Origin of the sequence: Paracoccus aestuarii (genome assembly GCF_028553885.1) — a bacterium.
Lineage (GTDB): Bacteria > Pseudomonadota > Alphaproteobacteria > Rhodobacterales > Rhodobacteraceae > Paracoccus > Paracoccus aestuarii.
In genome coordinates this window covers 776890-831216 of record NZ_CP067169.1, presented here as the reverse complement: position 1 = coordinate 831216, position 54327 = coordinate 776890, and the positions used below count along the sequence as shown (strand labels likewise).

The following is a 54327-nucleotide window of genomic DNA, read 5'->3' as shown; positions in this document are numbered from 1 at the left end:
ATGCAGCAGCCCCAGAAAGCCGCAGCGGAAGCCGAAGCCAAGGGCGGCCGACGTTTCCATCTCGTAGCTGAAGCTGGCATCGTTCAGGGCCAGCTTCTCGATCGCGTCGCGCAGCGGCTCGAAATCATTGGCGTCCACCGGGAACAGCCCGCAGAAGACCACCGGCTGCGCGGGCTTGAAGCCCGGCAGGGCCTGGGTCGCGGGCTTTTTCTCATGCGTGATGGTGTCGCCCACGCGGGTGTCGCGGACCTGCTTGATCGAGGCGGTGAAGACGCCGATCTCGCCCGGGCCCAGTTCGGCGATGTCGACCATCTGCGGGGTCAGCACGGCCAGCTTGTCCAGGCGATAGGTCGCGCCGGTCTGCATCATCTTGACCTGATCGCCCTTGCGGACGACGCCCTCCATCACGCGGATCATGACGACCACGCCCAGATAGGGGTCGTACCAGCTGTCCACCAGCATGGCCTTCAGCGCGGCGTCGCGGTCGCCCTTGGGCGCGGGCAGGCGCGTGACGATGGCCTCCAGCACCTCGGGGATGCCGAGGCCGGTCTTGGCCGAAATCGGGATCGCGTCCTGGGCGTCGATGCCGATGACTTCCTCGATGTTTTCCTTGACGCGGTCGGGTTCGGCCGCGGGCAGGTCGATCTTGTTCAGGACCGGCACGATCTCGTGGCCCGCGTCGATCGCCTGATAGACATTGGCCAGGGTCTGCGCCTCGACCCCCTGGCTGGCATCCACGACCAGCAGGGATCCCTCGACCGCGCGCATGGACCGGCTGACCTCGTAGGCGAAGTCCACATGACCCGGCGTGTCGATCAGGTTCAGGACATAGGTCTTGCCGTCCTTGGCCGGATAGCTGATGCGGACGGTGTTGGCCTTGATGGTGATGCCGCGCTCGCGCTCGATATCCATGCTGTCCAGCATCTGGGCCTTCATGTCGCGTTCGGCGACAGTCCCCGTCAGCTGGATCAGCCGGTCGGCCAAGGTGGATTTGCCGTGGTCGATATGGGCCACGATCGAAAAGTTGCGGATGAGGTCAAGCTCGGTCATGGCCGGGCTATACAGGCCCGCGAGGGCCGCGAAAAGAGGCTTTCGCGGCCCTGCGGTGATTGGCGTCAGGGCACGGCCGGCTTGTCGGCGGCCTCTAGCATCAGCCGCGCGACCTCGGCCGAGGATTGCGGGTTCTGGCCGGTCACCAGCTTGCCGTCGGCGATGGCGAAGGACTGCCAGTCGGGGCCCTTCTCGTGCTGGGCGCCTTGGGCCTTCAGCTCGTCCTCCAGCATGAAGGGGACGGCGTCGGAGAGGCCCACTGCGTCCTCCTCGGAATTGGCAAAGCCCGCGACACGGCGCCCCTTGACCAGCGGATCGCCCGAGGACAGCCGCGCCGCCAGAAGGCCCGCCGGCCCGTGGCAGACCGCGCCGACCACCGCGCCCTTTTCCCAGGCCGTGCGCAGCAGATCGCCCAAGGGCTTGGATGTCGGCAGGTCCCACATGGTGCCGTGGCCGCCGGGCAGGAACACGATGTCGCAGCCGTCGACCTGCACGTCATCGACCTTTTCGGTATTGGCCAGACGGTTCATCGCGGCGTCGTCGGCCTGAAAGCGGCGGACCTCGTCGGTCATGGCGTCGCCCTCCTCGGAGGAGGGATCGGCGGGGGGCCTGCCGCCGGCGATGCTGGCGAGTTCGACCTGCCAGCCCGCATCCGACAGGATCCAGTAGGGGGCGGCCAGCTCCTCCCAGTAGAAGCCGGTGGGCTTGCCCGTGTCGCCGAGCGCGTCATGGGAGGTGAGGATGAAGAGAGCCTTGGGCATGATGCCTCCTTGGATCTGGCTGGAAGGGGTGGCGGGGCCGTGGCCCTGCCGTGACCTGCACCAATGATCGCGGCGGCGCGCGGGTTCCGCCGCAGCCGCGCTCAGCGGTCGCCCGGCCGCAGCAGCCCGTCCACCGGCCGGGCGCGGCGGCGCAGCCCGGCCTCGCGCCACATCGCATAGCCGCCCGCGGCCGCGATCAGCGCCGCCCCGGTCAGCGTCGCCATGTCGGGCCGTTCGCCAAAGACCACCGCCGCCACGATCAGCGCGAAGGCCAGACGGGTATAGCGGAAAGGCGCGACCACGGACGCCTCGCCAAGGCGCGTCGCGGCCACCAGCCCGACATAGCCCAGCATCCCGAAGACGACCGTCCCCGCCAGCAGCAGCGCCTCGGTCCCGTCGGGGCGGATCGCGGGCTGGCCGCCGATCAGCGCCAAGGCCAGGCCCGCCGGCACCATCGCGCCATAGGCCGATGCCGACAGAAGGTCCGAGGGCACGCCCGCAGGCACCCGCCGCGTCGCCAGATCGCGCAGCGTCAGCCCCGCGACCCCCGCCACCGCCCAGATCATCGCCGGGTGAAAGGCCGCCGTCCCCGGCCGCAGGATCAGCAGCACCCCCGCGAACCCCACCGCGACCGAGGCCCATCGCCGCCAGCCCACCCGTTCGCCCAGAAACAGTGCGCCGCCCAGCACCAAGGTCAGCGGCAGCACCTGCAGGATCGCCGATGTCGTCGCCAGCTCGCCCACGGCCAGGGCGGTGACGAAGCAGACCGCGCCCACCACCTCGCCCGCATTGCGCAGCATGACCATCGGATGCAGCAGCGCGCGCGACCACAGCGCCTGGCCCCGCCGCGCCAGCCGCAGCCAGAACAGCAGCGCCGCCACCACGCCCACCACCGCCAGCAGCTGCCAGACCGGCATCCGGGCGGTCAGGGTCTTGATGAAGGCGTCCTCGATGGCGAACATCGCCATGGCGGCCGCCATGAAGAGCGCGGCGCGCCCGTTCTCGGACAGGGCGGCGATCATGCCTCCAGCCGCGCCAGCAGGTCGGGCAGCGCCGCCATCGAGGTCAGCTCGTGCAGGCGCGGGCTGTCGGGGGCGTCGGCATGTTCATGCGCCCAGGTCATGCCATGGGGGATGAAGATGCCGGTGCCGCCCAGCTCGATCACCGGGATCACGTCGCTGCGCATGGAATTGCCCGCCATCGCGAAGCCCTCGGGCCGCAGCCCGTGGCTGAACAGCACGCGGGCATAGGCCTCGGGCGTCTTGTCGGCCAGGATCTCGACCGCGTCGAAGCGGTCGGCCAGGCCCGATGCGGCGATCTTGCGTTCCTGGTCCATCAGGTCGCCCTTGGTCACCAGGATCAGCCGCCGCCCGGCCAGCGCGTCCAGCGCCGCCTCGACGCCGGGCAGCAGGGTGACGGGATGGGCCAGCATCTCCTGTCCCAGATCCAGGATGCGGGCGATGCGGTGGCCCTCGATCCGGCCATCGGTCAGTTCGATCGCGGTCTGGACCATCGACAGCATGAAGCCCTTGATGCCGTAACCATAGCGGGCCAGGTTCGCCCGTTCGGTCCGGTCCAGGCGGTCGGCGATCATCTGCGGATCGGCATGATCGCCCAGCAGGGCGCAGAACTCCGCCTCCGTCAGGCGAAAGAAGCTCTCGTTCTCCCACAGCGTGTCATCGGCATCCAGGCCGATCGCGTCGAAGGCGGTCATCGCAGTCATCCCCTTTTTCCCGCCCCCATGCCGTGCCGGGCGCGGCCGTGCAACCGGATCACGTCATCATGATCGCGCCCGCCGCTGCGTCGTTGAGCGGGAGGGCGGTTGCTGGTAATGTCGCCCCACCAGGCCCGCGCGGGCAAGAACCGGATCAACCGGCGGCGCGGCCCATCCGAGGCACCCGAGGAGACAGTCCATGCTGAACCGTTTCGTGATCGCCGCCGCCGCGATCGTCATGACCACCCCCCTGGCCGTGGCCGGGCCCATCGATTCGGCCTGCGTCCGGTCGGACCGCGCGCGCGGCAACGCCCCGCTCTGCGGCTGCATCCAGCAGGTCGCGAACCAGACCCTGTCGCGGTCCGACCAGCGCCGCGCGGCCCAGTTCTTCCGCGACCCGCACCGCGCGCAGGAGGTCCGCACCTCCAAGCGCGACGCGGACAACGCCTTCTGGCGCCGCTATCGCAACTTTGCCAGCCAGGCGGAGCGGCTCTGCCGCTGATCCCTCAGCCGATCAGCGCCAGAACCTCGTCGGTCAGCGCGGCCATCTCGGTGGTCGCGGGGCCCTTGGGGCGTTCGATCACGCCCAGGCCCTGGCCCAGGGTCTCGGCATAGGCGACGCGGTTGGCGATCTGGGTGTCTGCGACATGCGCGCCCAGCTCGCCCGCCTTCTCGGCCACCTCGGCCGACAGGCGCGTATTGGGGCGGGTGCGGTTCAGCACCACCAGCAGCGGTGCCTTTTCGCGGCGCGCCAGGTCCAGGACCCCCTCGGTCGCCCACAGATCGACATGGCTGGTCGCCACCGGCACCACGACCAGATCCGCCGCCCGCAGCGCCGGGCGCAGGTCGCTGTCGATCTTGGGCGGCGTGTCAATGATGACGAAATCGAAGCGGCGCTTCAGCTTCTCGGATTCGTAGCTGGCCCCCCAGGCCGATGAGGTCGAGAAATCCATCGCCTCGTCCTCGCCCTTGCGCTCCATCCGTTCCATGAACCAGCGGCCCAGGCTGCCCTGCGGATCGGTATCGACCAAGGCCACCGAATGGCCGCGCGCATGCAGGCTGACCGCCAGATTCACCGCCACGGTCGTCTTGCCCGATCCGCCCTTCTGCTGGGCTACCGTGATGATCCGCCCCGTCATGCCGTCCTCCGTCCTTTTGCGGCCAGCCTAGGGGGGCCGGGGGGCGATTGCACGGGCTTTCTGCATGGCAGCATCATCAGGGATGCACGGACTGGACCTCGTACATCACCGGCTCGAAGCTTTTGCACATGGCGTGGATGTCGCGGTTGCGGCGCCGCATCTCCGGGTCGCGCAGCATCGCCTGGTAATCGCGCCGGTCGCGCCATTGGGAATAGGTGGCGATGCGGGTCTGGGCGTCGTTCAGATGGATCGCCCCGCCCAGGCAACCCTCGCGCCGGCTGATCACCTGGTCCCAGGCCTCGGTCAGCAGGTCCAGCACGTCCTGGGCGCTGCCGGGGGTGACCTCGAAGGTGGTGATGACGGTCTGTCCGTCGAAATCGGATGTGATGCGGGGCATGGCCTGGCCTTTCCTGTCGGGACTGGCCCCAGCCTAGCGCGCCCCCGCCCGCCGTCAAAGCGGGATTGCGGCCGGCCCGATCCTGTGCCCTTTTCGGCGCAAACGGACGGAGCGCATGATGATCCCGGTTTTCGACGGCCATAACGATTTCCTGCAGCGGGTGGTGGCGGCGGGGCCGGACGGCCTGCGCCTGTGGCTGGAGGGGGACGGCACCGGCCAACTGGACCTGCCGCGGATGCGGGCGGGGGGCATGGTGGGCGGGTTCTTCGCGGTCTGGGTGCCCTCGCCCGCGGGGCCGGATGACGCGGCCGCGATGGCGGCGCCGCCCTTCGACCTGCCTCTGCCCGCCCAGGTCGGGCATGACGCGGCCCTGCCCGCGGGCTTTGCCCAGGCCGCGGCCCTGCGGATGCTGGCGCGCAGCGGGACGCTGGACATCGCGCTGACCACCGCGGATCTGCGCGCCAGCATCGCCGCCGGGCGCATCGCCGCGATCCTGCACCTGGAGGGCGCCGAGCCGATCCGCGACATGGATGCGCTGCATCTGTGGCATGCGATGGGGCTGCGGTCCCTGGGGCCGGTCTGGTCGCGGCCCACGGCCTATGGGCACGGGGTGCCCTTCGCCTTTCCCTCGGGGCCGGACCGGGGCGGGCCGCTGACCGATGCGGGCCGCGCGCTGGTGGCGGAATGCAATGCCTTGGGGATCATGCTGGACCTGTCGCATCTGAACGAGGCCGGGTTCGACGACATCGCCCGCCTGTCCGACGCGCCGCTGGTGGCCAGCCACAGCGCGGCGCACGCGATCTGCGAAAGCTCGCGCAACCTGACCGACCGGCAGCTGCGCGTGATCGGGGAAAGCGGCGGGCTGGTCGGGCTGAACTTCGCCTCCGGCTTCCTGCGGCCCGACGGGCGGCGCCTGCCGCTGGAGGATCCGGGCGTGATGATCCGGCATCTGGACCACCTGCTGGCGATCCTGGGCGAGGATGGCGTGGCCTTCGGGTCGGATTTCGACGGGGCGCTGATGCCGCGCGACCTGCCCGACGCGGCCGCCCTGCCCCGGCTGATCGCGGCGATGCGCGATCACGGCTATGGCGAGGCGCTGATCCGCAAGATCGCCTGCGACAACTGGCTGGGCGTGTTGGACCGCAGCTGGAGGCCCTGAGGGCCCCCGGCGGTCAATCCTCGGTCTCGGCCCCGTTGATCTGGGCGACGGCGACCATCTGGGCCAGGTCGGCATCGGCGGTCAGATCGGCCTGGGCAAAACGCTCGGTCAGCGCCTCGGCCGACAGCTGGATGTTGCTGACCACCTGGGCGCCCGGCGCGGCGGGGCCATAGGTCTGGCCGTTCACCGCGAAATAGACCGCGCCGGAATTGCCCGTCCGCAGGACCGGCGGCTGTTCCAGCGGCGGCAGGGCGAACCGTTCGCCCGCATCCATGATCTTTTCCAGCAGCACCGTGCCCTCGGCCGAGGTGACGCGCACCCAGGCCGGGCGCACGGCCAGCAGCTCGGTCCCCGGCGCAGCGGGGGCCAGGGTGCGGACCCCGCCCTCGGGGGCGGCCTCGGCCAGCTGCGGATCGGCGGCCTGCGCCTCGGGCAGCTGCGGTCCCGCGGCCTGGGCGGGCGCCTGGCCTGCCACGGGCTGGGGCATGCGGGTGATCAGCCCGGCGGATGCGATGACCTCGTCGATGGTGGCCACGCTGTCCAGCAGGCCCGGATCGATCGCCGCGATCGGGCCGTCGCGGGCGGTCAGGACCGGCGCCTCCAGGATCTGGGGGCGATAGAGACGGTCCAGCGCCTCGGGCTGCGGCAGGGTCTGGGCGATGTCGCTGCCATCGGTGCCTTCGATGGCGGGGCCGGACAGGCCGGCGCCCTGGGCGGGGTCCAGATCAGCCACGATCGAGGGCAGGTCGTCGCCGGGGGCCAAGGTGACGCGCTGGACCTCTTGCAGGACGGCCCAACCGCCATAGGCCAGCCCGCCGATCAGCGCGATCAGCACGACCAGAGCACCGATGGCGCGGGGCTCGATCTCGGACCAGAAGCTGCGCTCCTGGGGGATGAACAGCGCGCGCGGATTGGCCAGCGCCTCGGCCGGGTCCGAGGGGCGGCGGCCGGGTTTCGGGCCCGCGGCCGATGCGGCCATGCCATGGGTCGGCTGGAACCCCGATTCCTGGCAGAACCGGCGGAACACCCAATCCGGGTCCATCCCCAGATAGCGCGCATAGGACCGCACATAGCCCGAGATGAAACTGGGCGTGTCAAAGGCCGAGATGTCGCAATTCTCGATGGCCGCGACATAGGAGGCGCGGATGCGCAGCTCACGCTGCACATCCAGCAGCGATTTGCCAAGCGTCGCGCGTTCGCCGCGCATGAGGTCGCCCAAGCGCGTGTCATCGTCGAGGAACGGGGTCGTATCCTCCACCTGCACATACTCCTCTGCCGGGTCGCGTGCCCGCAGCCTGCTCATTCCGAATGCCTCATTGCCCGTTATGGTTGCGTCCGAATCGGACGCGACCTGCCCTTCTTTAGCCCGACGGTATCACGCAGGCGAGAGCAGTTCACGGTCGGATTGGCCTATGCGCTCAATTCAGCGCGATTCAGCGCGCAATGCGACCAGAGCGCATCCATCGCGCGCACCAGGTGGTCGATCTGCTTGGGATCATGCACCGGCGAGGGCGTGAAGCGCAGGCGTTCCGTGCCGCGCGGCACGGTCGGGAAGTTGATCGGCTGGACATAGATGCCATAGTCGCGCAGCAGCATGTCGGACAGCGACTTGCAATGGACCGGATGGCCCACATGGACCGGCACGATATGGCTGCCATGGTCGATGATCGGCATGCCGAGCGATTTCAGGCGCATCTTCAGGATGCGGGCATGCAGCTGCTGGGCATCGCGCAGCTTCTGCCCCTCGGGCGTCTTCAGCAGCGCGATCGAGGCCGCGGCCCCCGCCGCGACCGTGGGCGGCAGCGAGGTCGTGAAGATGAAGCCCGGCGCATAGGACCGGATCGCGTCGCACATCTTGGCGCTGGCCGCGATATAGCCGCCGAAGACGCCGAAGGCCTTGCCCAACGTGCCGTTGATGATGTCGATGCGCCCCGACAGCCCGTCGCGTTCGGCCACGCCGCCGCCGCGGGGGCCGTACATGCCGACGGCATGGACCTCGTCCAGATAGGTCAGCGCGCCGAACTCGTCGGCCAGGTCGCAGAACCCCTCGATCGGCCCGAAATCGCCATCCATCGAATAGATCGATTCGAAGGCGATCAGCTTGGGCGCGTCCGGATCGTCGGCGGCCATCAGCTGGCGCAGATGGGCCAGGTCGTTGTGGCGGAAGATGCGCTTGGCGCCGCCATTGCGCTTGATCCCCTCGATCATGGACGCGTGGTTCAGCTCGTCCGAATAGATGATCAGGCCGGGGAACAGCTTGGGCAGCGTGGACAGCGTCGCGTCATTGGCGATGTAGGCGCTGGAGAAGACCAGCGCGGCCTCCTTGGCATGCAGGTCCGCCAGCTCCGATTCCAGCCGCTTGTGATAGACGGTCGTGCCGCTGATGTTGCGCGTGCCGCCCGAACCCGCGCCGGTCGCGTCCAGCGCCTCGTGCATGGCGGCCAGAACGACGGGATGCTGCCCCATGCCCAGATAGTCGTTGCCGCACCAGACGGTGATCTCCTGCCGCTCGCCATCGGGACGGTTCCAGACGGCCTGGGGGAAACGGCCCTTGGCACGTTCGATGTCGATGAAGGTGCGATAGCGCCCCTCGTCGTGCAGACGTGCGATGGCCTTGTCCAGAGCGGCGTCGTATTTCATTGCGGGCGATCCCTTGCGTAGCTGGCTGGGTGCGATCATTCTCCGACCGCGCGCTGTCTGCCTTGATAGAGGTCAAGGCGCGAAAAAAACAGGCCGAAAAGTCGAAATTCGACCAAAGGCGCAGGCCGCGGCCGGATGCGTTTGTCAGAAAGGTAGGAATCATGGGCAATGAGGCAAGGCTGCAGGACATCCTGACGCAGCTGGATGGGGGGTTGGACGCGGCGCTGGACCGGCTGTGCGATTTCCTGCGAATCCCCTCGATCTCGACCGATCCGGCCCATGCGGGCGATGTGCGCCGCGCCGCCGAATGGCTGCGCGACGAGCTGACAGGCCTGGGCTTTGATGCGCAGGTCCATGACACGCCGGGCCATCCCATGGTCACCGCCCGCAGCCCCAAGGGCGATGCGCGGCCGCTGCTGTTCTACGGCCATTACGACGTGCAGCCCGTCGATCCGCTGGAGCTGTGGGACCGCCCGCCCTTCGCCCCCGCGATCGAGGACGGACCCAAGGGCCGCGTCATCCGCGCCCGCGGCGCATCGGACGACAAGGGCCAGCTGATGACCTTCGTCGAGGCCTTTCGTGCCTGGAAGGCCGTCCATGGCAGCCTGCCCACCGACCTGATCCTGCTGTTCGAAGGCGAGGAGGAATCCGGCTCGCCCTCGCTGCGGCCCTTCCTGCGCGATCACGCGGAGGATCTGCGCGCCTCGCTGGCGGTGATCTGCGACACGGGCCTCTATGCGGATGGCCGCCCGGCGATCACCACCCAGCTGCGCGGCCTGGTCGGGCAGGAGGTCGTGATCCACGCCGCCGATCGCGACCTGCATTCGGGCAGCTTCGGCGGGCTGGCGGCGAACCCGATCATGATCCTGGCCCAGGCCCTGGCCGCGCTGAAGGACGGGACGGGCCGCGTCACCCTGCCCGGTTTCTATGACGGCGTGGCCGACCTGCCCGAGGCGCTGGCCCGCGACTGGCAGGCGTTGGATTTCGACGCGGGCGGCTTCCTGTCCCGCGTGGGTCTGTCGCAGCCCATCGGCGAGGCCGGCCGCACGCCGTTGGAGATGGTCTGGAACCAGCCTACGGCCGAGATCAACGGCATTGCCGGGGGCTATGCGGGCGACGGGTTCAAGACCGTCCTGCCCGCCATGGCGCGCGCCAAGGTCAGCTTCCGCCTGACCGGGACCCAGGATCCGCAGGCGATCCGCGCGGCCTTCCAGGATCATGTGCGCCGCTTTCTGCCCGCCGATTGCCGGGTCGAATTTCATGATCACGGCGCATCGCCCGCCAGCGTCATGGACATCACCGACCCCGCCTTCGATCAGGCCCGAACCGCGCTCAGCGAGGAATGGGGCCGCGATGCGGCCTTCATCGGGGCGGGCGGCTCGATCCCCATCGCGGGGGATTTCAAGCAGATCCTGGGCATGGATTCGCTGCTGATCGGGTTCGCCAGCGACGATGACCGCATCCATTCGCCGAACGAGAAATACGATGTCGAGGCCTTTGCCAAGGGTGCCCGGTCCTGGGCGCGCATCCTGACCGCGCTGCGGTCCTGAACAAGGAAGGGGGCCGCAAGGCCCCCCGTCCGATCAACCCTCGCGGCTGCAATAGCTCTGGCTGGAGGTCCAGGCCGCGATATCGGCCCGCTTCTTGGAACTGCGCATCGGCGCCCAGTCCCGTGCCACGCCGCGCCAGCCATTGCCGTCATGGGCCACCGCATTGTCGCGGCCGACCTGGCGGGCCATGATCTTGACCGCGCAGGACATGTTGTCGGCACCGTTCTTGATATTGCCGTCGCAGCCGTAATGCCGCCAGGTCGCGGGCGCGATCTGCATCAGGCCCAGCCAGCGGCCACCGCCGCCCGCCGCCTGCGGGTTGAAGGTGCTTTCATGCCGCGCCACCGCCGACAGCAGCCCGGCCCAGAAGACCTTGCGGCCCGTCTCGCCCAGCTCGCTGTAATTGGGGCAGTATTCGTTGATGTCGGCTGGCACGCGCGAGATCATCGTGACCCCTTCGCGTTCCAGGGCCTGCATCGTGGCGCGGGTCCATTCCTCGGATCCGCTGCGCTGTCCCCACCGCATCGGCGGCGCTGCCGCCAGGCTCATCTCCCGGGCCTGCGCCTCGGCCACGGGGGACGTGGCGGGGGTCGTCGAACAGGCGGCCACGAGGGCAAGGGCGGCAAGGGAAAGCGCGACGCGCATCGGGACCTCGGCAGGTGGTTTCGTCGCCGTCCCGCATGGGACCAGCCGCGAATTCACGCAAGACGCCTTGGAATCCATCGGCAGGAACCCGCCCTGCCCCCACGCACGCATGGTCGGATTTCCGCCGACGGCCCCCAGATCCGCCCGCCGATGACGCGCATGTCAGCCCGGCATTGACGCCCCGTGAACCAATCGCCGATTCGCGCAGGCGACCCGTGACAATGGCGGGGCCTTGCCCTAGAACACCGCCCGAGACCGATCCGCGATGAGGCCCCCATGCTCGACCTGACCTATACCGCCCCCGAACCCAAGGTGATCCATGGCGCGACAGGCGAATGGGAACTGGTCATCGGGCTGGAGGTCCATGCCCAGGTCGCATCCAGGGCGAAACTGTTCTCCGGCGCCTCGACCGAATTCGGGTCCGAGCCGAACAGCAACGTGGCCTTCGTCGATGCCGCCATGCCCGGCATGCTGCCCGTCATCAACGAATTCTGCGTGGCGCAGGCAGTGCGCACCGGGCTGGGGCTGAAGGCCGCGATCAACCTGCGTTCGGCCTTCGACCGCAAGAACTATTTCTATCCGGACCTGCCGCAGGGCTATCAGATCAGCCAGCTCTACCACCCCATCGTGGGCGAGGGCGAGGTGATCGTGGACATGGCCCCCGGCATCGCGCGGCGCGTGCGCATCGAACGCATCCATATGGAACAAGATGCGGGCAAGTCGATCCATGACATGGATCCGAACATGTCCTTCGTGGACCTGAACCGCACCGGCGTCGCCCTGATGGAGATCGTCAGCCGCCCCGACATCCGCGGCCCCGAGGAGGCCGCCGCCTATGTGGTCAAGCTGCGCCAGATCCTGCGCTATCTGGGCACCTGCGACGGCAACATGCAGAACGGCAACCTGCGCGCCGATGTGAACGTCAGCGTCTGCAAGCCCGGCGATTACGAGCGGTTCATCGAGACCGGCGATTTCGGCCATCTGGGCACGCGCTGCGAGATCAAGAACATGAACTCCATGCGCTTCATCCAGGCGGCCATCGACTATGAGGCCCGGCGCCAGATTGCGATCCTGGAGGATGGCGGGACGATCGTGCAGGAAACCCGCCTCTACGATCCCGACCGCGGCGAGACGCGGTCGATGCGGTCGAAGGAGGAGGCGCATGACTATCGCTATTTCCCCGATCCCGACCTGCTGCCCTTGGAGATCGAGCAGGCCTGGGTCGACGAGATCGCGGCCTCGATGCCCGAACTGCCGGACGAGAAGAAGGCCCGCTTCGTGCGCGAGATGGGCCTGTCGGAATATGACGCGGGCGTTCTGACCGCCGAGGTCGAGAATGCCGATTACTTCGAGGCCGTGGCCGCGGGCCGTGACGGCAAGATGGCCGCGAACTGGGTCATCAACGAGCTGTTCGGCCGGCTGAACAAGGAGGGGCTGACCGTCGCGACCTCACCCGTTTCCGCCGCGCAGCTGGGCGGGGTGATCGACCTGATCGCCTCGGGCGCGATCTCGGGCAAGATCGCCAAGGACCTGTTCGAGATCCTCTGGACCGAGGGCGGCGACCCGGCCCGGATCGTCGAGGATCGTGGCATGAAGCAGGTCACCGACCTGGGCGCCATCGAGGCCGCGGTGGACAAGATCATCGCCGAAAACCCCGCCCAGGTGGAAAAGGCCAAGGCCAATCCCAAGCTGGCCGGATGGTTCGTGGGCCAGGTCCTGAAGGCCACGGGCGGCAAGGCCAACCCCGCCGCCGTGAACGAGCTGGTGGCCCGCAAGCTGGCCCAGTGATCGCCCCGGTCCCGGTTCGCCGGGACCGTCCCCATCCGGTCCGAGGGATGCGCCATGACCGATATCCGATATGAATACTGCGTCATCGCAGCCCCCCACCGGACCGAGAAATCGCGCGAGGCCAGGACGCCCACCGACCGCTTCGCCGCCATGCTGACGGCCGAGCTGAACCGGATGGCCGCCGATGGCTGGGATTATCTGCGCGCCGATGTCCTGCCCAGTGAGGAACGCAGCGGGCTGACCAGCCGCACAACGATCTATCACAACGTGCTGGTCTTTCGCCGCCCCCGCGCGCAGGGCTGATCACGCGGCGGCGGACAGACGGTCGGGGCAGAAATCCTGGATCTGCACGCGGTCGCCCGCAAAGGTGCAGAAGCTGCCCGGCGGCACCTCGCGCCAATCGGCCTCGTCGGTCTCCAGCGGTTCGGACACGACCGCCCAGCCCCGCCGCGTCTCGGACCAGCGGTAATAGAGCGAGGGCGCCAGATCGTCGCTGGCATGGCGCAGCGCATAGAGGTTCCGCCCATCCGACAGCGCGCAGGCCGCCCGCACATGGGGCGCCTCGCCCATCTGGCGGGCCAGCGCGCCCAGCTTGCCGATGGCCCGCTCCATCGCGGCGCGGGGGTCGTGGTCCAGCCCCTCGCCCAAGGCGATCAGGAACAGCGCCTCGCTGTCGGTGGCGCCCTTGCGATGGGGATAGAATTCGTCGCTGATCAGCACATCCGCATGGCGCCGGAACCCGTCATAGCCGCCGAACTGGCCGTTATGCAGGAAGCTCCACCGACCCACGGCAAAGGGGTGACAGTTGTTGCGGCTGGTCGCCGTCCCGGTCGAGGCCCGCACATGCGCCATGAACAAACCCGACCGCACCTGCCCCACCAGGCTGCGCAGGTTCGGGTCCGACCAAGCGGGCATGACATCGCGATAGAGCCCCGGCTCGGGCCGTTCGCCATACCAGGCGATGCCGAATCCGTCGGCATTCACCGGCGTCTGGCAGCGGGTCGCCCCCTGGCTCTGCCGGATCAGCGAATGCGCCGGCCGGCTGACGATGTCCTCCAGAAAGATCGGTGCGCCCAGATAGGCGGCCCAACGACACATGCCCTGCCCCTTTCACGTCTCTTTTGTGACAGGACTAGCACGAAAGTCTGAAGGATTCACCTATTCCGACGGGGGCGGCGTCTCTTCCACGATCACGAGGTCGCGTTCGCTGGCGCCTTTGGCATGCGCCAGCGCCGCCTGGTACTCACTGCTGTGATAACAGGCAACCGCCGCATCAAGGCTGGGGAACCGCGCGACCACATGCCGGGCGCGATCCGCACCCTCCAGCACGTGATAGCGGCTTGCGCGGGCCAAGAAGACGCCGCCATGCGCGGCGATCGCCGGTCCCGCCGCCTTGGCATAAAGGCCATAGGCGTCGGGGTCGGTCACGGTCACATGGGCAATCCAGAGTGCGGTCATTTGCTGTCCTCAATGATCTTGCGGGCGTCCTGGAACGCCGTTTCCGCGGCCGCCAGCGAGGGCGCCCCGCCTTGCGCCCGGTCGGGGCGGCCGCCACCCCCCTTGCCGCCCAGTGCGGCGACAGCGGACTGCACCAACGCCACCGCGCTGATGCGCCCGGTCAGGTCCGGCGTGACACCGGCGGCGACCGTGGCCTTGCCGCCATCCTCGGCCAGGACCAGCACGGCCCCGCTGCCCAGGCCCGCCTTCATCTCGTCGACCAGCGCGCCCAGCTCCTTGCCGCCCACGCCCTCGACCTTGCGGGCGATGAACTTGACCCCCGCGATCTCCTCGGCCTCGTCCCCGCCGCCCATGGCCAGCTGACGCTTCAGCTGCGCGACCTCGTTGGCCAAGGCCTTGCGCTCGTCGGCCAGCGCACGCACGCGGTTCACCACCTCGGCCGATTGCGCCTTGAGGATGCCCGCGATCTCGCCCAAGCGGCTGTCGGCACCGCGCAGGTGATCCAGCGCCGCCTGACCGGTCAGCGCCTCAATCCGCCGCACGCCCGCGCTGGAGGCCGCATCGCCCAGCAGCACGAAGGCCCCGATATCGCCCGTCCTCGCCACATGCGTGCCGCCGCACAGCTCCAACGAATAGGCAGCACCTTCCGCGCCCTTGCCGCTGCCCGGCTGCGCGCCCATCGACACGACGCGCACCTCGTCGCCGTATTTCTCACCAAACAGCGCCTGCGCCCCCAGGGCCCGCGCATCGTCGGGCGTCATGATCCGCGTCTCGACCGGGCTGTTCTGGCGGATATAGGCGTTCACCTCGGCCTCGATCCGCGCCATCTCCTCGGCGCTGACCGCGCTGTTATGGCTGAAATCGAAGCGCAGCCGGTCGGGCGCGTTCAGGCTGCCCCGCTGCGCGACGTGATCGCCAAGCGCACCCCTCAGCGCCTCGTGCAGCAGATGCGTCGCCGAATGGTTCGCGCGGATCGCGCCGCGGCGGTCATGGTCTACCACCAGCTGCGCGCCCTGCCCGCGGCTGATCGTGCCCATCGTGACCTGAGCCTGATGGATAAAGACACCCGCGACCTTTTTCGTGTCCGTGACACGCGCCGCGCCGGTCTCGGTCCGAATCATGCCCTGATCGCCGACCTGACCGCCACTTTCGGCGTAGAAGGGAGACTGGTTCACCACGATGGCGACCGATGCGCCCACGTGCGCCTCGGCCACATCCGCGCCGTCGATCACCAGCGCGGTGATCTGGCCCTCGGCCTCCTCGGTGTCATAGCCCAGGAATTCGGTGACCCCGTGCTTTTCCGCCAGTTCGAACCAAATCGTCGCATCGGCAGCCTCGCCCGATCCCGACCAGGCAGCCCGCGCCATGCGCTTCTGCTCGGCCATGGCGGCGTCAAAGCCCTCGATCTGCACCGCGCGGCCCTTTTCGCGCAGCGCGTCCTGCGTCAGGTCCAGCGGGAAACCGAAGGTGTCATAGAGCTTGAATGCCGCCTCGCCCGGCAGATCCGCCCCCTCGGGCAGCTTCGCCAGCTCATCGTCCAAGAGCCGCAGGCCCCGGTCCAGCGTCTGGCGGAACCGCGTCTCCTCCGAGCGCAGCGTCTCCTCGATCATCGCCTGCGCACGGGTCAGCTCCGGATAGGCCGCGCCCATCTGGCGCACCAGCGCCGGGACCAGCTTGTGCATGACCGGGTCCTGCGCGCCCAGCATATGCGCATGGCGCATCGCGCGCCGCATGATCCGCCGCAGCACATAGCCGCGCCCCTCATTGCTGGGCATCACCCCATCCGCGATCAGGAAGCTGGTCGAGCGCAGGTGATCCGCGATCACCCGGTGGTGCACCTTGCCCGGCCCGTCCGGGTCCGCGCTGGTCACGTTGGCCGATGCCTCGATCAGCGACCGCATCAGATCGGTGTCATAATTGTCGTGCTTGCCCTGCAGCAGCGCGCCGATCCGCTCCAGCCCCATGCCAGTGTCGATGGACTGCATGTCCAGCGCGCGCATCGAGCCGTCCTCGAACTGCTCGTTCTGCATGAAGACCAGGTTCCAGATCTCGATGAAGCGGTCGCCATCCTCATCAGCCGATCCCGGAGGGCCGCCCCAGATCTTGTCACCGTGATCGAAGAAGATCTCGGTGCAGGGGCCGCAGGGTCCGGTCGGCCCCATCTGCCAGAAATTGTCCGCTGTAGGGATGCGGATGATGCGGTCGTCGCCGAGGCCCGCGACCTTCTTCCAGAGCTCGGCCGCCTCGTCATCGGTGTGATAGACGGTGACCAGCAGCCGGTCCTTGGGAATGCCGAACTCCTTGGTCAGCAGCTCCCAGGCATGGGCGATCGCCTGGTCCTTGAAATAATCGCCAAAGCTGAAATTCCCCAGCATCTCGAAGAACGTGTGATGCCGCGCCGTATAGCCCACATTGTCCAGATCGTTGTGCTTGCCGCCCGCCCGCACGCATTTTTGCGCCGTGGTCGCACGGTTGTAGTCGCGCGTCTCGACCCCGGTGAACAGGTTCTTGAACTGCACCATGCCGGAATTGGCGAACATCAGCGTGGGATCGTTGCGCGGGACAAGCGGGCTGCTCTCCACGACGCGGTGGCCGTTCTTCTCGAAATAGCCGAGGAAAGTCGAGCGGATGTCATTCAGACTGGGCATGGCGGGCCTTCATCGCAGGGGTGTCTCCGGCCGTGCCGGTTCGGTCCTTGGTCTAACCGCCGCCCGCATCCCTGTCCAGCAAGGGCGCCCACCGCCCGTGTTCCGGCGCAGGCCGGAACGCGGGGGAAAGACAATGCGCCGAGGCTTGCCTCGGCGCACAATCAGATCGGGCAGGTTGCGGGATCACTCCTCGGTCAGCGATTCGTCCTCGCCGCCCTCGACCCCGAATTCCAGCCCGTGGCTGGCGCGGATCTTGTCCTCGATGGCGAAAGCCACCTCGGGACGGTCGCGCAGAAACTGCTTGGCGTTCTCGCGGCCCTGGCCGATCCGCTCGTCGCCATAGGAATACCAGGCGCCCGACTTCTCGACCACGCCGGCCTTGACGCCCAGGTCGATCAGTTCGCCCACCTTGCTGATGCCTTCGCCATACATGATGTCGAATTCCACCTGCCGGAAGGGCGGCGCGACCTTGTTCTTGACCACCTTCACGCGGGTCGAGTTGCCCACCACCTCATCGCGGTCCTTGACGGCGCCGGTGCGGCGGATGTCCAGACGGACCGAGGCATAGAATTTCAGCGCGTTGCCGCCCGTCGTCGTCTCGGGGTTGCCGAACATGACGCCGATCTTCATGCGGATCTGGTTGATGAAGATCACCATGCAGTTCGAGCGGCCGATGCTGGCGGTCAGCTTGCGCATGGCCTGGCTCATCAGACGGGCCTGGCTGCCCATCTGCATGTCGCCCATGTCGCCCTCGATTTCGGATTTGGGCGTCAGCGCCGCGACCGAATCGACCACGACCAGGCTGACCGCGCCCGACCGCACCAGCGTGTCCACGATCTCCAGCGCCTGCTCGCCCGTGTCGGGCTGGCTGATCAGCAGCTCGTCTAGGTTCACGCCCAGCTTCTTGGCATATTGCGGATCCAGCGCATGTTCCGCATCGACGAAGGCGCAGACGCCGCCCTTCTTCTGCTCCTCGGCCACGACATGCAGCGTCAGCGTCGTCTTGCCCGAGCTTTCCGGCCCGAAGATCTCGATGATCCGGCCCTTGGGCAGCCCGCCGATGCCAAGCGCGATGTCCAGACCCAAGGACCCGGTCGAGGTCGCCTCGATCTCGGCCACGGGGCTGTCCTTGCCCAGCTTCATGATCGAGCCCTTGCCGAACTGGCGTTCGATCTGAGCCAATGCGCTGTCCAAGGCCTTCTGCTTGTCCGCGCTGCGTTTGTCCGTCATGTCGAAGATGCTCGCCTGTGCCATGTCATTCCCTATCGTTATTTCACAGCCCTCCGGGCGGGGCAATCTGTTCGACCGACCGGATGTTCTTGCCTTGTTCGCACCTAGATGCGCCATCCCTAACCAGTTTTCAAGGATCTTGTGGTTAATTCCCGATTCGCCTTTCGAAGCATTGCGCCGCAGGGGTTAACAAACCGTTTACACCGCCCGTCCCGCCCCGCTATTGCTGCGCCCCGGACAGGGCGGCGGGATCGAAAGGGGACGGCATGCTGATATTCTGGGACCAGCAGCTGGTGTTTCTGGCCACGCCCAAGGCCGGATCGACCGCGGTCGAGATGGCGCTGGAATCGCTGGCCTCGGCATCGCTGCAGCGGCCCGGCGCGATGAAGCATACCGACATCGCCACCTATCACCGGTTTCTGGGGCCGTGGCTTCAGGCCCAGACCGGCCAGGCCTTCACCACCGTCGCCCTGATGCGCGAGCCGGTGGACTGGCTGCGCAGCTGGTACCGCTTCAAGTTGCGCGACGATGACGACGACCCCGACCACCCGATGCTGGGGGTCAGCTTTGCCGATTTCGCCCGCGACTATGCCGCCCCGGACGGGCCGGACAGGCTGGGCATCGTCAGCCAGGCGGCCTTCCTGTCGCAGGGCGGCGCGCAGGTCGACCGGATCTTCCGCTATGAATCCATGGACCGCTTCGTCGATTTCCTGGAATCCCGGCTGGATTGCGCGATCGAGCTGCCGCGCGCCAACGTCCCGCCCAGTGTCGATGTGCACCTGCCCGAGGATGCCGAGACCCGGCTGCGCCAGGCGATGCGGGCCGACCTGACGCTCTATGACGGGCTGTCGCGCGACGGCTGAGCGCGCGTCACACGGCCAGCACCATCTGGCGTTCGAAACAGCGGTCCGGCGGGCCGAGGCGCATTTGCTCGGAGTTCAATCTGGGCCGACACTTACCCGCCGTCTTTCGGCCGAGTATCGTACACTTCTTGCAATCTTCTCATACCGTTCCATCATGGTGCTGATTTAGTTGGGTCTCGACGTGGTATCTGGAACATGATTCACCATCGGTAAGTAGATGGAGGATGACGATGCGGGGCACGGACGGAACGAGGGGTCCGCTGTTCAGCTATGTCGATCTGGAGGACCGAATCCCTACGCATCACCCGCTGCGGAAGATCTGGCAGGTGGTGAATGACGCCCTGGCGAGCCTGGATGCGGATTTCAGCGCGGTTTACGTCGACTTTGGCCGCCCCTCGATCGCGCCGGAGCGGCTGATCCGGGCCAGTCTGATCCAGATCCTGGTCTCGATCCGGTCCGAGCGTCAGCTGATGGAGCAGATGCGCTACAACCTGCTGTTCCGTTGGTTTGGGGGCCTCGGGATCGACGACGCCGTATGGGTCCCCACCGTCTTCTCCAAGAACCGTGATCGGCTTCTGAACTGCGAGATGTCGCGCAAAGCGATGTCTGCCATTCTGGCGCATCGCGAGGTGGCGCCGCTTTTGTCGGATGATCATTTCGCTGCGCGGTCCTTTGGCTCTTGGTCGATGGCACTTTGGTCCAGGCTTGGGCGTCGATGAAGAGTTTCCGGCCAAAGACCGAGGGCATGCAGGGCGACGATGATCAGGGCGAGCCACCTGCCCCCTGACGCTGCCGCCGATGACCAACCCACCCTGCCAGAGACCGAACCGATGCCCCGCACCAGACCCGGCCACCGCAATGCCGAAGTCGACCTCAGGGGCGAGAAGCGCTCGAATGCGACCCATGCCTCTACGACCGATCCGGACGCGCGGCTCTGCAAGAAAGCGCCTGGCACCGGGGCAGCACTGTGCTTCATCGGTCATGCTGTGATGGAAAACCGCAATGATTTCATCGTCCAGGCGGATCTGATCCGCGCGACTGACCGTGCTGAACGCCAGGCGGCAATGGATATGATCAACCGTCACTCCCCGGGCTCGACCCGGCGGCTGACGCTCGGCGCCGACAAGGGATATGACGCGGCACAGTTCGTCGTCGATCTGCGGCAGGCCTGCATCACCCCACATATCGCACAAAAATCGTGTCATTCAGCAATCGACGGGCGCACCATCAGGCGCAAGGGCTACGCCCTGTCCCTCAGGCACCGCAAACGGATCGAAGAGGCTTTTGGCTGGGCCAAAACCATCGCAGGCGCCGCCCAGACTGCCTAGGTGTTTGATCCCATGGTTTGATGGTGCAATCCTTTCGCAGGAATGGAAGGAAGCATTATGGGACAAGTTCGTCACGGGAGCGCCACGACCACGCACGCTGTCAGAGCTGCAATACAGCGATCGCAAGCTTCGCTCGCGCAGCTGAGCCGGGAGCTCGGCATCAACCCAAAGACTGTCGCGAAGTGGCGCAAGCGCGAGACAGTTGAGGACCGTAAGACTGGGCCGAAGGAGCCACGCTCCACGGTCTTGAGTGAGGCCGAGGAAGCAACAATCGTCGCGTTTCGGCGCCATACGCTGCTGCCGTTGGACGACTGCCTCTACGCTCTTCAGCCCTCTATCCCACATCTGACGCGCTCGGCGCTGCACCGATGCCTGCAGCGGAATGGCATTTCGCGACTGCCGGACGTGGGCGGGGACAAGCCCAAGCGTGCGAAGTTCAAGCGCTACCCGATAGGTTTCTTCCATATCGACATCGCCGAGGTGCAGACGGCCGAAGGCAAGCTCTTCCTCTTCGTAGCCATTGATCGCACCAGCAAATTTGCTGTCGTTCAATTGGCGGAAAAGGCCAACAGGAAAACCGCTTGGGAGTTCCTGGAGCACCTTCTGGACGTCGTGCCCTACCGCATCCACACGATCCTGACCGATAATGGCATCCAGTTCGCAGAGCAGCCTCGAAACCGTAACACTCCTTACTCTCGGCAAATGCGGTTCGACATGATTTGCGAGGCAAACGGGATCGAGCATCGGCTGACCAAGCCCAACCACCCGTGGACGAATGGCCAAGTCGAGCGGATGAACAGGACGATCAAGGACGCGACCGTCAAGCGCTACCACTACGACAGCCACAGCCAGCTGCGCACGCACCTCGCCGATTTCATCGCCGCCTACAATTTCGCACGCAGGCTCAAGACGCTGAGCGGTGTCACACCCTACGAATACATCTGCAAGGTCTGGACTTCAGAGCCAGACAGATTCATCGTCAATCCGATCCACCAGATGCCGGGACTGAACACCTACCGCGGCATCGAGCGCGTAAGAGCGAGCTTCATAATGGCGCTTGCCGCCGGAAATCTCGCCAGACTGCTGAAGCTGCTCGCAGCATGAGCAGAAGACGCGGTCGCAAAGCGGCCAAGGCCCTCACCTAACCCGGTTGCACAAACAAAATCTCCATCAGAACAAAGAACAACGTTCTCAGACAAAGACTAAATCAGCGGCCTGTTAGATCGACAAAAATCACAGCTTCGGTACGGCAGAGCATCATTTAAACGGATTGGCGTTTTCGATACCGCCAAGAAGGTAAGGCCAGCTGGTCTGGCAATCGCCACAGCCTCCGTCGATATCTATCGGTCGCCAGCTATCCGGAAGTGGCACATCAAGTCTGAACCTCGAGCGGCCGGGGCATCCGCATCCGCCGATGCGCGATGCGGTCCAGCAGGGCGGCGTCATGGCTGATCGCCAGGATGGCGATGCCCCGATCGCGGCACAGATCGCCCAGCACGCGCCAGATCGCGGCCTGGGATGCGGGGTCCAGCGAGGCCGTGATCTCGTCCGCGATCAGGATGCGGGGGCGGGCCAGCAGGCCGCGCAGGATCTGCAATCGCTGGCGCTGGCCGCCCGACAGGGTGTGCGGGTGTCGGCCGGGATCCGGCTCGACGCCCAAGGCGCGCGCCAGGGCGGGCTGGGGCGGTCCCGCCTCGGCCAGGATGCGGGCCACGGTCCAGCGCGGGTTCATCGCCGCCGCCGCGTCCTGATGCAGATACTGGACCGGATGGCCCGGCCCTTGGCGCGCGGGCAGGCGCAGGGTTCCCGCGGCCAGCGGATGCAGCCCGGCCAAGGCCCGGCCCAAGGTCGTCTTGCCCGATCCCGAGGGCCCGGCCAGGCCCAGGCATTCGCCCGCCCGCAGGTCCAGGTCGATCCCCCGGGCCAGGATGCGGCCGCCTTGGGCGATGGCGATGCCGCGCGCCTCAAGCATCGCTGAACGCGTTCTGCGGCAGGGCGCGCCACTGGCGGCGGGCGGCGGGCGGCAGGTCCGCGCCGCATCCGGCAAAGGCCGCGGCCGCGCAGGGGGGCGTCAGGCGGCCATCCTCGATCATCGCGACCCGGTCCGCCACCGGCAGGGCCGCGCCCAGGTCATGGGTGATCAGCAGCACCGCCCCGCCCCGCCCCGCATGATCGCGCATCGCCCCCAGAAGCCGCGCCGCAGAGGCCGGGTCCAGCCCCACCGTCGGCTCGTCCGCGACCAGCAGCGCCGGCCCCCCGATCAGCGCCATCGCCATCAGCACCCGCCGGGCCATGCCCCCCGACAGCTGATGCGGATAAAGCCGCGCCACCTCCGGCCCCAGATCCATCGCCGCCAGACGCCCCTCGGTCCCGGCGGGGCGGCCCGCGCGCCGGGCGGCCCACGCGATCTGGGCGCCCACCGTCGCGGTCGGGTCCAGCCAGCCGCTCTGCTGGGGCAGAAAGCCTGTCCGCCCCGCGACCGCGATCCGCCCCGCCACCCGCGCATTCCCCGGCAGCGCGCCGACCACCGCATGGGCCAACAGCGTCTTGCCCGCCCCCGATGCGCCGATCAGCGCCGTGACCCCCCCGCGGGCACCTGCAGGTCCACCCCCGCCAGCACCCACCCCGCGCGCCGCCGCCACAGGCCCGCGGGTTGCAGAAAGCCCACCGACAGGTCCTGCAGGATCAGGCCCATATCCGACCCTCGCGCGGGTTGGTGCGGCGGTGGATCGCATCGGCCAGCCGCTCCAGGCACAGCACCATCAGGACCAGCGCCGCCCCCGGCCCGACCGCCAGCCACCAGCGGCCCGCGCCCAGATGGCGCATCGCCTCGGACAGCATGACGCCGATGGCGGGCTGGGTCGGATCCAGCCCGAAGCCCAGAAAGGTCAGCCCGGCCTCGTGCAGGATCGCATGGGGAAACATCAGCACGAATCCGGTCAGCGCCTGCGGGACCAGATGCGGCAGCAGGTGGTGGCGCGCGATAAACAGGCGCGACCGGCCGAAGGCGCGCGACGCCTCGACATAGGGGGCGGCCTGCAGCTGGCGGATCTCGGCCCGCAGCAGCCGGGCCAGGCGCGGCCAATGGGACAGCGCGATGGCGGTGATCACCGCCCCCGTCCCGCCGCCAAGCGCAAAGCTGATCAGGATCAGCAGCATCAGATGCGGCAAGGCCAGCATCACGTCGGTCAGAAACCCCATGACCGCATCCGCCGCCCGCCCCAGGCTGGAGGTCACCGCGACCGCCACCGCCAGCGCCGTGGACAGCGCCCCCGCGATCAGCCCGATCTGCAGGCTGAGGACCAGCCCATGGACCACCCGCGCCGCCAGATCCCGCCCCATCGGATCGGTCCCGAGCGGATGGGAGGGCCCCGGCCCCAGGTTGCGCGCCCCGAAATCCGCCCGGATCCCCAGATCGCCCAGCATCAGCGCGGCCAGCGGCAAAGCCAGCAGGACCGCCGCCGCGACGGCCGATGTCAGGGCCAGACGCGGGGTCATCGCGCCCTCTGACGCGGGTCCAGCGCCGGGGCCAGCCGGTCGGCGGCCAGGTTTGCGGCGACCACCACCACCGCCGTCAGCATCGCGATGGCCAGCAGCAGGGCCACGTCGCCGCGCATCCCGGCCTCGATCGTGGCGCGGCCGAGGCCGGGCCAGGCAAAGACCTGTTCGGCCAGGATCGCCCCGCCGATGATCTCGCCCAGGGATGCGAACAGCACGGTCACCCCCGGCAGGGCGGCGTTGCGGGCCACATGGCGCCACAGGATATCGCCCGGCCCCGCGCCCTGCAGGCGCGCCAGGGTCACGGGGTCGGATTGCAGGATCTCGATGGCCTTGATGCGGGTATGCAGCGCGATCTGGGCCACGCCGAACAGCGTCAGCGCCGTCAAAGGCAGCGCCAGGTGCCGCAGCCGGTCGGCCAGGCCCGCCTGATCCGACGGCACCCCGATCGGCCCCGCGCAACAGACCGGCGCCCAGCCCAGGCCCACCGCGAAGAGCGCGATCATCACCATGCCCAGCCAGAAGGTCGGCGTCGCCGCCAGCACATAGCACCACAGCCGGATCACCCGGTCCGGCCAGCGGTCCCGCGCCATCGCCGCCACCAGCCCGAGCGCAAAGCCCAGCACCCCCGACAGCGCCCAGGCCAGCCCCGCCAGCAGCGCCGATGCCCCCAGCCTTTCGCCCAGAACCTGCCCCACCGGGGCGGCATAGGTCGTGGACCAGCCCAGATCGCCCCGCAGCACCTGCCCCGCCCATCGCGCGAACCGTTCCGGCGCGGGCCGGTCCAGCCCCCAGCTTTCGGCGATGCGGGCCATCTGTTCGGGACTGGCCTGCGCCATCGCCGGGCCCAGATAGGCCGCGACCGGATCGACGGGGGATGCGCGCATCAGCCCGAAGACCGCCAGCGCCACCGCCGCCAGCACCGCGACCGCATGGGCCAAAGCCCTCATCCGCAGGTCCAGCGCCAATCGGCCAAGGTCGCGGTGACGGGCCAGCCATGGCCATGCGGCTCGATCTGGGTGGCGCCCAGATCCAGGCAGTCATGCGCCAGATAGACATGGTCCAGATTGACCAGCCAGACCCAGGCATTGTCGCCATGCACGCCGTAATGGGCCGCGGCCTCGGCCCAGATCGGGGCGGCGGCCTCCATGCTTTCGGCGGCCTGGGCGCGGGCGAAGACGGCATCGACCTCGGCGCTGGCATAGCCGCCGGGATTCATCCAGCCCGTCCGCGCCACCGCCGAGGAATAGAGCGTATAGAGCTGATAGGGCGAATGGCTGCCGAAGCCGAAGACCACGGGCTCGTCATGCATCACCCGCTGGATCGCGTCCCAGCTGCCGCCCTTGGGGGTGACCTGGATGCCCAGGGGGCGGGCCAGCTCCGCCGTGACCTCGGCCAGGGCCTGCCGCGTCGGATCGCCCGCCGGATAGTTCAGCGCGATGGCCGCCCGCAGCCCGTCGCGGGCGCGGATGCCGTCGGGGCCGGGCAGCCATCCGGCCCGGTCCAGCACCGCCATCGCGGCCTGCGCGTCATGCTCCAACAGGTCGTCCGGCCCGGCCCAAGGCAGGCCGTCGGCGGGGCCGAAGGCGGGGGTGCCATGCCCCTCCAGCGCGACCTCGGCGATCAGCGCGCGATCAAGGCCCAGATTCAGCGCCTGCCGGATCGCCGGGTCCGAGGTGACGGGCGCATCCGCGGGCATCGACAGGCCCCGATTGTCCACCGTCTGCGCGACCACGGGCCGAAAGCCCTGCGGCACCCGCCCGGCCAGTTGCGCGGGCACGGCCACCAGATGCGCCTGCCCAGCCTGCGCCGCCGCCAGCCCGGTATCGGCCCCGGTGAACAGGAAGGTGATCTGCTCGAACTGCGGCATCTGGCCGTGATAGGCCTCGTTGCGGCGCACGATCAGCTGTTCGCCCTCGGACCACGAGACCAGGCTGTAGGGCCCCGATCCCACCGGCGCGCGGCCATATCCGGGGCCATAGCTCGCCTCGGGAACGATGCCCAAGGTGTAAAAGGTCTCGGTGAAGGTGATCCAGGGGCGGTTCAGCGTGATGCGGAGGGTGCGGTCGTCCAGCGCCTCGGCCCGGTCCATCGCGGACAGGTCCAGGCTGTCGGGGACCTGCTTCGCGGTCATGAAGGTGAAGGCCGCATCCCGCGCCGTCAGGGGCGATCCGTCGGAAAACCGCACCCCCTCGCGGAGGGTCACGGTCCAGACCAGCCGGTCCTCGGACAGCTGCCAGTCCTCGGCCAGGTCCGGCTGCGTGGCCAGATCGGCGTCGCGGCGCAGCAGGGTCGACTGGAACAGCGGGTTGCCATAGGTGCCCCAGCCCCGGATCGGGTCGAAGCCGGTCTCGGGCTCGCCGCCGATGGCCAGGACCAGGTCGGGCGCGGCGGCCGCCGGCAGCGGTGCCAGCAGCGCGGTCAGGGCAAGGGCGAGGCGCATCGGGGGACCTTTCCGTATGACAAAGCATCGGATTGCGCATACGGCCGCGCCGGTGGCCAAGGCAAGGCGCGGGGGCTAGAACGGGGCTGTCGGGCATGGCGACTGCCCGTTTTGCAGGCAGGAGGCCCCATGCAGCGCGTGACCATGACCATCGACGACAGCCAGCTGGACGCGCTGGACGCCTATGCCGACCGGCGCGGCTATCCCAGCCGGTCCGAGGCGATGCGCGACATCCTGGCCGGCATGCAGATGGCCGAGACCGACGCCGACCCGGATGCCGCCTGCATCGCGACGCTGAGCTATCTGTTCGATCACGAGGCGCGCGACCTGTCGCGCCGCCTGACGGCCGAGGCGCATCGCCATCACCACCTGGCGCTGTCCACGCTGCATGTCCATGTCAGCCATGACGACTGCCTGGAGGTGGTGGTGCTGCGCGGATCGGTGGCCGAGGTGCGGGCCATGGCCGACGCCATCCTGACGCAGAAGGGCGTCAGGATGGGCCGCCTGCATGTCATGCCCCTGCCGTGACGGGGGCCGGTCAGCCCGCCTTGGCGACGGCGCTTTCGGGCAGTTCCTCGTCGAACAGGCGCTGATAGAACTCGGCCACGGTCTGACGCTCCAGCTCGTCGCATTTGTTCAGGAAGGTCAGGCGGAAGGCATAGCCCACATTGTCGAAGATCCGCGCGTTCTGGGCCCAGGCGATGACCGTGCGCGGGCTCATCACCGTGGACAGGTCGCCCTGCATGAAGGCGGTGCGGGTCAGGTCGGCCAAGGTGACCATCTGGTTGATGATCTTGCGGCCCTTTTCCGTGTTGTATTGCGGCACCTTGGCCAGCACGATGGCGGCCTCGGCATCGTGGCGCAGATAGTTCAGCGTGGCGACCAGCGACCAGCGGTCCATCTGGCCCTGGTTGATCTGCTGGGTGCCGTGGTAAAGGCCGGTCGTGTCGCCCAGGCCCACCGTATTCGCGGTGGCGAACAGGCGGAAATAGGGGTTCGGCGTGATGACCTCGTTCTGATCCAGCAGGGTCAGCTTGCCGTCCGCCTCCAGTACGCGCTGGATGACGAACATCACGTCCGCGCGGCCCGCGTCATATTCGTCGAAGACGATCGCGGTCGGGTTGCGCAAGGCCCAAGGCAGGATGCCCTCGTGGAAGACGGTGACCTGCTTGCCGTCCACCAGCTTGATCGCGTCCTTGCCGATCAGGTCGATCCGGCTGACATGGCTGTCCAGGTTCACCCGTACGCAGGGCCAGTTCAGCCGCGCCGCGATCTGTTCGATATGGGTCGATTTGCCCGTGCCGTGATAGCCCTGCACCATTACCCGGCGGTTATAGGCAAACCCCGCCAGGATCGCCATCGTGGTGTCGGGGTCGAACTTGTAGGTGCTGTCGATGTCGGGCACCCGCTCGGTCCGTTCGGCAAAGCCGCGCACCTTCATGTCGCTGTCCAGACCGAACACCTCGCGCAGGTCGATCTCTTCGGTGGGTTTGGCGTTCATGTCCAGCATCGGTCCGGCCCTTTCCATCACATCGGCGCATTGATCGCCCATTCCCGCAACCGGCGCAAGGCGCGGCAGAGTGCCGCCGGTCCCCCCCGGCCCACGTTGACGCCCCGGGGCCCCGTTCCTAAGGTGGCGCGACCCCGATGACAGGATATTTCCCGGTGACAGACCCCCGCCATACCCAGCTGGAAAAGCTGATATCGCGCATTGCCCTGGGTGACCGCGACGCCTTCGATGCGCTCTATGACGCGACATCGGCCAAGCTGCACGCCGTCTGCATGTCCGTCCTGCGCGACCGCCCCGAGGCCGAGGAGACCCTGCAGGAGGTGTATATCCGCATCTGGCAGGGCGCGGGACGCTATGCCGCGAACGGGCTGTCGCCGATGACCTGGCTGATCACCATCGCGCGCAACCGCGCCATCGACCGGCTGCGCGCCCGCGCCGCCCGCCCCGCCACCGCCCCCGAGGATGCGGCCCTGGACATGGCCTGCCCCGCCCCCGGCCCCGAATCGGAAACCATCCTGGCCCAGCAGCGCCGCATGCTGGACGAATGCCTGAACCGGCTGGCCGAACCCCAGGCCATCGCCGTGCGCGCCGTCTATCTGGAGGGCGCCAGCTATGCCGATCTGGCCGAAAGCGCGGGCATCCCCATCAATACCGCCCGCAGCTGGCTGCGCCGCAGCCTGTTGCGCCTGAAGGACTGCGTCAGCCAATGACCCCTGATACCCCCCTGACCCCGGCCGAGGAAACCGAGGCCCTGGCCGCCGAACAGGCTTTGGGCCTGCTGGAGGGCGACGAGGCCCGCGAGGCCCGCGCCCGCATGGATGCCGACCCGGCCTTCGCCCGCGCCGTCTGCGACTGGCAGGAACGGCTGGCCGCCATGGCCGAGGATCTGACCCCCGTCATGGCCCCCGCCCGCGCGCGTCAGGCCATCCGCGAAAGGCTGGGCCATGCGACCCCGCCGCTGAGCAACGACCCCGCCGCGCCGCGCCCGTGGTGGCGGGGCCCGATCGGCGCGCTGGCCGGGCTGGCCGCCGCCGCGGCCGTTGCGGTCGCCATCTGGCTGCCGGGCACGGGCACGACGCCCGCCCAGCCCGGCTATCAGGCCCGGCTGGAATCCCCCGAGGCCGCGCTTGCGGTCACGGCCCGCGTCACCGACCGCCAGCTGGAGGTCGCCCTGCAGGGCCAGCCCGCGCCCCAAGGCCGCGATTGGGAGATCTGGTGGATCGCTGATGCCGATGCGACGCCGCTGTCGCTCGGGGTGGTGCCGCGTGACGGATCGGCGCGCATCGACCTGCCCCAAGGGCTGGAACCCGGGCCGCAGGTCCAGCTGGCCCTCTCGGACGAACCGACCGGCGGGTCGCCCACGGGCCAGGCGACCGGGCCGGTGCTGGCCATCGCCGCGCTCACGTCCATGTGAAGACGGGTTGATCGGGGAAAGGCGCAACCTTTCCCCACCCCTCCCGTGTTTGAAGGCACCGGGCGCCGACAGGTGCCCCGCTTCAAACCCGGAGGAAGACAATGACCATTCGCTTCACCAAGACCGGCGCCTCGATCCTGGCCGCGACCCTGGCCCTGGGCGCGCCCGCCCTGGCACAGAACACCATGGTCGGCGGAGCCGAGATGCTGCCCGAGCGCAACATCGTCGAGAACGCCGTGAATTCGGCCGATCACACCACGCTGGTCGCGGCGGTCCAGGCCGCGGGCCTGGCCGAGACGCTGTCCGGCCCCGGACCCTTCACCGTCTTCGCCCCCACCAACGCCGCCTTCGACAAGCTGCCCGCCGGCACCGTCGACACCCTGCTGCAGCCCGAGAACCTGGAACAGCTGCAGACCGTCCTGACCTGCCACGTGGTCCCGACCGAGGCCTTCTCGCCCGCCGTCGGCAACATGATCATGTCGGGCGGCGGCTCGGCCGAACTGGAGACCGTGGGCGGCTGCACGCTGACCGCGTCGATCCGCGACACCGACAACGCGCTGCTGATCACGGACGAGAACGGCAACACCGCCACGGTCAACATCCCCGACGTGGACCAGTCGAACGGCGTGATCCACGTCATCGACACGGTCCTGCTGCCGGCCTCGTAAGCCCGGCAGGCCAAGGGGCCGCCTGGTCCCCCCGACATCGCAGCCCCGGCCCGCGCAGTCCCCACTGCGCAGGCCTTTTCGCGTGGGTCCCGTGAACCCGCGCATCGCTGGCGCGTTCAGGCTGGCCCGCAGGGTCTGCGACAGCACGTCGCAGCCGGGCCATGCAGAGGGTGACGGGGATGAGCGGTCTGATCGCGCTTCTTGACGATATCGCCAGCATTTCGAAAGTGGCCGCGGCCTCGATCGACGACGTGGCGGGACAGGCGGCCCGCGCGGGCGCCAAGGCGGCGGGGGCGGTCATCGACGATGCCGCGGTGACGCCGAAATACGTCCAGGGCTTTGACGCCGCGCGCGAGCTGCCCATCGTGTGGAAGATCGCCCGCGGATCGCTGTTCAACAAGCTGGTGATCCTGCTGCCCGTGGCGCTGGCCCTGTCGGCCTTGGCGCCCGGCGCGATCCCGCCGCTGCTGATGCTGGGGGGCGCCTATCTGTGCTATGAGGGCGCGCATAAGGTGGCCCATCTGTTCCATCCCAGTGCCGATCACGACAGCCCCGCCCATACCCATCCCGGAACCAACGGCGCCGCGCTGGAGGAGGAGCGCGTCGCGGGCGCCATCAAGACCGACTTCATCCTCTCGGCCGAAATCATGACCATCGCGCTCTCCACCATCCCGGTGGGCGACAGCCTGATGGCCAAGGCGGTGATCCTGGCATTGGTGGCGGTGGCGATCACGGCGGCCGTCTATGGCTTCGTCGCGCTGGTGGTGAAGGCCGACGATGTCGGCGTGCATCTGGCCACGCGCCGCCGGGGCGCGGTGGCGGCCTTCGGGCGCGGCATCGTCAAGGTCATGCCGGGATTCATGCGGGTGCTGACCGTGGTGGGCACGGCCGCGATGATCTGGGTCGGTGGCCAGATCATCGTCCACGGGCTGCATGATCTGGGCTGGCACGAACCCTATGCGACGATCCACCGCTGGTCCGATGCCGCAGCCCTGGCCCTGCCCGCCGCGGGGGGTGCCGCAGCTTGGGCGGTGACGGCGTTTCTGGACGGAATCATCGGCCTGGCCGTGGGGCTGGCGCTGCTGCCGATCGCAAACAGGGTGATTTCGCCGCTGATCGAAACGCTGCGCCGGCCCATCGCGCGGATGCGGAAAAAACCGAACATCCACGAAAATCGTTGACCGATCCCCTCCGCCGTCACATGACTGTCACATGAGCGTTGCGAAGCCGTCATGACACCCCGCTAGGCGGGTCCGGCATCGCAACTCCATGAGGGGAGGGACAACAATGAACCGACTGAGCACCGCATCCGTGGTGGCCCTGCTGGCATCGCTTGGCACCGCACAGGCCCAGACCAGCATCGAATGGTGGCACGCCATGGGCGGCGAACTGGGCGCCAAGCTGGAGGAAGTCGCGCAGGGCTTCAACGACAGCCAGGACGACTATCGCGTCATGCCGTCCTACAAGGGCACCTATCCGGAAACCATGACGGCCGCGATCGCCGCCTTCCGGGCCAACCAGCAGCCCGCCATCGTGCAGGTCTTCGAGGTCGGCACCGGCACGATGATGGCCGCCGAGGGCGCCATCGTCCCGGTCCACCAGCTGATGGAGGAGCACGGCCAGGATTTTGACGCCGACGCCTTCCTGCCCTCGGTCGTGGGCTATTACACCGATACGGACGGCAACATGCTGTCCATGCCGTTCAACAGCTCGACCCCGATCCTCTATTACAACAAATCCGTCTTCGAGACGGCGGGCCTCGACCCCGAACAGCCGCCCCGGACCTGGGCCGAGCTGGAGCAGTTCAGCCGCCAGATCATGGAATCGGGCGCGGCCAGCTGCGGCTTCACCACGCAATGGGTCAGCTGGATCCAGACCGAGAACCTGTCCGCGTGGCACAACCAGCCCATCGGCACGCTGGAGAACGGCTTCGGCGGGACCGAGGCGCGGCTGTCGCTGAACGGCCCCGTCCAGGTCAAGCACTGGGGCAACCTGAAGTCCTGGGCCGATGAGGGTCTGTTCAAATATGGCGGCCCGGTCGGCGCGGATGGCGCGGCGCCGATGTTCTATTCGCAGGAATGCGCGATGATGATGGGCAGCTCGGCCAGCCGGGCGGGCGTGATCGCCAATGCATCGGCCTTCGATCTGGGCTTCGGCATGCTGCCCTATTACGACGATGTCGAGGGCGCGCCCCAGAACAGCATCATCGGCGGCGCGACCCTGTGGGTGCTGTCGGGCAAGTCGGACGAGGAATATGCGGCCGCCGCCGCCTTCTTCGACTATCTGACCCAGCCTGAGGTCCAGGCGGATTGGGCGTCGGCCACCGGCTATCTGCCGATCACCGAGGCCGCGCGCGAGGCGATGGCCGATTACTACGCCGAGAACCCCGGCGCGGATACCGGCATCAACCAGATCACGCTGAACGATCCGACCGAGAATTCCAAGGGCCTGCGCTTCGGCAATTACGTGCAGATCCGCGGCATCATCGACGAGGAGTTCGAGCAGCTGCTGGCCGGATCCAAGGACGCCCAGGGCGCGCTGGATTCGGTCGTCGCCCGCGGTGACGACCTGCTGGAACAGTTCCAGGCCCAGTAACCGTCCCCCAGGATCCGACCGGGGCCGCGCGGACCGCACGGCCCCGGTCTTCCCATTCCCGAAGGCCCGCCGATGAAGCGCACCATCTTTCGAAACCAGCTGCTGCCTTGGCTGCTGCTGGCCCCCCAGCTGATCATCACCTTCATCTTCTTCCTGTGGCCCGCAGCCCAGGCCCTGCGCCAGAGCTTTCTGCGCCAGGACGCCTTCGGCATCCGCACCACCTTCGTGGGCCTGGACAACTTCCGCAGGCTGTGGAACAGCCCGGAATACCTCAATTCGCTGCAGGTGACGGCGGTCTTCGCCATATCGGTCACGGTGCTGTCGATGGGGGTCGCGCTGCTGCTGGCGATCGCCGTGGACCGGATGATCCGGTCGACCCGGGTCTATACCACGCTGCTGGTCTGGCCCTATGCGGTGGCGCCCGCGGTGGCGGGCATCCTGTGGTGGTTCATCTTCAACCCGACCATCGGCATCATGCCCTATCTGCTGGGCCAGCTGGGCTATAACTGGAACCATATCAGCAACAAGGGCGACGCCATGACGCTGGTGGTGATCGCCAGCGCCTGGAAGCAGATCAGCTACAACTTCCTGTTCTTCCTGGCGGGGCTGCAGGCCATCCCGGCATCCCTGCGCGAGGCCGCGGCCATCGACGGGGCGGGCCCGGTGCGGCGCTTCTTTGACATCACCTTTCCGCTGCTGTCGCCGACGACCTTCTTTCTGCTGGTCGTGAACATCGTCTATGCGATGTTCGACACCTTCGCGGTGATCGACGCCACCACCCAGGGCGGCCCGGCCCAGGCCACGAACATCATGGTCTACAAGGTCTATTTCGACGGCTTCGTGGGCCAGAACCTGGGCAGTTCCGCCGCGCAGTCGGTCATCCTGATGGGCCTGGTCGCCATGCTGACCGTGATCCAGTTCCGCTATGTCGAGAAGAAGGTCGCCTATTGATGATCGAGAACCGCCCCTTCCTGAACCTCGCGGCGCATCTGGTCCTGATCCTGGGCGTCTGCGTCGTGGCCTTGCCGGTCTGGGTGGCCTTCGTGGCCTCGACCCATGGGCCCACCGCCTTCATGTCGGGCACGATCCCGATGTGGCCCGGCCCCGACCTGGTCGAAAATTACAGCCGCATGCTGGGCCGCGGCGTGTCCACCAGCGGCACGCCCCCGGTCGGCACGATGATGATGAACAGCCTGATCATGGCGCTGCTGATCGCGGTGGGCAAGATCGTGATCTCGGTCCTGTCGGCCTTCGCGGTGGTCTATTTCCGCTTTCCCTTCCGGGGTCTGGCCTTCTGGTGCATCTTCGTGACGCTGATGCTGCCGGTCGAGGTGCGGATCGTGCCGACCTTCCAGGTCGTGGCCGATCTGGGCATGCTGAACAGCTATGCGGGCCTGTCGATCCCGCTGATCGCGTCCGCCACGGCCACGTTCCTCTTCCGCCAGGTCTTCCTGACCATCCCGGACGAGCTGACCGAGGCCGCCCGCATCGATGGCGCCGGCCCGATGAAGTTCTTTCGCGACATCCTGCTGCCCCTGTCGCGCACGAATATCGCGGCGCTGTTCGTGATCCTGTTCATCTATGGCTGGAACCAGTATCTGTGGCCGCTGCTGATCACCACCAGCGCGGATTATTACACCATCGTGGCGGGCATCAAGCGCATGGCGGATGCCGTGGACGGCATCCCGCAATGGCACCTGGTCATGGCGACGGCGATGATGGCGATGATCCCCCCCGTGGCGGTGGTCATCGGCATGCAGCGCCTGTTCGTCAAGGGCCTGGTCGAGACGGAGAAATAAGATGGCATCCATCACCCTGAAGAACCTCGGCAAGATCTATGCCGGCGGGGCCCGCGCCGTGGGCGACGTGAACATCGACATCGCGGATGGCGAATTCATCGTTCTGGTCGGCCCCTCGGGCTGCGGGAAATCCACGCTGCTGCGCATGGTCGCCGGGCTGGAAAGCATCTCGGAGGGCGAGGTCCGCATCGGCGACCGCGTCGTCAACGAGGTCGAGCCCGCCGACCGCGACATCGCGATGGTGTTCCAGAACTATGCGCTCTATCCGCATATGTCGGTGCGCCAGAACCTGGCCTATGGGCTGAAGAACCGCGGCACCCCCAAGGCCGAGATCGAGCGTCGGGTCAAGATCGCCTCGGACATCCTGCAGATCGGCGCCTTCCTGGACCGCAAGCCCCGCGCCCTGTCGGGCGGCCAGCGCCAGCGCGTCGCCATGGGGCGCGCCATCGTGCGCGAACCGGCCGCGTTCCTCTTTGACGAACCGCTGTCGAACCTGGACGCGAAACTGCGCGTCGCCATGCGGCTGGAGATCAAGCAGCTGCAGAAGCGCCTGCGCACCACCTCGCTCTATGTCACCCATGACCAGCTGGAGGCGATGACCCTGGCCGACCGGCTGGTGGTGCTGAATGGCGGGCGGATCGAACAGATCGGCACGCCCCTGGAGGTCTATCGCCGCCCGGCATCGACCTTCGTGGCCAGCTTCATCGGCAGCCCGGCGATGAACCTGATCGCGGGCGCGGCCCTGCCCCATCTGCCCGGCACGGGTCATGCGGGCATGGTCGGCATCCGCCCCGAGGACCTGACCGTCACCCCCGACGGCCCCATCGTGATGCGCGTCACCGCCGTCGAGGAGCTGGGCGCCCAACGCCTGGTCCATGGCCAGACCGCGGATCAGCCGATGACGATCACCCTGCCCTCGGACGCGCCGCTCTCGGACGAGCTGCGGCTGGGCTGCCGCCCGCAGGCGCTGCATCTCTTTGATGCGCGGACCGGGCAGCGCCTGGACTGAAACGTGAACGCCCGCCCCTTGCCGGGCGGGCGCTCTCTGCTACCTTGGGGCGATCCCTGATCGGAAAGGTCGCCCCCGATGTGCATGTCCCTGTCCTGTTCCCGCCACAATCCGCTAGCCTGCATCGTGCCGCCCTACATGCTGCGGGTGCTGGCGCTGCGCGGCGATCCGGCCACCGCGCAGATGGCGCGCGGCCTGCTGGCCGATGACGCGCTGCTGCGCCGGGACCGGGCCGCCCAGACCAGCCCCGCATCCGAGCTGCACGCCGTCCTGCCGCCGGTCGATCCCGACATCTGCTGCCCCGACCGCCGCATCCATGACGGCGAATTCCGCGCCGCCCTGCCCGGCCGCCTGGTCCGGGCCGAGGGCGACGCGCCCTCGGGCATCCCCGATGCCGACATGGCCTATGACAGCGCGGGCCAGGTCTTTTCGCTGTTCGCCGAGGAATATGGCCGCAATTCGCTGGACGGGCGGGGCATGCCGCTGATCGCCACGGTCCAGCATCGCCGCAACTATGCCAATGCCTTCTGGGACGGGCGCCAGATGGCCTATGGCACGGGCGACGGCACGATCTTCCGCACCTTTCTGGAACTGTCGGTGATCGGGCATGAAATGGCCCATGGCGTGATCCAGCATTCCGGCGGGCTGATCTATGAAAACCAGTCCGGGGCGCTGAACGAACATGTGGCCGACGTCTTCGGCGCCCTGTCCCAGCAGCGGGTGCTGGGCCAGCAGGTCCACGAGGCCGATTGGCTGATCGGGCGCGGCATCCTGGGGCCGGGGGTGAACGGGCGCGCGCTGCGCAGCATGAAGGCGCCCGGCACCGCCTATTCCGACGACCTGCTGGGCCAGGACCCCCAGCCCTGGCACATGGACCATTTCGTCACCACGACCGATGACAATGGCGGGGTTCACATCAATTCGGGCATCCCGAACCACGCCTTCTATCTGTTCTGCAGCTATCTGGGCGGGCGGTCCTGGGATCTGCCGGGCCAGATCTGGTATCGGACGCTGCAGCGGATCAACAACCCCATGGCCAGTTTCTCCGATTGGGCGGATGCCACGCTGCGATCGGCGGCGGACCTGTCGGGTTCGGGCAGCCAGCCCCAGCAGATGCTGCGCCGGGCGTGGAAGCTTGTGGGAATCGCGGTCTGATCCTATCCTTCCCCGCATGACGGCGGAGGGCCCATGATCATCGAGATCCGCAGCCAAGGCGGCTTTGCCGGGATCGGCCTGCCCGATCTCCGGCGGATCGACACCGACAACCAGCCGCCGCCCCGGCGCGAGGCGCTGTGCCGCGCCTTCCGCCCCGAGAACCTGGCCCATCTGGCCCGCAGCCCCTGCCCGCGCGGGCCGGACGGGATGCGCTATGCGATCACCGTCACCACCGCCGCCGCCCACAGCTTCACCCTGTCCGAGGCGCAGATCCCGCCCGAGATGCTGGACCTGATCGACGCCGCGGAATGACGACACGGGTGGCCCCGGGTCACCTGTCGCCATGGCGATCGTTCGGGTTTTGGCTGCGTCCACCGTCCTTGGCTGAGGTCCGCCCCCCCGGAGAGGACGGTGCGGGGCCTCAGGCGACGCGGTCGGGCAGCGCGCGCCCCGCCGCGAAGGCGCGCAGGTTCTCCAGCGCGCGCAGGCCCATCCGGGTGCGTGTCTCGTCCGTGGCCGTGCCCAGATGCGGCAGCAGCGTGGCGTTCGGCGCATCCAGCAGCGCCTGCGGGACATGCGGCTCGCGCGCATAGACGTCGAGGCCCGCCCCCGCGATCCCGCCTTGGACCAGCGCCCGGATCAGCGCGTCCTCGTCCACCACGTCGCCGCGGGCGATGTTGACCAGCACCCCGGCGGGCCCCAAGGCGCGCAGCTGCGCCGCCCCGATCAGCCCGCGCGTCGCCGCGCCCCCCGGCACCGCGATCACCGCCACGTCGGCGGCTTCCAGCATCGCGTCCAGATCGGCGATCTGACGCGCGGGCACGCCAGGATCCGCGACCGGGCTGCGGTTGAAGAACACCACCCGCATCCCGAAGCCCAGATGGCAGCGCCGCGCGATGGCCTGACCGATCCGGCCCATGCCGACGACGCCCAAGGTGCGGCCCGACATCTCGGATCCCAGCAGCTGGGTCGGGTTCCAGCCGGTCCATTGCCCGCCGCGCAGCATCCGCTCGCCCTCGGATGCGCGGCGCAGGGTCATCAGCATCAGCGTCACCGCGATGTCGGCGGTGGCATCGGTCACCACATCGGGCGTGTTCGTCACCGCGATGCCTGCCGCGCGCGCCGCCTCGATGTCGATATGGTTGAAGCCCGCGCCGAAATTGACCAGCAGCCGACAGCGCAGCGGCCCGGCAAAGGCCCCGGCCGAAAACGCATCCCCCAAGGTCGGCATCACCGCGTCGAAATCGCGCATCGCGGCGGCGGCCCCGGCCTCGGTCAGGGGGGTGTTGTCGCGGAAGGTCGCGTCGAATTCGGCCGCGATCGCCCGGGTCGCGCGATCGGTCATGGGGCGGGTGACCAGCAGCCTCAAAACAGCCGGCCTCCGTTCGGGACGGGCTGGTCGGGGCGGATCAGCACGACCTCGCCATCAGGGTCGGGCAGGCCCAGGACCAGCACCTCGGATCGGACCGGGCCGATCTGGCGGGGCGGAAAGTTCACCACGCACAGGACCTGCCGACCGATCAGCGCGTCGGGGTCGTAATGCCGGGTGATCTGGGCCGATGACCGCCGTTCGCCCAGATCGCCCAGGTCCAGCCACAGCTTGAAGGCGGGCTTGCGCGCCTCGGGAAAGGGTTCGGCGCGGGTGATCGTGCCCACGCGGATATCGACCTTGAGGAAATCGTCGAAGGAGATCATCCGCGCCCCAGCGCGCGCCCGCGTTCGGTGGCGGCGGCGACCGTGCGCGCCATCAGCGGCGGCAGGCCGTGATCGGCATCCATCAGCACCGCCAGCCCCGCCGCCGTGGTGCCGTTGGGCGAGGTCACGTTGCGGCGCAGCACCGCCGGATCCTCGTCGGCATGCACGGCCAGCGCGCCCGCCCCGGCCACGGTGGCGCGCGCCAGATCCAGCGCCAGCGCGGGCGACAGGCCCTGCGCCTCGCCCGCGGCGGCCATCGCCTCGATCAGGTGAAAGACATAGGCCGGGCCGCTGCCCGACAGGCCGGTGACGGCATCCATCTGATCCTCGGATTCCAGCCGCACGACGCGGCCCACGGCGCGCATCAAGGCCTCGGCCAGGTCCAGATGGGCGGGCGTGGCGGCACCGTTGCCGATCATCGCCGAGATCCCTTGGCCGATCGCCGCGGGGGTGTTGGGCATGACGCGGATGACCGGCGCGCCGGGAAAGGCCGCCTCGAAGGTGGCGATGGTCGTGCCCGCCGCGACCGAGATCACCAGGCTGTCCGACAGGTCCGGCATCGCGGTCAGCGCATCGCCCATCATCTGCGGCTTGACGGCCAGCACCAGGACCGCCGGATCGGCGGGCAGATAGGCATTCACCCGCAGCCCGCGATCCTGCCATTCGGGCGCCAGGTTCGGGTCGATCACCGTGACCGCCCCCGCATCCAGCCCCCGGTCCAGCCAGCCGGTCAGCATCGCCCCGCCCATGCGCCCGCAGCCCACCAGCACCAGCCCGCGGCGGTTGATGTCGTCGAAATCACCCATGCCAACCCCCGTCATGCCAGCCCCCGTCATGCCCGGCCGAAGGTTTCGCCCAGGGCGATTTCCAGCGCGGCCGAGGGCGCCGTGTCGCCCCACAGGACCAGCTGGAAGGCGGGATAGAACCGCTCGCATCCCGCGACGGCGGTGCCAATCATGCGGTCCACCTGTTCGGGCAGCGCGATCGCGTCGCCCGCCAGAACCAGGCCATAGCGCCAGACCATCAGCTTCTGCGCGCCCCAATGGGTGAAGCCGCCATCCCAGACCTGGTCATTGGCCAGGTTGATCGCCTCCCACAGCTGGGGCAGGCGGGGCTGGGGCGGGTCCATGTCGAAGGTGCAGACCAGCCGCAGCACCTCGTCGCGCGGCGACCAGGCCAGCGTCAGCGAATAGCTGCGCCACTGGCCCTCGACCACCATGGCGATCTGATCCTCGGCCAGGCGGTCGAAATCCCAATCGTGATGGGTGGCCACGGCCTCGACGATGTCGATGGGATGGATGTCGTCGCTGGCGATGAAATGGTCGGTCTGTGCCATGCCTGCCTCGTGTCTTGCGGGGCGCGGGATGATCCCCCAGCCCTTGGTGACCGCACTAGACCGGGGGTTCGGCCCCCGTGCCTCTTACCACATATCGTGGTGGCAATCGCCGGGGGTGTAAACCCGAAAAAGCCCCGCGCCGCGTCTTGTCCACAAGTTCCTGCCATTGCCCCGCCGGGTGCCAAGCCCTAGTCAGGGCATCGGGATTGGACCGCAGGGGGCATCATGGCGCGCGATCACGGTGGCGATCTGGACCGGGCCGAGGCCGCCTATGGCCCGGGCGACTGGATCGACCTGTCGACCGGCATCAACCGCAGGCCCTGGCCCGTCGCCGCCCTGCCCGACCGGATCTGGCGGGCCCTGCCGACCGCGCGGGCCGAATCGGCGCTGATCGCGGTGGCGGCCGACTGGTTCGGCTGTCCGCCCGACCGGGTGCTGCCCATGGCGGGGGCCTCGGCCGCGATCCAGATCCTGCCGCGGCTCGGGGCCCCGGGGAATGCCGCGGTGCTGACCCCCAGCTATAACGAACATGCCGCCAGCCTGACCGAGGCGGGATGGCGGGTGACCCCCGCCCCCGACCCGGATGCGATGGAGGGCGCGGATCTGGCCGTCATCGTCAACCCCAACAATCCCGACGGGCGGGAATGGCATCCCGACCGGCTGCGGGCGCTGGCCTCGCAGGTGGGCATGCTGGTCGTGGATGAGAGCTTTGCCGATCCGCGGCCCGACCTGTCGCTGGCGGGGGCGATTCCCGACAACGCGGTGATCCTGCGCAGCTTCGGCAAGTTCTGGGGGCTGGCCGGGCTGAGGCTGGGCTTTGCCTTGGCCCATCCCCCGCGGCTGGAGGCGATGCGCCGCGCGGCGGGGCCTTGGGCGGTCAGCGGCCCGGCGCTGCATGTGGGGCGGCTGGCCATGGCCGACCGCGCTTGGGCCGATGACGCGGTGATGTGGCATGCCGAGGCCGCGCCCCTGCTGGACCGGATCGCCCATGGCGCGGGCTGGGACGCGGTGGGGGGCACGCATCTGTTCCGGCTCTATCAGACCGGGGATGCAGCGGCGGCGCAGGACCGGCTGGCGCGCGGGCATGTCTGGTCGCGCCGGTTTCCGTACTCGCCCGGCTGGCTGAGGCTGGGCATCCCCGGATCGCGCGCGGAATTCGACCGGCTGCGCGCGATCCTGGGCGGTTGAGCACTGGCGCCCCGCGCGCCTGACCGCCATGATGGGCGCGACCCATACGGACCCGCCATGCGCCTTTCACCCCTTGCCCTGATGATCGCGGCGCTTGCCGCCCCCGCCATTGCCGATGCGCCGCTGATCGTGCTGGACCGGGGCCAGCTGCCCTTCGACCTGGGGCCGGGCCATCCGGCCAACAATCCCGCCCGGCCCGCCAATTCCCCCAATGCGGCGTGGAATTCATCGGGCAACACCGCCAATTCCGCGGCCGCGCCGGGCAACCGCCCCACCGACCGGGTGAACGAAAGCCGGGTGATCTTCACCGCCGATGGCAGCGTGCTGGGATATTACGCGCCCAATGCGGGCGGCGTGCTGAACCTGTTCGACCTGTCGGGGCGGCGCATCGCCTATCGCCCCGCCCGCGGTACCCAGAGCCTGTTCACCACCCAGGGCGCCTGGTGCGGCACGGTGGACGGGCTGCGCGACGGCAGCTTCGTGCTGGCCGTCACGCCTGAATGTGCGCGCCGATTCCGCCGCTGACGCGCGGCTGTCACATTTCCCGCCTAGACCGCCCCCAAAACCCCGCCCCCAGACCCCGCCCGGAGAGCGCGATGAACGACTACAAGGACTGGCTGGAAGCCGAACTTCAGGAAACCCTGGACGAGGATATCGAGATCGAGCTGGAGGATGCCGCCCTCTCGGAGGAGATTCGGCGCATCTATCGCAGCCAGCATCCCGACCAGATGGACCGCAAGCTCTATTTCCGCGAATTGCTGCGCCTGCAATCGGAACTGATCCGGCTGCAGGATTGGGTCAGCCATCACAAGGAACGCGTCGTCGTGCTGTTCGAGGGCCGCGACAGCGCCGGCAAGGGCGGCGCCATCAAGCGCATCACGCAGCGCCTGAACCCGCGCGTCGCCCGCGTCGTGGCCCTGCCCGCGCCGTCCGACCGCGAAAAGACGCAGTGGTATTTCCAGCGCTATGTCCCCCACCTGCCCGCGGGCGGCGAGATCGTGCTGTTCGACCGCAGCTGGTACAACCGCGCGGGCGTCGAACGGGTCATGGGATTCGCGACCGAGGATCAGGTCGAACAGTTCTTTCAGGACGTGCCGGAATTCGAGCGGATGCTGGTGCGGTCCGGCATCCGGCTGGTGAAATACTGGTTCTCGATCACCGACGAGGAACAGCAGATGCGCTTTCAGATGCGCATCCACGACCCTCTGAAGCAGTGGAAGCTGTCGCCCATGGACCTGCAATCCCGCATCCGGTGGGAGGCCTATACCAAGGCCAAGGAGGACATGTTCGAACGCACCAACATCCCCGAGGCGCCGTGGTACATCGTGCCCGGCAACGACAAGAAGCGCGCGCGGCTGAACTGCATCGACCACCTGCTGGGCATGATCCCCTATGGCGACGTGCCCCATGACCAGATCACCCTGCCGGACCGGGTCTTCAACCCCGATTACGAACGCGAGGTCCTGCCGCGCGAGCTTTACGTTCCGCAGAAATACTGACAGCCTGCGCCCGGAAACCGATGAGGCGGGCATGCTGGATTTCTTCGTCTATGACGTCTTCACGGAGCGGTCCTTCGCGGGCAACCCGCTGGCCGTGGTGACCGGGGCCGACGGGCTGGACGGCGCGCGGATGCAGGCCATCGCCGCCCAGTTCAACCTGTCCGAGACGATCTTCGTGCTGCCCCCGGACGACCCCGCCCACCGCGCCCGGGTCCGCATCTTCCTGCCCCGGGCCGAGATCCCCTTTGCCGGCCACCCGACCATCGGCTGCGCGCTGCATCTGTGCCCCGGCGACGGCGATCTGGTGCTGGAGGAGGCCGCAGGCCCCGTCCCGGTCCGCATCCGCGACGGGCTGGCGGAATTCGCGGCCCCCCGCCTGCCCGGCCCCACCGCGCCGGTCGGCCCCGAACTGGCCGCCGCCGCCTTGGGGCTGGAGGTCGCCGATCTGGGCCATGGCGCGCACCGGCCCTGCACCGCCGGGGCCGATCCGGGCTTCGTGATGATCCCCCTGCGCGACACCGCCGCCCTGGCCCGCGCCCGGCCCACCGGCACCGCCTTCGAGGCGCTGACCCGCGCCGTCCCCAAGGTCTATTGTCACGCCCCGGACGGCGCGGGCACCCTGCGCGCGCGCATGTTCGCCCCCGCCAACGGCATCGCCGAGGACCCGGCCACCGGCTCCGCCGCCGTCGCCTTGGCCGCGCCACTGCTGGAGGCCGGGGCCCTGCCCGAGGGCGAGACCCGCCTGACCATCCGCCAAGGGATCGAGATGGGCCGCCCCTCGACCATGGGCCTGCGCATCGCGGTCCGTGGCGGGGCGCTGTCATCCGTGCGCGTGTCGGGGCGCGCCGTCCTGACCGCCCAAGGCCGCATCGCCATTCCGGAGGGATCATGACCAAGGCCTATTGGATCGCCCATGTAACGGTGGACGACCCCGCCACCTATGACGCCTATCGCCGCGCCAATGCCGAACCCTTCGCCCGGTTCGGCGCCCGCTTTCTGGTCCGCGGCGGGCCGCAGCAGGTGGTCGAGGGCCAGGCCCGCCCCCGCAGCATGGTGATCGAGTTTCCGTCCCTGCAGGCCGCGACCGACTGCTATCACAGCGCCGAATACCAGGCGGCCAAGGCGCTGCGCGACCCGGTCTCTGCCGCAGATGTGATGATCGTGGAGGGGTGGGACGGCTAGACCGGACCCGCATCAGGAGGCATGTTCCGACGATGTTCATGGATCTGATCAACCGGCTGATGGGCGATGCGCCCCAGACCCTGCCGCCCGCCGATGCCGATCTGGCCATCGCCGCGCTGCTAGTGCGGGTGGCGCGCGCCGATGATCACTACAACGATGCCGAACGCGCCCATATCGACCGGGTCCTGGCCTGCCGCGAGGGCCTGACCCCGGAGGCCGCCGCCGCCCGCCGCCTCGAGGCCGAGCAGCTGGAGGTCGAGGCCACCGACACGGTGCGCTTCACCCGCCAGATCAAGGACCGCATCGCGCTGGAGGATCGCTGCGCCGTCCTCGCCGCCATGTGGGAGATCGCCTATGCCGACAATGCCCGCAGCGCCGACGAGGACAGCCTGATCCGCCTGGTCGCGGGGCTTCTGGGCATTCCCGACCAGCGTTCCGCCCAGATCCGCCGGCAGGTCCGCGCGCGGATGGCCGGTGACCAGACGGACGCTTAGAACCCCAGCCTGTCACGCAGTCCGAACCAAGCCATGCCCAGCACAAGCAACGGCTTGCGCAGCGCGGCACCGCCCGGAAAGGGGCGCGTCGGAACCGCCGCCATCGTGTCGAATCGTTCGGCCTGACCGGCCACCGCCTCGGCCATCAGCCGGCCTGCCAGATGCGCCATCGCCACCCCATGGCCTGAATAGCCGCTGGCCGACAGGCAGTTCGGCGCGACCCGCGCCAGCAGCGGCATCCGGTTCATCGTGATGGCCAGCGTGCCGCCCCAGGCATGGGTCAGGGGCACATCGCGCAGCTGCGGATAGACCGACAGCAGATGCGGGCGCACGACCGCGGCGATGTCGCGCGGAAAGCGGTAGGTCACCGTCTCGCCCCCGCCGAAGACCAGCCGGCAGTGATCGTCCAGCCGCCAGTAGTTCACCACGAATTTTGTATCCGCCACGGCGATGCGGTCCGGCAGGATCTCCGGGTGGTCGTCCAAGGGCGGGGTCGCGACGATGTAGTTGTTGATCGGCATCACCCGCGCGGCCACATGCCCGTCCAGATCGCCCAGATAGCCGTTGCAGGCCAGGATGACGTGATCGGCGCGCAGCAGGCCCTGATCGGTGCGGATGGTGCTGGGCGCGCCATGGTCGATCGCCGTCACCTGCGCGCGTTCATGGATGACGGCGCCCGCCGCCTCGGCCAGGCGCGCGACGCCCAGGGCCAGGGCCAGCGGCTGGACATGGCCCGCGCCCTGATCCAGATCGCCGCCCGCATAATTTCCGCCGCCAATCGCCGCGGCCAGCGCGTCGCGGTCCAGCGGGCGGACCTGATCGTAATCGTAATGCCGGGCCAGATGGTCGGCCATGTGGCGGGCGTGATCGACCTCGGACCGGGTGCGGCAGGCATGGGCGATGCCCGCGCCCACGGGCACGCCCGCCTCGGCGGCCAGATCGCGGGTCAGGGCCTTGGCCTCCTCGGCCAGGTCCCACAGCGCGCGGGCCCGGTCGCGGCCCAGATGCGCCTCCAGCCAGTCGACCTCCTGCCGCTGGCCGGAGCCGATCTGGCCGCCATTGCGCCCCGAGGCGCCAAAGCCCACCCGCTGCGCCTCGAGGACCGTCACCCGAAAGCCGCGCCGCGCCAGATGCAGCGCCGCCGAGAGGCCCGTATAGCCCGCTCCGATCACCGCCACATCCGTCCGCGCCTCGCCCCGCAGGGGAGGGCGTTCGGCCCGGGGCCCGCAATCGTCGGCATAGAGGCTGGGGGGATAGGCGCCGGGCCGGTCGTTCAGATGCAGCAGGTTCATACGTTCAGCAGCAGATGTTCGCGTTCCCACGGGCTGATGACCTGCAGGAACTCCTTGTATTCATTGCGCTTGACGGATTCGTAGACGGCGGTGAATTCGTGGCCCAGAACGCCGCGCATGGCCTCGTTCTCGATCATCAGGTCCAGCGCGTCGCCCAGGTTGTAGGGCAGCTCGTCCTGGGACATGTAGGCGTCGCCCAGGCATTCGGCGCGGGGGTTTTCCGCCTCCAGCAGGCCCAGATAGCCGCAGGCCAGCGACGCCGCGATGCCCAGATAGGGGTTGCAATCCATCCCGGCCAGCCGGTTCTCGATCCGCCGCGCCTCGGGGCCCGAGATCGGCACCCGCAGGCCGGTGGTGCGGTTGTCGCGGCCCCATTCCAGATTGATGGGCGCGGCGAAATCCGGGACATAGCGGCGATAGCTGTTCACATAGGGCGCCAGCAGCGCGATGGCCGCGGGCAGATGCCGCTGCATCCCGGCGACGAAATGCAGGAATTCCGGGGTCTCGCGGCCCTTGGCGTCGGAAAAGATGTTCTGCCCCGTGGCCAGATCCGTCACCGAATGGTGGATATGCATGGCGCTGCCCGGCTCGCCCTCGATGGGCTTGGCCATGAAGGTCGCGAAACAGTCATGGCGCAGCGCCGCCTCGCGGATCAGGCGCTTGAAATAGAAGATCTCGTCGGCCAGGGCCACCGGATCGCCGTGGTTCAGGTTGATTTCGACCTGACCCGCGCCGCCCTCCTGCAGGATGCCGTCGATCTCGAAGCCCTGCGCCTCGGCGAAATCATAGATGTCGTCGATGACCTTGCCGTATTCATCCACCGCCGACATGGAATAGGCCTGTTTCGCCGCAGCCCTGCGCCCCGTCCGGCCCATGGGCGGGATGATCGGCTGGTTCGGGTCGATGTTGCGGGCGACCAGGAAGAACTCCATCTCCGGGGCCACGACCGGGTTCCAGCCCTTGTCGCGGTACATCTGGACGACGCGCTTCAGCACGTTGCGGGGCGCGATGGGCATGGGATTGCCCTGTTGGTCCTGCGCGTCATGGATGACCTGGATCGTCCAGTCGGCGGTCCAAGGCGCGGCGGTGGCGGTGGAATAATCCGGCACCATCACCATGTCGGGTTCGGTGAAGGCCCCCGAGGGGTTGTCAGCCCATTCCCCGGTGATCGTCTGCAGAAAGATCGAATTGGGCAGATAGAACCGTTCCTGGCGCGCGAATTTCGACGCGGGCATGGCCTTGCCGCGGGCGACGCCGGCGATGTCGGCCACGATGCATTCGACCTCGTCCAGGCGGCGGCCGGCCATGAAATCGCGCGCGGCGCGCGGCAGCTTGTCGGTCCAGTCGGTCATGCGGCACCCCTGTCGTCGATCCGGCCCGCCTGCAGGAAAAAGCCCGCGATGCGGTCGGCCATCAGGCGCGACCCGGCCCCGGCCTGGCCCATCCGCGCCTCGGCGGCCTCCAGCAGCGGTTCGGGCACCACCCCCTTGGCGCGGGTCCGCATCAGGCCGCGGATGAAATCGTCGCCGAATTCGGGATGGGCCTGCACGGTCAGGATGCGGTCGCCCCAAGCCAGCGCCGCGTTTTCGCAGAATGCGTTGCGCGCCAGCACCGTGGCGCCGGGCGGCAGATCCATCACCTGGTCCTGGTGCCAGGCGTTCAGCGTGACGCGCTGGCCGTCGAAATCGTAATCCTGCGCGCCCACCGCCCATCCGCCGGGATATTTCCGCACCGTGCCGCCCAAGGCCTGGGCGATGATCTGATGGCCGAAGCAGATCCCCGCCATGGGCAGCCCCGCGTCATGGACGCGGCGGATGAAATCCTCCAGCGGCGGGATGAAGGCGTGGTCCTCATAGGCGCCGTGGCGCGATCCGGTCAGCAGCCAGCCATCCGCGTCGTGGATGTCGTCGGGAAAGGCCATGCCCTCGACATGCCAGGTGCGGAAGTCCAGCCCGCGCCCCGCCAGCAGGTCCATGAACATGTCGGGGTAATCGCCCAGATCCCGCTTCAGCTGGTCGGGCGACTGGCCGCATTGAAGGATGCCGATGCGCATGAAAAACCCCGATCTTCCGCTTGGATGGGCAAAGCCTAGTCGCCCGGCGGGGGTGGCTGCAAGGGGGGAACGGCGACGCGGCTCTGGTCGCGGGCGGCGGCGGGCGCTAATCTGGGCGCGAACAGCCAAAGGACGCCCCATGCCCCATCTGCGCCCCCAGATCGACCCCCAGGGTCTGGACGAATTCTCGGTCGTCTTCACCGACCGGTCCCTGAACCACATGTCGCAGCGCTTCCAGCAGGTCATGCGCGACCTGTCATCGGGCCTGTGCGAGGTCTATGGCGCCGCGCAGGCGGTGATCGTGCCGGGCGGCGGCAGCTACGGCATGGAATCGGTCGCCCGCCAGTTCGGCGCGGGTGCCCATGCGCTGATCGTTCGGAACGGCTGGTTCAGCTATCGCTGGAGCCAGATCTTCGAGGCGGGCGGCTTCGCGCGCGAGGTGACGGTCGTGAAGGCCCGCCCGCAGGGCAACGAGGCCCGCCCCGCCTATGCGCCGCCCCCCATCGACGAGGTCGTGGCCCGCATCCGCGAGACGCGCCCCGACGCGGTCTTCGCCCCGCATGTCGAGACCTCGGCCGGGCTGATCCTGCCCGACGACTACATCGCCGCGCTGGCCGATGCCGCGCATGAGGTGGGCGCGCTGATGGTGCTGGACTGCATCGCGTCGGGCGCGATCTGGGTGGACATGGCCGCCACCGGCGTGGACGTGCTGATCTCGGCCCCGCAGAAGGGCTGGTCGGCATCCCCCGCCGCGGGGCTGGTCATGCTGTCGGACCGCGCCGCCGAACGGCTGGAGGCCTCGACCAGCGACAGCTTCGCGCTGGACCTGAAGAAATGGCGCGCGATCATGCAGGCCTATCTGGATGGCGGACATGCCTATCACGCGACCATGCCGACCGACGCGCTGCTGGGCCTGCGCGACGCGATGGAGGAGACCCGCGCCCTGGGCTTCGACGCCGCGCGCGCGGCGCAGTGGCAGCTGGGCCGGATGGTGCGCGAGGATCTGGCCGGGCGCGGCATCCGCTCCGTCGCGGCCCCGGGCTTCGAGGCGCCGGGCGTCGTCGTCAGCTATACCGACGACCCGGAGATCCGCAGCGGCCGCGCCTTCGCCGCCCAAGGCACCCAGATCGCCGCCGGCGTGCCCCTGGCCATCGACGAGCCCGAGGATTTCTCGACCTTCCGCATCGGGCTGTTCGGGCTGGACAAGCTGAAGGACCCGCAGGCGACGATGGACCGGCTGCGCCCGGTCCTGGACCGCGTGATCGGCTGAGACCCCGCAAGGCCCCCCCGCCGCCGGGCCCGACCCGGCGGCCCCATCGGATGACCATGATGACACCCACCATCGCGCCCGAGAGCCCGCTCGGCCCCGACCTGTCGCTGATCTTCGACCGCCACCAGGCCGAGATGCATGCCGACACGCCGCCCGAATCGATCCACATGCTGCCGCGTGAGGCGCTGGCCGCGCCCCAGGTCGCCTTCTTCGTGATGCGCCTGTCGGGCCAGCCCGTCGCGATGGGCGCGCTGAAGACGATCGCCCCCGGCCATGCCGAGATCAAGTCCATGCATGTCCTGGCCGAACATCGCGGCCGCGGCCTGTCGCGGCTGATGCTGCGCCATCTGCTGGACCATGCCCGTGCGGCAGGGCTGCACCGCCTGTCGCTGGAGACGGGGACCCAGGCCGGTTTCGCCGCGGCCCGCGGTCTCTATGCCAGCGAGGGGTTCGGCGACTGCCCGCCCTTCGGCGATTACCGCACCGACCCCCATTCGGCCTATATGACGCTGACGATCTGACGGCCCCCGCCGGATGGTCGCCCTCAGACCGCGGTCTTCAGGCTTTCCTCCAGATAGATCTCGCGCAGGCGGGTGGCGACGGGACCGACGCCGCCCTGCCCGACCGGGACGCCGTCGATCCGCACCACCGGCATCACGAAGGCCGAGGCCGAGGTGACGAAGGCCTCGTCGGCGGATTGCGCCTCCTCGATGGTGAAGCTGCGTTCCTCGACCTGCATCTGCGCCTCGCGGGCAAAGCGCAGCACGGCGGCGCGGGTGATGCCGTGCAGGATGTCATGGGACAGCTCGCGCGTGATGATGGTGTTGCCGCGCACGATATAGGCGTTGTTCGACGTGCCCTCGGTCACGCGGCCCTCCTCGACCATCCAGGCGTCGTCGGCGCCGCGCGCCTTGGCCTCCATCTTGGCCATCGAGGGATAGAGCAGCTGCACCGTCTTGATGTCGCGCCGCCCCCATCGCAGGTCCGGCACGCTGACCACCGACCAGCCGCTGCGCGCGGCGGGCGCATCGGCCAGGCCCGGCTTGGCCTGGGTGAACATCACCACCGTGGGCGCGGTCTCCGCCGGCGGATAGGCGAAGTCCCGGTCGCCCGGATTGCCGCGCGTGACCTGCAGATAGACCAGCCCGTCGGTGATCGCGTTGCGATCCACCAGCGCGCGATGCGCCTCCAGATAGTCGTCATCCGACAGCGGATTGGCGATGGACAGCTCGGACAGGGACCGCTTCAGGCGGATCATGTGGCCCTCGAAATCGATCAGCTTGCCGCCCAGCACGCTGACCACCTCATAGACGCCGTCGGCCATCAGGAAGCCCCGGTCGAAGACCGAGACCGTGGCCTGATCCTCGGGCAGATAATCGCCATTCACATAAACCGTCCGCGTCATCCGAAGCCTCCTTGCCGCATCCAATCGGCCCGGTCCTGCGCCCAAAGCCCCGCATCGTCAAGCCGGGCGCATCGCGCTGCATTGCGGAAATAGGGCTTGATGCAGGCGCAGCGCAACTTTATTACCAACACCAGGCCCCAATCTTTACGAACTGGACCCTGACATGAGCTTTCGCCAACAGCCCCTTCCCCCTGCCCGTCTGAACCGCTGCCAGCTTTTCGGACCCGGCTCGCGCCCGGCGCTGTTCGCCAAGATGGCCGCGTCGGATGCCGACGTGATCAACCTGGACCTGGAGGATTCCGTCGCCCCCGACGACAAGGACCAGGCCCGCGCCAATATCGTCGCGGCGATCGGCGATGTGGATTGGGGCGGCAAGACCCTGTCGGTGCGCATCAACGGGCTGGACACGCCGTGGTGGTATCGCGACGTGGTGGACCTCTTGGAACAGGCGGGCGACCGGCTGGACCAGATCATGATCCCCAAGGCGGGCTGCGCCGCCGACATCTATGCCGTGGACGCGCTGGTGACCGCCATCGAACGCGCCAAGGGCCGCAGCAAGCGTTTGAATTTCGAGGTGATCATCGAATCCGCCGCCGGCATCTGCCATGTCGAGGAGATCGCCGCCGCATCCCCGCGCCTGCAGGCGATCAGCCTGGGCGCCGCCGATTTCGCGGCATCCATGGGCATGGCCACGACCGGCATCGGCGGCACGCAGGAGAATTACTACATGATCCGCGAGGGCCAGAAATATTGGCCCGATCCCTGGCACTGGGCGCAGACGGCCATCGTCGCAGCCTGCCGCACGCATGGGCTGCTGCCGGTGGACGGACCCTTCGGCGATTTCAGCGATCCCGAAGGGTTCCGCGCCCAGGCCCTGCGCAGCGCGACCTTGGGCATGGTCGGCAAATGGGCCATCCATCCCAGCCAGATCGCCCTGGCCAACGAGGTCTTCTCGCCCTCGGAGGCCGCCGTCACCGAGGCGCGCGAGATCCTGGCCGCGATGGAGAAGGCCAAGGCCGAGGGCGCGGGCGCGACCGTCTACAAGGGCCGGCTGGTCGACATCGCCTCGATCAAGCAGGCCGAGGTGACGCTGCGCCAGGCGGATCTGATCGGGGCCTGATCCCTCAGGGTATCGGCGCCTCCAGCAGGGGCGCCAGCAGGGGGTTGGGAAAGCGCCGCTGCAGCGTGACGGCGTAAAAACCCTCGCCGATCTCGCCCAGCTGCGCGGCCTCGACCAGCAGGCCGGCGTCCAGCTCGTCGCGCACGACGATGGGCGGGATGACGGCCAGGCCCGCATCCTCGCGCGCCAGCAGGCGCAGCATCGCCATGTCATCGGCCTCGGCCGCGATCAGGGGGGTGATTGACAGCCGCGCGGCCAGCGCGTCGAACCCCGCCCGGATCGAGCTATCCAACGACGGCAGGACCAGCGGTTCCGACCGCAGCAGCTGGGCCAGATCGCGCCCCTGCCCCACCCGCGCGGGCGATCCGATCAGGCTGACGGGCTGTTGGGCCAGCCGATGCACCAGCCAGTGATTCGCCGCGTCCCGCATCGGCGCGTGATTGACCAGCACCACGTCCAGCGACAGCGCCTCCAGCCCGCGCAGCATCTCGGCCTGGCTGCCCGATCGCAGCACGATCTCGACATCCGCGCGGCCGATCAGGGGGCGCAGGAACAGCATCTGGAAATTGCGCGACAGCGTGGCCTGCGCCCCGACCCGCAAGACGCGCCGCGCCCGCCCCGTCTCGCGCAGGGTGGCGGTCAGGTCGTCGGCGGTGCGAAAGATCGCCTCGGCATGATCCAGCGCGATGCGCCCCGCCTCGGTCAGGACCAGCCCCCGCCCCCGGCGTTCAAAGAGGTCATGGCCCAATGACGCCTCCAGCGCGCGCAGCTGGGTGGACAGCGCCGATTGCGACAGGTTCAGCCAGCGCGCGGCCCCGGTCAGGGTGCCGTTGCGGGCGACGGCGCGGAACAGGCGCAGGTGGTGCAGGTTCAGCATCGTTCCATCCAGTCGAACGGTTTTGCCGATAATATATAATTTTCTGAATATCGTCCATCGGCTAATCCCGGCCGAACCCCCCTTGCTGGACGAGGCATCATGACCCTGACCCTGCTGGCCCCCGCGCTGCTGCTGATAGCAGCGCCCTTGGCCCGGACCCATCCCCGCCTGCCCGAGACCGCCGCCTTGGCCGCCCTGGCCGTGGCGGCGGCGGGCACCCTGTCGCTGATCGTCACGGGCGCGCCGCCGCCGGGCGGGCCGCTGGCCTGGGATGCGATCGCGGCGACGATGTCGCTGCTGGTGGCCTTTGTCGGATGGGTCGTGCTGCGATACTGCCGCAGCTATCTGCGGGCCGAGCCGGGGGCGGACCGCGCGCGGGCGGGCATCCTGGCCTGCCTGGGCGCGGTGATGGTGCTGGTCCAGGCGGGCGACCTGCTGGTGATGGCCGCCTGTCTGATCGCGGTGGGGGTGCTGATGCGGCGCCTGCTGCTCTTCTATCCCGACCGGCCGCAGGCGCGGCGGGCGGCGGCCAAGTTCACGGCGGTCTGGGGGGCGGGCGACCTGGCGCTGCTGGCGGCGGCGGGTCTGGCCTGGGCGGCCTGGGACACGACCGACCTGTCGCAGCTGCGCGCGGCGGCGTCGGCGCCCCTGCCCGTAACGGGCCAGCTGGCCGTCGCCGCCCTGATCCTGGCCGCGCTGCTGAAGACCGCGGCCTTTCCTCTGCATGGCTGGCTGACCGAGGTGATGGAGGCCCCCACCCCCGTCTCGGCCCTGCTGCATGCGGGCATCATCAATGCGGGCGGGCTGATCCTGATCCGCAGCGCCGACCTGATCCAGGCCAGCCCCGTGGCGATGGCGGTGCTGGTCGCATCGGGCGGGCTGACCGCGCTGTTCGGCGCCGCCGTCATGCTGACCCAGAGCGCGGTCAAGACGGCGCTGGCATGGTCCACCATCGCCCAGATGGGCTTCATGATGCTGCAATGCGGGCTGGGGCTGTGGCCGCTGGCGCTGCTGCATATCGTGGCGCATTCGCTCTACAAGGCGCATGGCTTCCTGGCATCGGGCCAGGCGGTGCGCGCGGTCGAGGCCGCCCGCAGGCCCGGCCCCGTCGCCGTGCCCGGGCTGCGCGCGGTGGCGCGTGCCTTCGGGCTGGCGCTGCTGCTCTATGCGGGGGTGGCGGCGGGGTTCGCGGCGATCGGCGGGGCCAAGTCGCCGCAGGCGCTGGCGCTTGGCGCAATCCTGATCTTCGGCACGGCCTATCTGGTGGCGCAGGGTCTGGCCGATGCGGCGCCGCGCGCGCTGACCCGGCGCACGGGGATGGCCTCGCTGGCGGCGGCCTTGGGCTATTTCGGGTTCCACCTGCTGGCGGGGCTGGCCTGGGGCGCGCATCTGCCCGCGCCGCCCGATCCCGGCCCCCTGGAATGGGCGCTGCTGGCGCTGGCGCTGCTGTCCTTCGGGCTGGTCGCGGTGGCGCAGGCGCTGTTCCCGCTCTGGGCGCATCACCCGGCGACCGGGGCGCTGCGCGTGCATCTGGCCAACGGCCTTTACCTCAACGCCCTTTTCGACCGGCTGATCGGCGGCTTTCGCGCCGTCCGGCCCCGCTGACCCCGACCGGAGGATCCCATGTTCCTGAACCACGGCAGCTTCACCGCCGACCAAGCCACCCGCCTGCTGGAGGCCGCGTCCCATGCGACCCGCGCCATCCCCCCGGCCTTTCCCCTGTTCGCGACGGTGGCGGTCAACCCCTTTCTGGGCCAGACCGACCAGGACCTCGCCGGGGCCGCCGCGCGTCTGTCGCGGGTGGCGGGCCTGTCCCTGACCCGGCCGCGCGCCGAATTCGCGCAGGCGCTGGCCCAAGGCCGGATCACCGATGACGACCTGGCGGCGGCGCTGATCGCCAGCGCCTCGCCGCTGAAGCCCGCCGACCTGGCCCTGCTGAAGGCGCGGCTGCACGCCCCCGCGCCCCCCCGCCGCGCCCTGCCCAGCCTGGCCGACCTGGCCCGCGACCGGACCGGGACCGACTGGCCCCAGATCGTCCAGCGCTGCATCGGGCTGTGGGCGGCGGGTCATTTCGATCAGGGCCAGGCGCTGTGGACGCCCGCGCCCGGGCGGGGGGCCTATGCCGCCTGGCGGGACTGGGCCACCCATGACCTGACCCCGGAGATCGCGGGCCTGCGCGGCTTCTGCGCCCATGTCGCGGCCGCCCCCGACATGGCCGAACGCGCCATCCTGCGCGCGGCCGAGCGGCTGTCCTTGGACCCAGCCTCGGCGCCCACCGCCTTTCACCGGCTGCTGATCGACCTGGGGGGCTGGGCCCAGCATGCGCGCTGGCTGTCGTGGCAGGCCGAACAGGCGGGCGGGGGCGATGCCACCGCGACCGACCTGCTGGCCATCCGCCTGGTCTGGGACGAGGCGTTGCTGACCCTGATGCCGGACCTGGCCGCCCCCTGGTCCG

Annotated in this window: 58 protein-coding genes and 1 pseudogene (2 of these 59 cut by a window edge); 30 read left to right on the top strand and 29 right to left on the bottom strand. The window is 68.8% G+C overall.

Annotated elements, in window-relative coordinates; all coding sequences use genetic code 11:
• The 4 genes from lepA to JHW48_RS04270 all read right to left on the bottom strand — a co-directional run.
• Nucleotides 1-1050 carry the 5' portion of a translation elongation factor 4 gene (gene lepA / locus JHW48_RS04285; RefSeq protein ID WP_119887033.1) on the bottom strand. 750 nt of this gene lie to the left of the window's left edge, so 1050 of the gene's 1800 nt are visible here — the first part of the coding sequence; its start codon is at nt 1048-1050; the stop codon falls past the left edge of the window.
• Nucleotides 1051-1115: 65 nt separating this feature from the next.
• Nucleotides 1116-1811, bottom strand: coding sequence for a type 1 glutamine amidotransferase domain-containing protein (locus JHW48_RS04280; RefSeq protein ID WP_119887032.1), 696 nt, complete (start codon nt 1809-1811; stop codon nt 1116-1118).
• Between the two features lie 101 nt (nt 1812-1912).
• Nucleotides 1913-2833: a DMT family transporter gene (locus JHW48_RS04275; RefSeq protein WP_119887031.1), complete on the bottom strand. Its 921-nt coding sequence runs from the start codon at nt 2831-2833 to the stop codon at nt 1913-1915.
• Entirely contained in the window at nt 2830-3534 is a 705-nt protein-coding gene (locus JHW48_RS04270; RefSeq protein ID WP_240637910.1) for an HAD family hydrolase, read from the bottom strand. The genes JHW48_RS04275 and JHW48_RS04270 overlap by 4 nt, the downstream gene beginning before the upstream one ends.
• Before the next feature lie 190 nt (nt 3535-3724).
• Between JHW48_RS04270 and JHW48_RS04265 the strand changes: the two genes are divergently transcribed.
• Nucleotides 3725-4027: a hypothetical protein gene (locus JHW48_RS04265; RefSeq protein ID WP_119887029.1), complete on the top strand. Its 303-nt coding sequence runs from the start codon at nt 3725-3727 to the stop codon at nt 4025-4027.
• Nucleotides 4028-4031: 4 nt separating this feature from the next.
• On the opposite strand, the gene parA is transcribed toward JHW48_RS04265, so the two are convergent.
• Both parA and JHW48_RS04255 read right to left on the bottom strand, forming a co-directional pair.
• Complete coding sequence (gene parA / locus JHW48_RS04260; RefSeq protein WP_119887028.1) at nt 4032-4664, bottom strand: ParA family partition ATPase; 633 nt, start codon at nt 4662-4664, stop codon at nt 4032-4034.
• A gap of 76 nt (nt 4665-4740) precedes the next feature.
• Nucleotides 4741-5061, bottom strand: coding sequence for a putative quinol monooxygenase (locus tag JHW48_RS04255; RefSeq protein WP_119887027.1), 321 nt, complete (start codon nt 5059-5061; stop codon nt 4741-4743).
• 118 nt (nt 5062-5179) lie between these two features.
• Between JHW48_RS04255 and JHW48_RS04250 the strand changes: the two genes are divergently transcribed.
• Nucleotides 5180-6220, top strand: a complete 1041-nt coding sequence (locus JHW48_RS04250) for a dipeptidase (RefSeq protein WP_272835847.1) — start codon at nt 5180-5182, stop codon at nt 6218-6220.
• Between the two features lie 13 nt (nt 6221-6233).
• Here JHW48_RS04250 and JHW48_RS04245 read toward each other — a convergent pair whose 3' ends face one another.
• Complete coding sequence (locus JHW48_RS04245; protein ID WP_240637933.1) at nt 6234-7523, bottom strand: helix-turn-helix domain-containing protein; 1290 nt, start codon at nt 7521-7523, stop codon at nt 6234-6236.
• Nucleotides 7524-7630: 107 nt separating this feature from the next.
• Nucleotides 7631-8860 carry a 5-aminolevulinate synthase gene (hemA, locus tag JHW48_RS04240; protein WP_119887254.1) on the bottom strand — a complete coding sequence of 410 codons (1230 nt, stop codon included), beginning with the start codon at nt 8858-8860 and terminating at the stop codon, nt 7631-7633.
• Nucleotides 8861-9021: 161 nt separating this feature from the next.
• Here hemA and JHW48_RS04235 point away from each other — a divergent pair, with 161 nt between their 5' ends.
• The gene (locus tag JHW48_RS04235) at nt 9022-10410 is read left to right on the top strand and encodes a M20/M25/M40 family metallo-hydrolase (RefSeq protein ID WP_119887255.1); all 1389 of its coding nucleotides are present in this window, start codon (nt 9022-9024) and stop codon (nt 10408-10410) included.
• A gap of 33 nt (nt 10411-10443) precedes the next feature.
• Here the strand turns inward: JHW48_RS04235 and JHW48_RS04230 are convergent, their stop codons facing one another.
• The gene (locus tag JHW48_RS04230) at nt 10444-11055 is read right to left on the bottom strand and encodes a lytic transglycosylase domain-containing protein (RefSeq protein ID WP_119887256.1); all 612 of its coding nucleotides are present in this window, start codon (nt 11053-11055) and stop codon (nt 10444-10446) included.
• A gap of 276 nt (nt 11056-11331) precedes the next feature.
• On the opposite strand from JHW48_RS04230, the gene gatB reads away from it, so the two are divergent.
• Nucleotides 11332-12843: an Asp-tRNA(Asn)/Glu-tRNA(Gln) amidotransferase subunit GatB gene (gene gatB / locus JHW48_RS04225; RefSeq protein WP_119887257.1), complete on the top strand. Its 1512-nt coding sequence runs from the start codon at nt 11332-11334 to the stop codon at nt 12841-12843.
• Nucleotides 12844-12897: 54 nt separating this feature from the next.
• Nucleotides 12898-13146: a hypothetical protein gene (locus JHW48_RS04220; protein WP_119887258.1), complete on the top strand. Its 249-nt coding sequence runs from the start codon at nt 12898-12900 to the stop codon at nt 13144-13146.
• On the opposite strand, the gene JHW48_RS04215 is transcribed toward JHW48_RS04220, so the two are convergent.
• The 4 genes from JHW48_RS04215 to recA all read right to left on the bottom strand — a co-directional run bounded on the left by JHW48_RS04215 (nt 13147) and on the right by recA (nt 18203).
• On the bottom strand, nt 13147-13941 hold the full coding sequence (locus JHW48_RS04215; RefSeq protein WP_119887259.1) for a class II glutamine amidotransferase: 795 nt from the start codon (nt 13939-13941) through the stop codon (nt 13147-13149). It lies immediately after the preceding gene.
• Between the two features lie 60 nt (nt 13942-14001).
• Entirely contained in the window at nt 14002-14301 is a 300-nt protein-coding gene (locus tag JHW48_RS04210) for a DUF1330 domain-containing protein (RefSeq protein WP_119887260.1), read from the bottom strand.
• Nucleotides 14298-16949 (bottom strand): alanine--tRNA ligase, encoded by a 2652-nt coding sequence (gene alaS, locus JHW48_RS04205; protein WP_119887261.1) that lies wholly within the window; start codon nt 16947-16949, stop codon nt 14298-14300. The genes JHW48_RS04210 and alaS overlap by 4 nt, the downstream gene beginning before the upstream one ends.
• A 183-nt stretch (nt 16950-17132) precedes the next feature.
• Nucleotides 17133-18203 carry a recombinase RecA gene (recA, locus tag JHW48_RS04200; protein ID WP_119887262.1) on the bottom strand — a complete coding sequence of 357 codons (1071 nt, stop codon included), beginning with the start codon at nt 18201-18203 and terminating at the stop codon, nt 17133-17135.
• Between the two features lie 242 nt (nt 18204-18445).
• Between recA and JHW48_RS04195 the strand changes: the two genes are divergently transcribed.
• The 3 genes and pseudogenes from JHW48_RS04195 (at nt 18446) to JHW48_RS04185 (ending at nt 21474) form a co-directional block, all read left to right on the top strand.
• On the top strand, nt 18446-19042 hold the full coding sequence (locus JHW48_RS04195; protein WP_119887263.1) for a sulfotransferase family 2 domain-containing protein: 597 nt from the start codon (nt 18446-18448) through the stop codon (nt 19040-19042).
• A 230-nt stretch (nt 19043-19272) separates the two neighbouring features.
• A pseudogene (locus JHW48_RS04190) lies at nt 19273-20370 on the top strand (IS5 family transposase).
• A gap of 57 nt (nt 20371-20427) precedes the next feature.
• Complete coding sequence (locus tag JHW48_RS04185; protein ID WP_272835846.1) at nt 20428-21474, top strand: IS481 family transposase; 1047 nt, start codon at nt 20428-20430, stop codon at nt 21472-21474.
• Nucleotides 21475-21742: 268 nt separating this feature from the next.
• Here the strand turns inward: JHW48_RS04185 and JHW48_RS04180 are convergent, their stop codons facing one another.
• From JHW48_RS04180 to JHW48_RS04155, 6 genes are read right to left on the bottom strand one after another with little or no spacing between them, the layout of a single operon-like run.
• Entirely contained in the window at nt 21743-22342 is a 600-nt protein-coding gene (locus tag JHW48_RS04180; RefSeq protein WP_119887954.1) for an ABC transporter ATP-binding protein, read from the bottom strand.
• A complete protein-coding gene (locus tag JHW48_RS04175) occupies nt 22335-22910 on the bottom strand; it encodes an ATP-binding cassette domain-containing protein (RefSeq protein ID WP_272835774.1) in 576 nt (191 codons plus the stop codon). The genes JHW48_RS04180 and JHW48_RS04175 overlap by 8 nt, the downstream gene beginning before the upstream one ends.
• Before the next feature lie 29 nt (nt 22911-22939).
• Complete coding sequence (locus JHW48_RS04170) at nt 22940-23065, bottom strand: hypothetical protein (RefSeq protein ID WP_272835773.1); 126 nt, start codon at nt 23063-23065, stop codon at nt 22940-22942.
• Nucleotides 23056-23868, bottom strand: coding sequence for an ABC transporter permease (locus JHW48_RS04165; RefSeq protein ID WP_119886806.1), 813 nt, complete (start codon nt 23866-23868; stop codon nt 23056-23058). Before JHW48_RS04165 ends, JHW48_RS04170 begins: the two co-directional genes overlap by 10 nt.
• Nucleotides 23865-24836, bottom strand: a complete 972-nt coding sequence (locus JHW48_RS04160; RefSeq protein WP_240637892.1) for an ABC transporter permease — start codon at nt 24834-24836, stop codon at nt 23865-23867. Before JHW48_RS04160 ends, JHW48_RS04165 begins: the two co-directional genes overlap by 4 nt.
• Complete coding sequence (locus JHW48_RS04155) at nt 24815-26311, bottom strand: ABC transporter substrate-binding protein (RefSeq protein ID WP_119886807.1); 1497 nt, start codon at nt 26309-26311, stop codon at nt 24815-24817. The genes JHW48_RS04160 and JHW48_RS04155 overlap by 22 nt, the downstream gene beginning before the upstream one ends.
• Nucleotides 26312-26440: 129 nt before the next feature.
• Here JHW48_RS04155 and nikR point away from each other — a divergent pair, with 129 nt between their 5' ends.
• Nucleotides 26441-26839: a nickel-responsive transcriptional regulator NikR gene (gene nikR, locus JHW48_RS04150; RefSeq protein ID WP_119886808.1), complete on the top strand. Its 399-nt coding sequence runs from the start codon at nt 26441-26443 to the stop codon at nt 26837-26839.
• Between the two features lie 10 nt (nt 26840-26849).
• Here the strand turns inward: nikR and cobS are convergent, their stop codons facing one another.
• Entirely contained in the window at nt 26850-27821 is a 972-nt protein-coding gene (gene cobS / locus JHW48_RS04145; RefSeq protein WP_119886809.1) for a cobaltochelatase subunit CobS, read from the bottom strand.
• A gap of 155 nt (nt 27822-27976) precedes the next feature.
• Between cobS and JHW48_RS04140 the strand changes: the two genes are divergently transcribed.
• The 10 genes from JHW48_RS04140 to JHW48_RS04095 all read left to right on the top strand — a co-directional run bounded on the left by JHW48_RS04140 (nt 27977) and on the right by JHW48_RS04095 (nt 36773).
• Nucleotides 27977-28531 (top strand): sigma-70 family RNA polymerase sigma factor, encoded by a 555-nt coding sequence (locus JHW48_RS04140; protein ID WP_240637893.1) that lies wholly within the window; start codon nt 27977-27979, stop codon nt 28529-28531.
• Nucleotides 28528-29235, top strand: coding sequence for an anti-sigma factor (locus JHW48_RS04135; RefSeq protein WP_119886811.1), 708 nt, complete (start codon nt 28528-28530; stop codon nt 29233-29235). The genes JHW48_RS04140 and JHW48_RS04135 overlap by 4 nt, the downstream gene beginning before the upstream one ends.
• A 101-nt stretch (nt 29236-29336) precedes the next feature.
• The gene (locus JHW48_RS04130; protein ID WP_119886812.1) at nt 29337-29903 is read left to right on the top strand and encodes a fasciclin domain-containing protein; all 567 of its coding nucleotides are present in this window, start codon (nt 29337-29339) and stop codon (nt 29901-29903) included.
• 179 nt (nt 29904-30082) lie between these two features.
• Nucleotides 30083-31084 carry a DUF808 domain-containing protein gene (locus JHW48_RS04125; protein ID WP_119886813.1) on the top strand — a complete coding sequence of 334 codons (1002 nt, stop codon included), beginning with the start codon at nt 30083-30085 and terminating at the stop codon, nt 31082-31084.
• A 106-nt stretch (nt 31085-31190) separates the two neighbouring features.
• Nucleotides 31191-32498, top strand: a complete 1308-nt coding sequence (ugpB, locus tag JHW48_RS04120; RefSeq protein WP_119886814.1) for a sn-glycerol-3-phosphate ABC transporter substrate-binding protein UgpB — start codon at nt 31191-31193, stop codon at nt 32496-32498.
• 72 nt (nt 32499-32570) lie between these two features.
• Nucleotides 32571-33449 carry a sn-glycerol-3-phosphate ABC transporter permease UgpA gene (gene ugpA / locus JHW48_RS04115; RefSeq protein WP_119886815.1) on the top strand — a complete coding sequence of 293 codons (879 nt, stop codon included), beginning with the start codon at nt 32571-32573 and terminating at the stop codon, nt 33447-33449.
• Nucleotides 33449-34297 carry a sn-glycerol-3-phosphate ABC transporter permease UgpE gene (ugpE, locus tag JHW48_RS04110; RefSeq protein ID WP_119886816.1) on the top strand — a complete coding sequence of 283 codons (849 nt, stop codon included), beginning with the start codon at nt 33449-33451 and terminating at the stop codon, nt 34295-34297. Before ugpA ends, ugpE begins: the two co-directional genes overlap by 1 nt.
• 1 nt (nt 34298) lies before the next feature.
• Nucleotides 34299-35306: a sn-glycerol-3-phosphate import ATP-binding protein UgpC gene (locus JHW48_RS04105; RefSeq protein ID WP_119886817.1), complete on the top strand. Its 1008-nt coding sequence runs from the start codon at nt 34299-34301 to the stop codon at nt 35304-35306.
• A 78-nt stretch (nt 35307-35384) separates the two neighbouring features.
• Nucleotides 35385-36461: a M4 family metallopeptidase gene (locus JHW48_RS04100; RefSeq protein WP_205961939.1), complete on the top strand. Its 1077-nt coding sequence runs from the start codon at nt 35385-35387 to the stop codon at nt 36459-36461.
• A gap of 33 nt (nt 36462-36494) precedes the next feature.
• Entirely contained in the window at nt 36495-36773 is a 279-nt protein-coding gene (locus JHW48_RS04095) for a protealysin inhibitor emfourin (protein WP_119886818.1), read from the top strand.
• A gap of 109 nt (nt 36774-36882) precedes the next feature.
• Here JHW48_RS04095 and JHW48_RS04090 read toward each other — a convergent pair whose 3' ends face one another.
• From JHW48_RS04090 to JHW48_RS04075, 4 genes are read right to left on the bottom strand one after another with little or no spacing between them, the layout of a single operon-like run.
• A complete protein-coding gene (locus JHW48_RS04090; protein WP_119886819.1) occupies nt 36883-37830 on the bottom strand; it encodes a 2-hydroxyacid dehydrogenase in 948 nt (315 codons plus the stop codon).
• Nucleotides 37827-38156: a tRNA-binding protein gene (locus tag JHW48_RS04085; protein WP_119886820.1), complete on the bottom strand. Its 330-nt coding sequence runs from the start codon at nt 38154-38156 to the stop codon at nt 37827-37829. The genes JHW48_RS04090 and JHW48_RS04085 overlap by 4 nt, the downstream gene beginning before the upstream one ends.
• Nucleotides 38153-38962, bottom strand: a complete 810-nt coding sequence (gene proC / locus JHW48_RS04080) for a pyrroline-5-carboxylate reductase (protein ID WP_119886821.1) — start codon at nt 38960-38962, stop codon at nt 38153-38155. The genes JHW48_RS04085 and proC overlap by 4 nt, the downstream gene beginning before the upstream one ends.
• 26 nt (nt 38963-38988) lie before the next feature.
• Nucleotides 38989-39492 (bottom strand): type III secretion system chaperone family protein, encoded by a 504-nt coding sequence (locus JHW48_RS04075; protein WP_119886822.1) that lies wholly within the window; start codon nt 39490-39492, stop codon nt 38989-38991.
• A 225-nt stretch (nt 39493-39717) separates the two neighbouring features.
• Between JHW48_RS04075 and cobD the strand changes: the two genes are divergently transcribed.
• From cobD to JHW48_RS04045, 6 genes are all read left to right on the top strand, one after another.
• A complete protein-coding gene (cobD, locus tag JHW48_RS04070) occupies nt 39718-40680 on the top strand; it encodes a threonine-phosphate decarboxylase CobD (RefSeq protein ID WP_119886823.1) in 963 nt (320 codons plus the stop codon).
• Between the two features lie 57 nt (nt 40681-40737).
• Complete coding sequence (locus JHW48_RS04065) at nt 40738-41205, top strand: hypothetical protein (RefSeq protein ID WP_205961940.1); 468 nt, start codon at nt 40738-40740, stop codon at nt 41203-41205.
• A 71-nt stretch (nt 41206-41276) separates the two neighbouring features.
• Nucleotides 41277-42179, top strand: a complete 903-nt coding sequence (gene ppk2 / locus JHW48_RS04060; protein ID WP_119886387.1) for a polyphosphate kinase 2 — start codon at nt 41277-41279, stop codon at nt 42177-42179.
• A 31-nt stretch (nt 42180-42210) separates the two neighbouring features.
• Nucleotides 42211-43071, top strand: a complete 861-nt coding sequence (locus JHW48_RS04055) for a PhzF family phenazine biosynthesis protein (protein ID WP_119886386.1) — start codon at nt 42211-42213, stop codon at nt 43069-43071.
• Nucleotides 43068-43361, top strand: coding sequence for a DUF1330 domain-containing protein (locus JHW48_RS04050; protein WP_119886385.1), 294 nt, complete (start codon nt 43068-43070; stop codon nt 43359-43361). Before JHW48_RS04055 ends, JHW48_RS04050 begins: the two co-directional genes overlap by 4 nt.
• Nucleotides 43362-43393: 32 nt before the next feature.
• On the top strand, nt 43394-43855 hold the full coding sequence (locus tag JHW48_RS04045; protein WP_119886384.1) for a tellurite resistance TerB family protein: 462 nt from the start codon (nt 43394-43396) through the stop codon (nt 43853-43855).
• Here JHW48_RS04045 and JHW48_RS04040 read toward each other — a convergent pair.
• Genes JHW48_RS04040 through JHW48_RS04030 form a run of 3 tightly spaced genes read right to left on the bottom strand, consistent with a single transcriptional unit; the run spans nt 43852 to nt 47200 of the window.
• Entirely contained in the window at nt 43852-45147 is a 1296-nt protein-coding gene (locus JHW48_RS04040) for an NAD(P)/FAD-dependent oxidoreductase (RefSeq protein WP_119886383.1), read from the bottom strand. The two genes, JHW48_RS04045 and JHW48_RS04040, sit on opposite strands and share 4 nt — an antisense overlap.
• Nucleotides 45144-46499 carry a glutamine synthetase family protein gene (locus JHW48_RS04035; RefSeq protein ID WP_119886382.1) on the bottom strand — a complete coding sequence of 452 codons (1356 nt, stop codon included), beginning with the start codon at nt 46497-46499 and terminating at the stop codon, nt 45144-45146. The genes JHW48_RS04040 and JHW48_RS04035 overlap by 4 nt, the downstream gene beginning before the upstream one ends.
• The gene (locus tag JHW48_RS04030) at nt 46496-47200 is read right to left on the bottom strand and encodes a type 1 glutamine amidotransferase (protein ID WP_119886381.1); all 705 of its coding nucleotides are present in this window, start codon (nt 47198-47200) and stop codon (nt 46496-46498) included. The genes JHW48_RS04035 and JHW48_RS04030 overlap by 4 nt, the downstream gene beginning before the upstream one ends.
• Before the next feature lie 139 nt (nt 47201-47339).
• Between JHW48_RS04030 and JHW48_RS04025 the strand changes: the two genes are divergently transcribed.
• On the top strand, nt 47340-48470 hold the full coding sequence (locus JHW48_RS04025) for an aminotransferase class V-fold PLP-dependent enzyme (RefSeq protein ID WP_119886380.1): 1131 nt from the start codon (nt 47340-47342) through the stop codon (nt 48468-48470).
• A 50-nt stretch (nt 48471-48520) separates the two neighbouring features.
• Nucleotides 48521-48991 carry a GNAT family N-acetyltransferase gene (locus JHW48_RS04020; protein WP_119886379.1) on the top strand — a complete coding sequence of 157 codons (471 nt, stop codon included), beginning with the start codon at nt 48521-48523 and terminating at the stop codon, nt 48989-48991.
• Between the two features lie 23 nt (nt 48992-49014).
• On the opposite strand, the gene JHW48_RS04015 is transcribed toward JHW48_RS04020, so the two are convergent.
• Nucleotides 49015-49875, bottom strand: coding sequence for a D-amino-acid transaminase (locus JHW48_RS04015; RefSeq protein WP_119886378.1), 861 nt, complete (start codon nt 49873-49875; stop codon nt 49015-49017).
• A gap of 163 nt (nt 49876-50038) precedes the next feature.
• Between JHW48_RS04015 and JHW48_RS04010 the strand changes: the two genes are divergently transcribed.
• A complete protein-coding gene (locus tag JHW48_RS04010; protein ID WP_119886377.1) occupies nt 50039-50995 on the top strand; it encodes an L-malyl-CoA/beta-methylmalyl-CoA lyase in 957 nt (318 codons plus the stop codon).
• 4 nt (nt 50996-50999) lie between these two features.
• On the opposite strand, the gene JHW48_RS04005 is transcribed toward JHW48_RS04010, so the two are convergent.
• Complete coding sequence (locus JHW48_RS04005) at nt 51000-51872, bottom strand: LysR family transcriptional regulator (protein ID WP_119886376.1); 873 nt, start codon at nt 51870-51872, stop codon at nt 51000-51002.
• 99 nt (nt 51873-51971) lie between these two features.
• Between JHW48_RS04005 and JHW48_RS04000 the strand changes: the two genes are divergently transcribed.
• Nucleotides 51972-53477 (top strand): proton-conducting transporter transmembrane domain-containing protein, encoded by a 1506-nt coding sequence (locus JHW48_RS04000; protein WP_119886375.1) that lies wholly within the window; start codon nt 51972-51974, stop codon nt 53475-53477.
• Nucleotides 53478-53495: 18 nt separating this feature from the next.
• On the top strand, nt 53496-54327 hold the start of the coding sequence (locus tag JHW48_RS03995; RefSeq protein ID WP_119886374.1) for a YbcC family protein. Its footprint extends 1529 nt past the window's final position; the window shows 832 of its 2361 coding nt (coding positions 1-832); its start codon is at nt 53496-53498; its stop codon lies beyond the right edge, outside the window.

Bases quoted from the DNA above. Each gene is read 5' to 3' on its own strand.
- JHW48_RS04230 (WP_119887256.1), bottom strand. From the start codon at position 11,055: ATGCGCGTCGCGCTTTCCCTTGCCGCCCTTGCCCTCGTGGCCGCCTGT.
- JHW48_RS04045 (WP_119886384.1), top strand. From the start codon at position 43,394: ATGTTCATGGATCTGATCAACCGGCTGATGGGCGATGCGCCCCAGACC.
- alaS (WP_119887261.1), bottom strand. From the start codon at position 16,949: ATGCCCAGTCTGAATGACATCCGCTCGACTTTCCTCGGCTATTTCGAG.
- JHW48_RS04245 (WP_240637933.1), bottom strand. From the start codon at position 7,523: ATGAGCAGGCTGCGGGCACGCGACCCGGCAGAGGAGTATGTGCAGGTG.
- ugpA (WP_119886815.1), top strand. From the start codon at position 32,571: ATGAAGCGCACCATCTTTCGAAACCAGCTGCTGCCTTGGCTGCTGCTG.
- JHW48_RS04135 (WP_119886811.1), top strand. From the start codon at position 28,528: ATGACCCCTGATACCCCCCTGACCCCGGCCGAGGAAACCGAGGCCCTG.
- JHW48_RS04055 (WP_119886386.1), top strand. From the start codon at position 42,211: ATGCTGGATTTCTTCGTCTATGACGTCTTCACGGAGCGGTCCTTCGCG.
- JHW48_RS04130 (WP_119886812.1), top strand. From the start codon at position 29,337: ATGACCATTCGCTTCACCAAGACCGGCGCCTCGATCCTGGCCGCGACC.
- JHW48_RS04025 (WP_119886380.1), top strand. From the start codon at position 47,340: ATGCCCCATCTGCGCCCCCAGATCGACCCCCAGGGTCTGGACGAATTC.
- JHW48_RS04015 (WP_119886378.1), bottom strand. From the start codon at position 49,875: ATGACGCGGACGGTTTATGTGAATGGCGATTATCTGCCCGAGGATCAG.
- cobS (WP_119886809.1), bottom strand. From the start codon at position 27,821: ATGCTGGACATGAACGCCAAACCCACCGAAGAGATCGACCTGCGCGAG.
- JHW48_RS04195 (WP_119887263.1), top strand. From the start codon at position 18,446: ATGCTGATATTCTGGGACCAGCAGCTGGTGTTTCTGGCCACGCCCAAG.
- JHW48_RS04220 (WP_119887258.1), top strand. From the start codon at position 12,898: ATGACCGATATCCGATATGAATACTGCGTCATCGCAGCCCCCCACCGG.
- recA (WP_119887262.1), bottom strand. From the start codon at position 18,203: ATGGCACAGGCGAGCATCTTCGACATGACGGACAAACGCAGCGCGGAC.
- JHW48_RS04170 (WP_272835773.1), bottom strand. From the start codon at position 23,065: ATGGGCCTGATCCTGCAGGACCTGTCGGTGGGCTTTCTGCAACCCGCG.
- parA (WP_119887028.1), bottom strand. From the start codon at position 4,664: ATGACGGGGCGGATCATCACGGTAGCCCAGCAGAAGGGCGGATCGGGC.
- ugpE (WP_119886816.1), top strand. From the start codon at position 33,449: ATGATCGAGAACCGCCCCTTCCTGAACCTCGCGGCGCATCTGGTCCTG.
- cobD (WP_119886823.1), top strand. From the start codon at position 39,718: ATGGCGCGCGATCACGGTGGCGATCTGGACCGGGCCGAGGCCGCCTAT.
- JHW48_RS04280 (WP_119887032.1), bottom strand. From the start codon at position 1,811: ATGCCCAAGGCTCTCTTCATCCTCACCTCCCATGACGCGCTCGGCGAC.
- JHW48_RS04155 (WP_119886807.1), bottom strand. From the start codon at position 26,311: ATGCGCCTCGCCCTTGCCCTGACCGCGCTGCTGGCACCGCTGCCGGCG.
- JHW48_RS04075 (WP_119886822.1), bottom strand. From the start codon at position 39,492: ATGGCACAGACCGACCATTTCATCGCCAGCGACGACATCCATCCCATC.
- hemA (WP_119887254.1), bottom strand. From the start codon at position 8,860: ATGAAATACGACGCCGCTCTGGACAAGGCCATCGCACGTCTGCACGAC.
- JHW48_RS04005 (WP_119886376.1), bottom strand. From the start codon at position 51,872: ATGCTGAACCTGCACCACCTGCGCCTGTTCCGCGCCGTCGCCCGCAAC.
- ugpB (WP_119886814.1), top strand. From the start codon at position 31,191: ATGAACCGACTGAGCACCGCATCCGTGGTGGCCCTGCTGGCATCGCTT.
- JHW48_RS04165 (WP_119886806.1), bottom strand. From the start codon at position 23,868: ATGACCCCGCGTCTGGCCCTGACATCGGCCGTCGCGGCGGCGGTCCTG.
- JHW48_RS04250 (WP_272835847.1), top strand. From the start codon at position 5,180: ATGATCCCGGTTTTCGACGGCCATAACGATTTCCTGCAGCGGGTGGTG.
- JHW48_RS04010 (WP_119886377.1), top strand. From the start codon at position 50,039: ATGAGCTTTCGCCAACAGCCCCTTCCCCCTGCCCGTCTGAACCGCTGC.
- JHW48_RS04035 (WP_119886382.1), bottom strand. From the start codon at position 46,499: ATGACCGACTGGACCGACAAGCTGCCGCGCGCCGCGCGCGATTTCATG.
- JHW48_RS04000 (WP_119886375.1), top strand. From the start codon at position 51,972: ATGACCCTGACCCTGCTGGCCCCCGCGCTGCTGCTGATAGCAGCGCCC.
- JHW48_RS04020 (WP_119886379.1), top strand. From the start codon at position 48,521: ATGACCATGATGACACCCACCATCGCGCCCGAGAGCCCGCTCGGCCCC.
- JHW48_RS04085 (WP_119886820.1), bottom strand. From the start codon at position 38,156: ATGATCTCCTTCGACGATTTCCTCAAGGTCGATATCCGCGTGGGCACG.
- JHW48_RS04235 (WP_119887255.1), top strand. From the start codon at position 9,022: ATGGGCAATGAGGCAAGGCTGCAGGACATCCTGACGCAGCTGGATGGG.
- JHW48_RS04105 (WP_119886817.1), top strand. From the start codon at position 34,299: ATGGCATCCATCACCCTGAAGAACCTCGGCAAGATCTATGCCGGCGGG.
- JHW48_RS04030 (WP_119886381.1), bottom strand. From the start codon at position 47,200: ATGCGCATCGGCATCCTTCAATGCGGCCAGTCGCCCGACCAGCTGAAG.
- JHW48_RS04040 (WP_119886383.1), bottom strand. From the start codon at position 45,147: ATGAACCTGCTGCATCTGAACGACCGGCCCGGCGCCTATCCCCCCAGC.
- JHW48_RS04275 (WP_119887031.1), bottom strand. From the start codon at position 2,833: ATGATCGCCGCCCTGTCCGAGAACGGGCGCGCCGCGCTCTTCATGGCG.
- JHW48_RS04100 (WP_205961939.1), top strand. From the start codon at position 35,385: ATGTGCATGTCCCTGTCCTGTTCCCGCCACAATCCGCTAGCCTGCATC.
- nikR (WP_119886808.1), top strand. From the start codon at position 26,441: ATGCAGCGCGTGACCATGACCATCGACGACAGCCAGCTGGACGCGCTG.
- gatB (WP_119887257.1), top strand. From the start codon at position 11,332: ATGCTCGACCTGACCTATACCGCCCCCGAACCCAAGGTGATCCATGGC.
- JHW48_RS04255 (WP_119887027.1), bottom strand. From the start codon at position 5,061: ATGCCCCGCATCACATCCGATTTCGACGGACAGACCGTCATCACCACC.
- JHW48_RS04180 (WP_119887954.1), bottom strand. From the start codon at position 22,342: ATGCTTGAGGCGCGCGGCATCGCCATCGCCCAAGGCGGCCGCATCCTG.
- proC (WP_119886821.1), bottom strand. From the start codon at position 38,962: ATGGGTGATTTCGACGACATCAACCGCCGCGGGCTGGTGCTGGTGGGC.
- JHW48_RS04265 (WP_119887029.1), top strand. From the start codon at position 3,725: ATGCTGAACCGTTTCGTGATCGCCGCCGCCGCGATCGTCATGACCACC.
- JHW48_RS04215 (WP_119887259.1), bottom strand. From the start codon at position 13,941: ATGTGTCGTTGGGCCGCCTATCTGGGCGCACCGATCTTTCTGGAGGAC.
- JHW48_RS04050 (WP_119886385.1), top strand. From the start codon at position 43,068: ATGACCAAGGCCTATTGGATCGCCCATGTAACGGTGGACGACCCCGCC.
- JHW48_RS04125 (WP_119886813.1), top strand. From the start codon at position 30,083: ATGAGCGGTCTGATCGCGCTTCTTGACGATATCGCCAGCATTTCGAAA.
- ppk2 (WP_119886387.1), top strand. From the start codon at position 41,277: ATGAACGACTACAAGGACTGGCTGGAAGCCGAACTTCAGGAAACCCTG.
- JHW48_RS04210 (WP_119887260.1), bottom strand. From the start codon at position 14,301: ATGACCGCACTCTGGATTGCCCATGTGACCGTGACCGACCCCGACGCC.
- JHW48_RS04270 (WP_240637910.1), bottom strand. From the start codon at position 3,534: ATGACTGCGATGACCGCCTTCGACGCGATCGGCCTGGATGCCGATGAC.
- JHW48_RS04065 (WP_205961940.1), top strand. From the start codon at position 40,738: ATGCGCCTTTCACCCCTTGCCCTGATGATCGCGGCGCTTGCCGCCCCC.
- JHW48_RS04095 (WP_119886818.1), top strand. From the start codon at position 36,495: ATGATCATCGAGATCCGCAGCCAAGGCGGCTTTGCCGGGATCGGCCTG.
- JHW48_RS04185 (WP_272835846.1), top strand. From the start codon at position 20,428: ATGGGACAAGTTCGTCACGGGAGCGCCACGACCACGCACGCTGTCAGA.